This is a genomic window from Streptomyces sp. NPDC046859 (assembly GCF_040645135.1).
Taxonomy (GTDB): domain Bacteria; phylum Actinomycetota; class Actinomycetes; order Streptomycetales; family Streptomycetaceae; genus Streptomyces.
On the sequence record NZ_JBEYXR010000008.1, the window covers coordinates 225,128 to 279,726 of the forward strand.

General features: G+C 70.6%; 53 protein-coding genes and 1 tRNA gene (2 of these 54 running past the window's edge). 20 read left to right on the forward strand and 34 right to left on the reverse strand.

From position 1 onward, the window contains the following. Positions 1–295, forward strand: partial view of an ATP-binding protein gene (locus ABZ899_RS15090; protein ID WP_361345598.1) — the 3' portion only. 173 nt of this gene lie to the left of the window's left edge; only the last 295 of its 468 coding nucleotides appear in the window; its start codon lies beyond the left edge, outside the window; the stop codon is at positions 293–295. Between the two features lie 64 nt (positions 296–359). Next, positions 360–1,019 (forward strand): hypothetical protein, encoded by a 660-nt coding sequence (locus tag ABZ899_RS15095; RefSeq protein ID WP_361345600.1) that lies wholly within the window; start codon positions 360–362, stop codon positions 1,017–1,019. A 77-nt stretch (positions 1,020–1,096) separates the two neighbouring features. Here the strand turns inward: ABZ899_RS15095 and ABZ899_RS15100 are convergent, their stop codons facing one another. Both ABZ899_RS15100 and clpB read right to left on the reverse strand, forming a co-directional pair. Then, positions 1,097–1,621 carry a YbjN domain-containing protein gene (locus ABZ899_RS15100; protein ID WP_361345602.1) on the reverse strand — a complete coding sequence of 175 codons (525 nt, stop codon included), beginning with the start codon at positions 1,619–1,621 and terminating at the stop codon, positions 1,097–1,099. A 158-nt stretch (positions 1,622–1,779) separates the two neighbouring features. Beyond that, a complete protein-coding gene (clpB, locus tag ABZ899_RS15105; protein ID WP_361345604.1) occupies positions 1,780–4,377 on the reverse strand; it encodes an ATP-dependent chaperone ClpB in 2,598 nt (865 codons plus the stop codon). A gap of 119 nt (positions 4,378–4,496) precedes the next feature. Here clpB and ABZ899_RS15110 point away from each other — a divergent pair, with 119 nt between their 5' ends. Next, positions 4,497–4,910 (forward strand): TIGR03618 family F420-dependent PPOX class oxidoreductase, encoded by a 414-nt coding sequence (locus ABZ899_RS15110; RefSeq protein WP_361345606.1) that lies wholly within the window; start codon positions 4,497–4,499, stop codon positions 4,908–4,910. 196 nt (positions 4,911–5,106) lie between these two features. On the opposite strand, the gene ABZ899_RS15115 is transcribed toward ABZ899_RS15110, so the two are convergent. Continuing rightward, positions 5,107–5,442, reverse strand: coding sequence for a hypothetical protein (locus ABZ899_RS15115; protein ID WP_062673604.1), 336 nt, complete (start codon positions 5,440–5,442; stop codon positions 5,107–5,109). Positions 5,443–5,761: 319 nt separating this feature from the next. Between ABZ899_RS15115 and ABZ899_RS15120 the strand changes: the two genes are divergently transcribed. Next, positions 5,762–6,778, forward strand: a complete 1,017-nt coding sequence (locus ABZ899_RS15120; protein ID WP_361345608.1) for a helix-turn-helix transcriptional regulator — start codon at positions 5,762–5,764, stop codon at positions 6,776–6,778. On the opposite strand, the gene ABZ899_RS15125 is transcribed toward ABZ899_RS15120, so the two are convergent. Together ABZ899_RS15125 and ABZ899_RS15130 are read right to left on the reverse strand one after the other, a co-directional pair. Continuing rightward, on the reverse strand, positions 6,754–7,818 hold the full coding sequence (locus ABZ899_RS15125) for a helix-turn-helix transcriptional regulator (protein WP_361345610.1): 1,065 nt from the start codon (positions 7,816–7,818) through the stop codon (positions 6,754–6,756). The genes ABZ899_RS15120 and ABZ899_RS15125 overlap by 25 nt on opposite strands. 322 nt (positions 7,819–8,140) lie before the next feature. After that, complete coding sequence (locus ABZ899_RS15130; protein ID WP_361345612.1) at positions 8,141–9,268, reverse strand: substrate-binding domain-containing protein; 1,128 nt, start codon at positions 9,266–9,268, stop codon at positions 8,141–8,143. 303 nt (positions 9,269–9,571) lie between these two features. On the opposite strand from ABZ899_RS15130, the gene ABZ899_RS15135 reads away from it, so the two are divergent. Further along, positions 9,572–11,287: a PA14 domain-containing protein gene (locus ABZ899_RS15135; protein WP_361345614.1), complete on the forward strand. Its 1,716-nt coding sequence runs from the start codon at positions 9,572–9,574 to the stop codon at positions 11,285–11,287. A gap of 98 nt (positions 11,288–11,385) precedes the next feature. Here ABZ899_RS15135 and ABZ899_RS15140 read toward each other — a convergent pair whose 3' ends face one another. The 5 genes from ABZ899_RS15140 to ABZ899_RS15160 form a co-directional block, all read right to left on the reverse strand. Further along, positions 11,386–11,832 (reverse strand): helix-turn-helix domain-containing protein, encoded by a 447-nt coding sequence (locus ABZ899_RS15140; protein WP_361345800.1) that lies wholly within the window; start codon positions 11,830–11,832, stop codon positions 11,386–11,388. A 5-nt stretch (positions 11,833–11,837) separates the two neighbouring features. Continuing rightward, entirely contained in the window at positions 11,838–13,016 is a 1,179-nt protein-coding gene (dnaJ, locus tag ABZ899_RS15145) for a molecular chaperone DnaJ (RefSeq protein WP_361345616.1), read from the reverse strand. A 33-nt stretch (positions 13,017–13,049) separates the two neighbouring features. Continuing rightward, a complete protein-coding gene (gene grpE / locus ABZ899_RS15150) occupies positions 13,050–13,694 on the reverse strand; it encodes a nucleotide exchange factor GrpE (RefSeq protein ID WP_055621217.1) in 645 nt (214 codons plus the stop codon). After that, complete coding sequence (gene dnaK / locus ABZ899_RS15155; protein ID WP_361345619.1) at positions 13,694–15,538, reverse strand: molecular chaperone DnaK; 1,845 nt, start codon at positions 15,536–15,538, stop codon at positions 13,694–13,696. The genes grpE and dnaK overlap by 1 nt, the downstream gene beginning before the upstream one ends. Positions 15,539–15,632: 94 nt before the next feature. Continuing rightward, positions 15,633–16,697, reverse strand: coding sequence for an MraY family glycosyltransferase (locus tag ABZ899_RS15160; RefSeq protein ID WP_361345621.1), 1,065 nt, complete (start codon positions 16,695–16,697; stop codon positions 15,633–15,635). A gap of 217 nt (positions 16,698–16,914) precedes the next feature. On the opposite strand from ABZ899_RS15160, the gene ABZ899_RS15165 reads away from it, so the two are divergent. Beyond that, complete coding sequence (locus ABZ899_RS15165; protein WP_361345623.1) at positions 16,915–19,209, forward strand: (Fe-S)-binding protein; 2,295 nt, start codon at positions 16,915–16,917, stop codon at positions 19,207–19,209. Between the two features lie 104 nt (positions 19,210–19,313). Next, the gene (locus ABZ899_RS15170; protein WP_361345624.1) at positions 19,314–19,604 is read left to right on the forward strand and encodes a zinc-ribbon domain-containing protein; all 291 of its coding nucleotides are present in this window, start codon (positions 19,314–19,316) and stop codon (positions 19,602–19,604) included. Between the two features lie 23 nt (positions 19,605–19,627). Here the strand turns inward: ABZ899_RS15170 and ABZ899_RS15175 are convergent, their stop codons facing one another. Both ABZ899_RS15175 and ABZ899_RS15180 read right to left on the reverse strand, forming a co-directional pair. Then, the gene (locus tag ABZ899_RS15175; protein ID WP_361345626.1) at positions 19,628–20,260 is read right to left on the reverse strand and encodes a DUF2637 domain-containing protein; all 633 of its coding nucleotides are present in this window, start codon (positions 20,258–20,260) and stop codon (positions 19,628–19,630) included. 488 nt (positions 20,261–20,748) lie between these two features. Further along, complete coding sequence (locus ABZ899_RS15180; RefSeq protein WP_361345628.1) at positions 20,749–21,339, reverse strand: DUF5701 family protein; 591 nt, start codon at positions 21,337–21,339, stop codon at positions 20,749–20,751. 211 nt (positions 21,340–21,550) lie between these two features. Between ABZ899_RS15180 and ABZ899_RS15185 the strand changes: the two genes are divergently transcribed. Beyond that, complete coding sequence (locus tag ABZ899_RS15185) at positions 21,551–22,846, forward strand: VCBS repeat-containing protein (protein WP_361345630.1); 1,296 nt, start codon at positions 21,551–21,553, stop codon at positions 22,844–22,846. Here ABZ899_RS15185 and ABZ899_RS15190 read toward each other — a convergent pair. Further along, positions 22,843–23,715 carry a DUF72 domain-containing protein gene (locus tag ABZ899_RS15190; RefSeq protein ID WP_361345632.1) on the reverse strand — a complete coding sequence of 291 codons (873 nt, stop codon included), beginning with the start codon at positions 23,713–23,715 and terminating at the stop codon, positions 22,843–22,845. The two genes, ABZ899_RS15185 and ABZ899_RS15190, sit on opposite strands and share 4 nt — an antisense overlap. Before the next feature lie 191 nt (positions 23,716–23,906). Here ABZ899_RS15190 and ABZ899_RS15195 point away from each other — a divergent pair, with 191 nt between their 5' ends. Continuing rightward, on the forward strand, positions 23,907–24,737 hold the full coding sequence (locus ABZ899_RS15195; RefSeq protein ID WP_361345634.1) for an alpha/beta hydrolase: 831 nt from the start codon (positions 23,907–23,909) through the stop codon (positions 24,735–24,737). Positions 24,738–24,759: 22 nt separating this feature from the next. Here ABZ899_RS15195 and ABZ899_RS15200 read toward each other — a convergent pair whose 3' ends face one another. From ABZ899_RS15200 to ABZ899_RS15210, 3 genes are all read right to left on the reverse strand, one after another. Further along, positions 24,760–25,533, reverse strand: coding sequence for a polysaccharide deacetylase family protein (locus ABZ899_RS15200; protein WP_361345636.1), 774 nt, complete (start codon positions 25,531–25,533; stop codon positions 24,760–24,762). A gap of 172 nt (positions 25,534–25,705) precedes the next feature. Next, positions 25,706–25,888 carry a hypothetical protein gene (locus ABZ899_RS15205; RefSeq protein ID WP_361345638.1) on the reverse strand — a complete coding sequence of 61 codons (183 nt, stop codon included), beginning with the start codon at positions 25,886–25,888 and terminating at the stop codon, positions 25,706–25,708. An 83-nt stretch (positions 25,889–25,971) separates the two neighbouring features. Next, positions 25,972–26,193, reverse strand: a complete 222-nt coding sequence (locus tag ABZ899_RS15210; RefSeq protein ID WP_108707912.1) for a hypothetical protein — start codon at positions 26,191–26,193, stop codon at positions 25,972–25,974. Positions 26,194–26,651: 458 nt separating this feature from the next. Between ABZ899_RS15210 and metG the strand changes: the two genes are divergently transcribed. Further along, positions 26,652–28,271, forward strand: coding sequence for a methionine--tRNA ligase (gene metG, locus ABZ899_RS15215; RefSeq protein WP_361345640.1), 1,620 nt, complete (start codon positions 26,652–26,654; stop codon positions 28,269–28,271). Positions 28,272–28,852: 581 nt separating this feature from the next. Here metG and ABZ899_RS15220 read toward each other — a convergent pair. Next, entirely contained in the window at positions 28,853–29,119 is a 267-nt protein-coding gene (locus ABZ899_RS15220; protein WP_361345642.1) for a hypothetical protein, read from the reverse strand. On the opposite strand from ABZ899_RS15220, the gene ABZ899_RS15225 reads away from it, so the two are divergent. Next, a complete protein-coding gene (locus ABZ899_RS15225) occupies positions 29,096–29,263 on the forward strand; it encodes a hypothetical protein (protein ID WP_361345644.1) in 168 nt (55 codons plus the stop codon). The two genes, ABZ899_RS15220 and ABZ899_RS15225, sit on opposite strands and share 24 nt — an antisense overlap. Before the next feature lie 82 nt (positions 29,264–29,345). Here ABZ899_RS15225 and ABZ899_RS15230 read toward each other — a convergent pair whose 3' ends face one another. Further along, on the reverse strand, positions 29,346–30,014 hold the full coding sequence (locus ABZ899_RS15230) for a DUF4232 domain-containing protein (RefSeq protein ID WP_361345646.1): 669 nt from the start codon (positions 30,012–30,014) through the stop codon (positions 29,346–29,348). Positions 30,015–30,540: 526 nt separating this feature from the next. Between ABZ899_RS15230 and ABZ899_RS15235 the strand changes: the two genes are divergently transcribed. After that, positions 30,541–31,125 (forward strand): hypothetical protein, encoded by a 585-nt coding sequence (locus ABZ899_RS15235; RefSeq protein ID WP_361345648.1) that lies wholly within the window; start codon positions 30,541–30,543, stop codon positions 31,123–31,125. A 534-nt stretch (positions 31,126–31,659) separates the two neighbouring features. Here ABZ899_RS15235 and ABZ899_RS15240 read toward each other — a convergent pair. Next, positions 31,660–33,348 (reverse strand): SpoIIE family protein phosphatase, encoded by a 1,689-nt coding sequence (locus tag ABZ899_RS15240; RefSeq protein WP_361345650.1) that lies wholly within the window; start codon positions 33,346–33,348, stop codon positions 31,660–31,662. A gap of 609 nt (positions 33,349–33,957) precedes the next feature. On the opposite strand from ABZ899_RS15240, the gene ABZ899_RS15245 reads away from it, so the two are divergent. Then, a complete protein-coding gene (locus ABZ899_RS15245; protein ID WP_361345652.1) occupies positions 33,958–34,428 on the forward strand; it encodes a hypothetical protein in 471 nt (156 codons plus the stop codon). Positions 34,429–34,631: 203 nt separating this feature from the next. On the opposite strand, the gene ABZ899_RS15250 is transcribed toward ABZ899_RS15245, so the two are convergent. Next, the gene (locus ABZ899_RS15250) at positions 34,632–35,039 is read right to left on the reverse strand and encodes a hypothetical protein (protein ID WP_361345654.1); all 408 of its coding nucleotides are present in this window, start codon (positions 35,037–35,039) and stop codon (positions 34,632–34,634) included. Positions 35,040–35,272: 233 nt separating this feature from the next. Here ABZ899_RS15250 and ABZ899_RS15255 point away from each other — a divergent pair, with 233 nt between their 5' ends. Both ABZ899_RS15255 and ABZ899_RS15260 read left to right on the forward strand, forming a co-directional pair. Further along, a complete protein-coding gene (locus tag ABZ899_RS15255) occupies positions 35,273–35,602 on the forward strand; it encodes a hypothetical protein (RefSeq protein ID WP_361345655.1) in 330 nt (109 codons plus the stop codon). A 505-nt stretch (positions 35,603–36,107) separates the two neighbouring features. Then, entirely contained in the window at positions 36,108–38,795 is a 2,688-nt protein-coding gene (locus tag ABZ899_RS15260) for an NACHT domain-containing protein (protein ID WP_361345657.1), read from the forward strand. A 954-nt stretch (positions 38,796–39,749) separates the two neighbouring features. On the opposite strand, the gene ABZ899_RS15265 is transcribed toward ABZ899_RS15260, so the two are convergent. Then, the gene (locus ABZ899_RS15265) at positions 39,750–40,151 is read right to left on the reverse strand and encodes a hypothetical protein (RefSeq protein WP_361345658.1); all 402 of its coding nucleotides are present in this window, start codon (positions 40,149–40,151) and stop codon (positions 39,750–39,752) included. 387 nt (positions 40,152–40,538) lie between these two features. On the opposite strand from ABZ899_RS15265, the gene ABZ899_RS15270 reads away from it, so the two are divergent. Beyond that, positions 40,539–41,408, forward strand: a complete 870-nt coding sequence (locus tag ABZ899_RS15270) for a 4a-hydroxytetrahydrobiopterin dehydratase (RefSeq protein ID WP_361345660.1) — start codon at positions 40,539–40,541, stop codon at positions 41,406–41,408. Between the two features lie 453 nt (positions 41,409–41,861). Here ABZ899_RS15270 and ABZ899_RS15275 read toward each other — a convergent pair whose 3' ends face one another. Next, positions 41,862–42,155, reverse strand: coding sequence for a hypothetical protein (locus ABZ899_RS15275; RefSeq protein ID WP_361345662.1), 294 nt, complete (start codon positions 42,153–42,155; stop codon positions 41,862–41,864). Between the two features lie 138 nt (positions 42,156–42,293). Continuing rightward, positions 42,294–42,367: transfer RNA gene (locus ABZ899_RS15280), tRNA-Gly, on the reverse strand. Between the two features lie 524 nt (positions 42,368–42,891). Here ABZ899_RS15280 and dcd point away from each other — a divergent pair. Continuing rightward, a complete protein-coding gene (dcd, locus tag ABZ899_RS15285) occupies positions 42,892–43,467 on the forward strand; it encodes a dCTP deaminase (protein WP_055621172.1) in 576 nt (191 codons plus the stop codon). Positions 43,468–43,474: 7 nt separating this feature from the next. Continuing rightward, entirely contained in the window at positions 43,475–43,990 is a 516-nt protein-coding gene (locus tag ABZ899_RS15290) for a phosphoribosyltransferase (RefSeq protein ID WP_361345664.1), read from the forward strand. A gap of 145 nt (positions 43,991–44,135) precedes the next feature. Here the strand turns inward: ABZ899_RS15290 and ABZ899_RS15295 are convergent, their stop codons facing one another. The 6 genes from ABZ899_RS15295 to ABZ899_RS15320 form a co-directional block, all read right to left on the reverse strand. Further along, complete coding sequence (locus ABZ899_RS15295; RefSeq protein ID WP_361345666.1) at positions 44,136–44,549, reverse strand: Imm10 family immunity protein; 414 nt, start codon at positions 44,547–44,549, stop codon at positions 44,136–44,138. A 67-nt stretch (positions 44,550–44,616) separates the two neighbouring features. Continuing rightward, complete coding sequence (locus tag ABZ899_RS15300) at positions 44,617–45,600, reverse strand: Yip1 family protein (protein ID WP_361345668.1); 984 nt, start codon at positions 45,598–45,600, stop codon at positions 44,617–44,619. A gap of 29 nt (positions 45,601–45,629) precedes the next feature. Beyond that, positions 45,630–47,078 (reverse strand): FG-GAP and VCBS repeat-containing protein, encoded by a 1,449-nt coding sequence (locus ABZ899_RS15305; protein ID WP_361345670.1) that lies wholly within the window; start codon positions 47,076–47,078, stop codon positions 45,630–45,632. Positions 47,079–47,172: 94 nt separating this feature from the next. Further along, positions 47,173–48,606 carry an FG-GAP and VCBS repeat-containing protein gene (locus tag ABZ899_RS15310; RefSeq protein ID WP_361345672.1) on the reverse strand — a complete coding sequence of 478 codons (1,434 nt, stop codon included), beginning with the start codon at positions 48,604–48,606 and terminating at the stop codon, positions 47,173–47,175. 82 nt (positions 48,607–48,688) lie between these two features. Continuing rightward, entirely contained in the window at positions 48,689–50,098 is a 1,410-nt protein-coding gene (locus tag ABZ899_RS15315; protein WP_361345674.1) for an FG-GAP-like repeat-containing protein, read from the reverse strand. Between the two features lie 198 nt (positions 50,099–50,296). Beyond that, entirely contained in the window at positions 50,297–50,458 is a 162-nt protein-coding gene (locus ABZ899_RS15320; protein ID WP_361345676.1) for a hypothetical protein, read from the reverse strand. A gap of 261 nt (positions 50,459–50,719) precedes the next feature. Here ABZ899_RS15320 and ABZ899_RS15325 point away from each other — a divergent pair, with 261 nt between their 5' ends. Next, the gene (locus tag ABZ899_RS15325; RefSeq protein ID WP_361345677.1) at positions 50,720–51,058 is read left to right on the forward strand and encodes a GYD domain-containing protein; all 339 of its coding nucleotides are present in this window, start codon (positions 50,720–50,722) and stop codon (positions 51,056–51,058) included. 2 nt (positions 51,059–51,060) lie between these two features. Here the strand turns inward: ABZ899_RS15325 and ABZ899_RS15330 are convergent, their stop codons facing one another. Continuing rightward, positions 51,061–51,273 (reverse strand): DUF4287 domain-containing protein, encoded by a 213-nt coding sequence (locus tag ABZ899_RS15330; RefSeq protein ID WP_361345679.1) that lies wholly within the window; start codon positions 51,271–51,273, stop codon positions 51,061–51,063. A 214-nt stretch (positions 51,274–51,487) separates the two neighbouring features. Here ABZ899_RS15330 and ABZ899_RS15335 point away from each other — a divergent pair, with 214 nt between their 5' ends. After that, positions 51,488–52,033, forward strand: a complete 546-nt coding sequence (locus tag ABZ899_RS15335) for a tellurite resistance TerB family protein (protein WP_361345681.1) — start codon at positions 51,488–51,490, stop codon at positions 52,031–52,033. A 21-nt stretch (positions 52,034–52,054) separates the two neighbouring features. Here the strand turns inward: ABZ899_RS15335 and ABZ899_RS15340 are convergent, their stop codons facing one another. From ABZ899_RS15340 to ABZ899_RS15355, 4 genes are all read right to left on the reverse strand, one after another. Next, entirely contained in the window at positions 52,055–52,543 is a 489-nt protein-coding gene (locus ABZ899_RS15340; protein ID WP_361345683.1) for a universal stress protein, read from the reverse strand. Between the two features lie 5 nt (positions 52,544–52,548). Further along, complete coding sequence (locus ABZ899_RS15345) at positions 52,549–53,808, reverse strand: SLC13 family permease (RefSeq protein WP_361345802.1); 1,260 nt, start codon at positions 53,806–53,808, stop codon at positions 52,549–52,551. A 144-nt stretch (positions 53,809–53,952) separates the two neighbouring features. After that, positions 53,953–54,486 carry a hypothetical protein gene (locus ABZ899_RS15350; protein WP_361345685.1) on the reverse strand — a complete coding sequence of 178 codons (534 nt, stop codon included), beginning with the start codon at positions 54,484–54,486 and terminating at the stop codon, positions 53,953–53,955. Beyond that, positions 54,470–54,599, reverse strand: the end of a protein-coding gene (locus tag ABZ899_RS15355; RefSeq protein ID WP_361345687.1) for a sigma-70 family RNA polymerase sigma factor. 362 nt of this gene lie beyond the right edge of the window; 130 of the gene's 492 nt are visible here — the last part of the coding sequence; the start codon falls outside the window, past its right edge — the gene reads right to left on this strand; its stop codon occupies positions 54,470–54,472. The genes ABZ899_RS15350 and ABZ899_RS15355 overlap by 17 nt, the downstream gene beginning before the upstream one ends.

Genomic DNA, 54,599 nt, shown 5'->3' on the forward strand with positions numbered 1-54,599 from the left:
GCACGGCCGGGTCCCGGGGCGGGCCTGCGCGCTCCGGCTCGCCCTGGACGCGGCGGCGCACCTCGTGCGGATCGAGGTCGCCGACGCCGCCGTAGGGAAGCGACCGCCCGCGTCCGCTCCCCCGTCGTGCCCCGAGGGCGAGTCCGGACGGGGGCTTGTCCTCGTGGAGGCCCTGGCGGTGCGCTGGGGGTGGGCGCCCCGGCGGCCCGTGGGAAAGACCGTGTGGGCGGAGGTCTCCGTCGGGCCGGTGAGTATCTGCGCAGGTGCCTGCTCGGGTACCTGTACTCATGTCTGAACGAGCCGCCCCGGCCACTGTGGTGCTCACACCCACCCGTACCGCCGGCTCGAAGGGCCTTCCGATGCAGACCTCTCCCCGCCCCCGCCTGCCGCGCCTCCTCGCGCTCGCAACCGACAGCCGGCTCGCCCGGGGTTATCTGGCCCTGTTCGGCCTGAGCATCCCGGTCCTGTTCCTCTTCCCGGAGAGTTCCTTCGCCATGGCCCCGGTGCTGCTCACGGCGCCGCTCTCGCTGTTCGCCATGGTCCTCCCCTTCGGGCCCGGCACCGAGGGAGGCGGGGCGGCCGAGGCGCTGGCCACCGGGTTCTGGGGCGGGTGGCTCCTGCTGGCCGCCCTCGTGAACGCCGCCGCACTGGGAGCCCTCACCAGGAGACCCGACCCCGCGCCCTCCGTCCGTCCCCGCTCCGGAAGGCTGCGGTCCCTGCTAGCGCCCGCCGTCGACAACTGGCTCGCGCGGGGCTACTGCGCGCTCGTCGCGGCGGCGCTGGGCGTCTTCCTGTACGCCGTGCTCCTGGCGCCGGACCCGGGGTTCGCGGCGATCTGGCCCCTCGTGGCCGCGGCCCCGCTCAGCTTCGTCGCCGTACCGGTGTCGCTGCCCGCGGAGTACTCCTCGGTCGCCGGGCTGGGCACGCTGGTCTTCTCCACCGCGGTGGCACTGGCCGGACTGGTCAACGCGGTGCTGATCGGCCGGCTCGCCCACCGGCTGCGGAGCGCGGGGCGCTGAGACGCGGAAGAGCCCGGCTCAGGGCCGGGCTCTCCTCCCCCGCGGCACCGCGCCGCGGGTACGTCCACTGCGACGACCTACTCGTCGTCCTCGGGCTTGTCCGCCTCGTTGATCTCCTGCTCCAGGCCGAGCTGCTCGACGAGCCACTTGTCGAACTCGATGGCGGCCCGCACCCAGCTGACCGTCGACGAGACGAAGTGCTCCAGGCTGACGCCCGTGCCGATCAGCATCTGCGCCTCGCCGATCAGGCGGACGGTGCCGTCGTCGTGCGTGTGGGTGTAGACCTTCGGCCACAGCGTCCGGCGGTTCCAGTCGTCGATCGACTCGAGGAGCGTGGGCTTCTCGTCGATCTGGTGCGGCCGGTCGTAGAACGTCCGCACCGAGAAGACCTGCTGGTCACCCTCGCCGCGGAACATGAAGTACGTACGGAACTGCTCCCACGGCGCCGCGAGGTCACCCTCGTCGTCGACGACGTACTTCAGCTCCATCTGGTCGAGGAGCTGCTTCACGAGGTCCTGATCCGGGATTACGGGGCCGGGCGGCGGCCCGGGCTGCGGCTGCTGGCCCCCGAAGTTCGGAATCGAGGACGGGTCGATGCTCACCGTGATTTTCCCTTCGTACGGATTCCGCCATCCTCCCCCATGCAGGGAGGGGGGTGGCAAGCCCGGACGGGCCTGTCAGCCCTGGGCTGACTCGATCCGGTCACGGGCCGAGTACCCGGTTCGCACCGGGTACCCGCGACCAGGGTGCCGGGGACGCCTCAGAGCGTCTTCCCGGTGCCCGGTCCCACGATCAGGCCGTCGCCGAAGGCGTCCACCCGGACCGTGTCGCCGTCCTTGACCTCGCCGGACAGGATCTCCTTGGCGAGCCGGTCGCCGATGGCCGTCTGGACGAGCCGGCGCAGCGGGCGGGCACCGTAGGCCGGGTCGTTGCCCTCGTCGGCGAGCCAGGCCAGGGCCGCGTCGGTGACTTCCAGGGTGAGCCGGCGCTCGGCCAGCCGCTTGGCGAGCCGGTCGATCTGGAGCCGTGCGATCCGGCTCAGCTCGTCCTTGCTCAGCGCCGAGAAGACCACGAGGTCGTCGAGCCGGTTGAGGAACTCGGGCTTGAAGGAGGCGCGGACCACCTCCAGGACCTGCTCCTTCTTCTCCGCCTCACTGGTGATCGGGTCGACCAGGTACTGGCTGCCCAGGTTGGACGTCAGCACCAGGATGGTGTTGCGGAAGTCGACCGTGCGGCCCTGCCCGTCGGTGAGCCGCCCGTCGTCCAGCACCTGGAGCAGGATGTCGAAGACCTCGGGGTGCGCCTTCTCCACCTCGTCCAGCAGGACGACGCTGTACGGCCGCCTGCGCACGGCCTCCGTGAGCTGGCCGCCCTCCTCGTAGCCGATGTATCCGGGGGGCGCGCCGACCAGCCGGGCCACGCTGTGCTTCTCGCCGTACTCCGACATGTCGATGCGGACCATGGCCCGCTCGTCGTCGAAGAGGAAGTCGGCGAGTGCCTTGGCCAGCTCGGTCTTGCCGACGCCGGTGGGGCCGAGGAAGAGGAACGAGCCGGTGGGCCGATCGGGGTCGGCGATGCCGGCCCGGGTGCGGCGCACCGCGTCGGACACGGCCTGCACGGCCTCCCGCTGGCCGATCAGGCGCTTGCCCAGCTCCTCCTCCATGCGCAGCAGCTTCTGCGTCTCGCCCTCCATGAGCCGGCCCGCGGGGATGCCGGTCCAGGCGGCGACGACGTCCGCGATGTCGTCGGAGCCGACCTCCTCCTTGACCATGGTGTCCCGCGCGGCCTCCTCCTCGGCCTCGGAGGCGGCCTCCAGCTCCTTCTCCAGGGCCGGGATCTCGCCGTACAGCAGCTTGGACGCGGTGTCGAAGTCACCGTCGCGCTGGGCGCGCTCGGCCTGGCCGCGCACGTCATCGAGCCGTTCCTTCAGCTCACCGACGCGGTTGAGGGACTGCTTCTCCTTCTCCCAGCGGGCGGTGAGGCCGCGCAGTTCCTCCTCGCGGTCGGCGAGGTCGCGGCGCAGCTTCTCCAGGCGCTCCCGGGAGGCGGGGTCGGTCTCCTTGTCGAGGGCCAGCTCCTCCATGCGCAGCCGGTCCACGGAGCGCTGGAGCTCGTCGATCTCGACCGGCGAGGAGTCGATCTCCATGCGCAGCCGGGACGCCGCCTCGTCGACCAGGTCGATGGCCTTGTCCGGCAGGAAGCGGGAGGTGATGTACCGGTCGGACAGCGTCGCGGCGGCGACCAGCGCGCTGTCGGCGATCTGGACCTTGTGGTGGGCCTCGTAGCGGCCCTTGAGTCCGCGCAGGATGGCGATGGAGTCCTCGACGGAGGGCTCGGCGACCAGCACCTGCTGGAAGCGCCGCTCCAGCGCGGGGTCCTTCTCGATCCGCTCGCGGTACTCGTCGAGCGTGGTGGCGCCGACCATGCGCAGCTCGCCGCGGGCCAGCATCGGCTTGAGCATGTTGCCGGCGTCCATGGCGCTGTCGCCGCCGGCGCCCGCGCCGACGACCGTGTGCAGCTCGTCGATGAAGGTGATGATCTGCCCGTCGGAGTCCTTGATCTCGGCCAGGACCGTCTTCAGGCGCTCCTCGAACTCGCCGCGGTACTTGGCGCCCGCGACCATCGCGCCGAGGTCGAGCGCGACGAGCCGCTTGTTCTTGAGGGACTCGGGCACGTCGCCCTTGACGATGCGCTGGGCGAGCCCTTCGACGACGGCGGTCTTGCCGACGCCCGGCTCGCCGATGAGGACGGGGTTGTTCTTGGTGCGGCGGGACAGCACCTGCACGACCCGGCGGATCTCCTGGTCCCGTCCGATGACGGGGTCGAGCTTGCCCTCACGGGCGGCGGCGGTGAAGTCGGTGCCGAACTTCTCCAGCGCCTTGTACTGCCCCTCGGGGTCTGCGGTGGTCACGCGGCGGCCTCCCCTGGCCTTCTGGAAGGCGTCCAGCAGCTTCTTCGCGGTCGCGCCCTGGCGGGTGAGCACGTCGGCCGCGGGGCCGCCCTTGGCGGCGATACCGATGAGCAGGTGCTCGGTGGACAGGTACTCGTCGCCGAGGTCCCTGGCCCGGGCCTGCGCGTCCGCGACCACGGTGAGCAGGTCGCGGTTGGGCTGCGGGGGCGCCACGGTGGAGCCCGTCACGCTGGGCAGGGCGGCGAGCGCCTTCTCGGCGCCGGACCGCACGGCGGCCTGGTCGGCGTCGACGGCGGCGAGCAGATCGGTGATGTTCTCGTTGTCCTGGCCCTCGAGCAGAGCCAGCAGCAGGTGGGCGGGGGTGAGATCCGGGTGCCCCTCGGTCACGGCCAGATTGCTTGCCGCGTTGATCGCGTCCCGGCTCCTGTTGGTCAGCTCGGCGTCCACGTGTCCCTTCTCCTCCTGGCGTCAGCGTCTCCCAGTACTGACAGAATCAGCGTACACAAACTTGAGTCTATTTCACTCAAGGTGGGCCCGGGACCCGTGTACCCGCTAGGTTCCCGACCATGGCCGCATACCCCCAGGATCCGGGCGCGCCGGACGCGCCGTACCTCTCCTTCTGGCAGGAGAGGCATCTGTGCACACTGACCACGTCCCGTCCGGACGGTAGCCCGCACGTGGTGCCCGTCGGTGTCACCTACGAACCCGAGGCCCGGCTGGCTCGGGTGATCACGAACAAGTCCAGCAGGAAGGTGGCCCACGTGCTCGCCGCCGGCGCGGCGGGCGCCCGGGTCGCCGTCTGCCAGGTGGACGGCAGGCGCTGGGCGACGCTGGAGGGTGTCGCGCACGTCAGCAGCGCGCCGGAGCGGGTACGGGAGGCCGAGCGGCGCTACGCCGTCCGGTACGGGCGGACCCCGGCACCGAACCCGGACCGGGTGGTCATCGAGATCTCGCTGACGCGGGCCATGGGGCACGGCTGAGGCACGGGGCCTGGATGCGGACGCGGACGCGGACCATCTGAATGCGGACGCGGACCGGCCGGTTCCGGCCGCGTCCAGGGTCGCCGTAAAGCGGGAAATATCCCGGAAAACTGCAGCGGCGTCACCGTGTTCAGGTCACGGTGACGCCGCTGCGGGGGGAAGCGCCTGAGCGATCTGTTACGACGGGGGAATCGCGTCAGGCACTGCGGGGGGTGGCTGAGATGGTCCTTGGGGCCGGTGCCTCCGGCTCCACGAGACGGTGGTCCCGCTGGTCCAGGTTGACGAAGATCATTCCGTATCGGATGGCGCACCGCACGGGCTGCGGCGCCCCCCGAGGCCGCCGCAGACACCGGTACGCCCGCACGTCCTCGTCCTCGTCTCGTGTGACGACCACCGGTTCGCCGAAGACGGTCACCATCAGGGAGTCACCGGGGTGGGGGATCGCGGTGACCAGGTCGATGAAGTGCCACCCTGAGCGGTAGGCGGTCGCCATCTCCCTGCGGAATGACCTGTCGTCGGGTGGGGTGGTCATGCCGACTCCTGCACACTGCCGCCATTCACACCGATGGCCGGCCAGGAACTGTCCCCGGCGATGACGACAGTCGGGGCCGCACTCGGCCAGCTGCTGTCCGCCCGCGAGTCGCTCTTCGCTTCCGAAAGGCCACTCAGGGCTCCGACGGCCACAACGGCGGAGAAGGCGGCGACAAGAATCGAGCGAAGCATTTTGTTCCGCATAGTCGGCTTCGTCCTCACTTGAAGGTCCCCTCTTCCCCCGTCGAGTAAGACGATGGCTCATTCGGGCACTTCATGGCCACACGATCGGTGCATCATGTTCCTGCATGTTCAGGACCATGGGGGGTGGAGATTTGGCAACGAATCAGACTAAAGCGACACATCCCCATGCGATGACCGAGATGTGCGCTCAAGGCAGCCGTCTCTATGCGAACGCGCTGCGTGCAGGGCGTATCGCCCGAGCCGACGTGGAGTCCGTGCCCTGTTTGATGGAGTTCGCGCTGCTCTACCCGGACCCGGACGACGCGAACTGGCTGATCCCCCTGCCCGCCTCGGTGGCGCTCGCCCAACGGCTCAATCCCATCGAACGGGAGATCGCCGAGCGCCGCCGGCTCTCGGTCGAGCTGACCGAGTCCCTCCAGCCCTTCATGGACCTCAGCACCCAGGTCACCGGGAGCACCCACTCGATCACGGTCCTGGAGGGCGGGGAGCGGATCAACGCCGCCCTCAACCTGGCCACCGCCCAGTGCCAGACCGAGATGCTCACCATCCAGCCGAGCACCCGTATCTCGGAGAGCAGCCTCCTGCAGGGCCTGGAGCGCGACCGGCCGCTCATCGAGCGCGGCGTGCGCATACGGACCCTCTACCAGCACACCGTGCGCTACAACCCCGGCAAGCTGGCCTACGTCGCCCAGCTCTCGGACGGCAAGGTCGAGTACCGCACGATCGACGAGCTCGTCGAGCGCCTGATCATCTGCGACGAGTCGGTCGCCTTCATCCCCACCCGCGACGACCAGCAGGTCGCCCTGGAGCTACGGCACCCCGGCCTCATCCGGTACCTCATCAAGGTCTTCGAGTTCATGTGGAGCCGCGCGGTCCCGCTGAGCGAGCACGCCCCCTACGAGACCGCCCCCGACGGCATCACCGACATCCAGCACACCATCGCCAAGCTCCTGGTCGAGGGCCACGTCGACGAGGCCATCGCGCGCCGGCTCGGCATGAACGTGCGCACCTGCCGGGCCCACATCGCCAAGCTGGCCACCGCCCTGGGCAGCGGCAGCCGCGCCCAGCTCGGCTACCTCATCGCCCAGTCCGGCATCCTCAACGAGGATCACCGGGCGCCGGGCGGCAGCTGAGCGGCGTCCCGCCCGACGGCGACGCCGAACGGCTGCTGGGCGGGGATCTGGGCCGCGCGTGCCGCCCGGTCCAGGCCGACCTGCGCGATCCGCACACCGAGCTGCGTACGGCTGGCCGCGCCCAGCGTCTCCGACAGCCGGGCGATGTGCGCCCGGCAGGTGCGCACGCTGATGCCCAGCCGCTCCGCGATCACCGCGTCCTGGTGCCCCTCCGCGAGCAGCGCGGCGATGGACTGCTCCCGGTGCGAGATGCCCTCGAAGCCGGTGTCGGGGATCGCGGCGGTCAGCGGGATCGCCAGCCGCCACAACCGGTCGAACGCCGTCACCAGGTAGTTGATCAGGGCCGGGTGCCGCAGCTCCAGCGCCATCGTGCGGTCGGTGTTCGCCGGGATGAAGGCCACCGTGCGGTCGAAGAGGATCAGCCGGTCGATGACCTCGTCCAGGGTGCGGGCCTCCACCGCGTCGCCCATCAGCTCCAGGTAGTTGAGCAGCCCCTGCCCGTGCCGGGCCACATGCGTGTACAGGTCGCGCATCCGCACCCCCCGGCCGCGCAGCGCCATCGCCCGGTGCAGACCCTCCGTCAGCTCGTGCTCGGGACGGATGCCGCCGGGCTGCACGGTCAGGACCTCACGGGTGCACGCCTGCGTCGCCTCGTCCAGCGCGGCCTGGATGCGCGCGTCGCCGTCGAGGATGCGCAGGGCCGTGCCCTCGACGCCGGACGCCTGGCTCGGGAGCGGGGCCAGCCCGGCGTACCGCTCGAAGGCCGCGACCGCCGAGCCCATCCGCAGCTGGCTCGCGCTGGCCTCCTCGTACATCCCGCGCAGCAGCCGGGTCATGACCTCCTGCGGGGAGGTCGGCACCAGCCAGTCCATGTCGTCGGGGTCCGGGTGCAGCAGCGCCAGCTCCAGCAGGCAGGGCACCGGTCCCGCGTCCTGGCGGGAGACCCTTCCGCGGCGTACGGCCCGGGAGTACACGCGGTCCCCGGCCTCGCACAAGCGGTCGGCGCCATGGGGATGCCCCTGCTCCCCGTGCCCGGCCATCGCTCCATCCACCCCCGGTCCTCGCCTCGCGCACCGGTACTGCGCCCGGCCCTGCGGGCCTGAGGTTCGCTCGCGCTTCCGCAGCGCAACTATGCGCGGACGGGCCGTGGTCCGCAACACGGCTCCTGCCGCGCGCCGGGCCACAACATCCCGCTGTATCCCGGTATTTCCGTCCCTCAGGGGCGCCCGGCTGCAACAAGCTGATGGGGGCTTTTCGGTCCTGTCGCCCGCGCCTCGGCCGATTTCCGGCCACGGGTTCGCACACACGAGAGCCGCCGGGGCGTCCTGCCCCGGCGGCTCCGGTGGATCGGTCGTCGGGCGGCTACTTGCCGAGCCCGGCCTGCTGGCAGGCGGCCTTGTACTTGGCCGTGCAGATCTCGGACAGCTTGTAGATGCCGTCGGCCAGGACCGTCTTGTCGATGTTCGCCTTGGTCAGGGCGGCCACCGGGACCAGCAGGGCCGGGATGTCCTGGTGGGTGGGGCTGTCGACCTGGTCCTGGGTGAGGGAGTCGAACTGGATGTCCTTGCCCTGCACCTTGGCGACGGCCATCTCGGCGGCGCTCTCGGCCTCGTGCGGGTAGGACTTGTAGACGCTCATGTACTGCTCGCCGGTCAGGATGCGCTGCACGGCGTCCAGTTCGGCGTCCTGGCCGGTGATGGGCGGCAGCTTGGTCACGCCCGCGGCCTCCAGGGCCTTGATGACGCCGGCGGCCATGCCGTCGTTGGCGGAGTAGACGCCCTTGATGTTGCCGACGCCGATCTCGTTGAGCGCCTCGGCCATGTTGGCCTGGGCGTTCTCCGGCTTCCAGTCCTTGGTGTCGTACGACTTGGCGATGTCCACCGTGCCCTTGAGCTCGGAGAGTGCGCCCGACTTGAACTGCTTGGCGTTCGGGTCGGTGGGCGACCCGTTCATCATCACGATCTTGTCGGAGGAGTCGACCTCCCCCATGGCCTCCAGCAGCGTGCGGGCCTGCACCTCGCCGACCAGCTCGTTGTCGAAGGAGACGTAGGCGTCGATGGGGCCCTCGGCGAGACGGTCGTAGGCGATGACCGGGATGCCCGCGTCCTTGGCCGCCTCCACACCGCTCGCGATGGCGTGGGAGTCCACGGCGTCCAGCAGGATGACGTCGACCTGGTCGTCGACCATCTGCTGGAGCTGGTCCGCCTGCTTCTTCGCGTCCGCGTCGGCGTTGCGGTAGACGACCTTGCCCTGCTTGCTGGTGAGGCTCTCGACCTTCTCCTTGATGATGGGGTAGTCGAACTTGTCGTAACGGGTGTTCGCGGTCTCCGGCAGCAGCAGGCCCACGGTGACGTCGTTGCCCTTGGTCGGGCTCGCCCCACTGCTGTCCCCTGCGACCCCCAGTCCCCCGCACGCGGCCAGCGCGAGGGTCATCGTGGAAGCGGCGGCCACGGCGGTGGCGGTACGGCGCGGAGAGCGCAAGGGACGCATAGGGAAGCTCACTTCTGGTGCCTTCGGGACACGGGCGCGCCATTGCGCCCCAATGTCTGAAAAGACAACGCGCCGACGCCCCCCAGCGTCAAGCGGAACCACTTAACGAGTGCGCAACACTACGCTCCGTCGATCATGTAAAGACATTGCGGAACTTCGCAGATCACCAGTTACACCCCCTCCACCGAACCTCACACGAGGACGGGCGGACGACGTAGCGGAATCCGTACAACCAACCCCGTTCGTGGTGAGTCCCGTTCAGGACGGCTCGCACCGCCGTCCCCTACTCGACCAGAGGATCGAATGAAGCCAGCCAGACGCGCGACCACCGCCGCCGCGACGACGGTCGCGCTCGCCACCGCGGGCACCCTGCTCACCACGGTCACCCCGGCGTCGGCCGCAGTGACCTGCACCTCGCCGGTCTTCACACGGCAGTTCTTCGCGAACACCACCTTCTCCGGCACACCGAAGAAGACCGACTGCGACAGCGCCATCGACCAGAGCTGGACCGGCGCCCCCCTCAGCGGACTGCCCACGGACAACTTCGGCGTCCGATGGAGCGTCACCCGCGACTTCGGCTCGGGCGGCCCCTTCACCCTCACCGCCTCCGCCCTCGACGGCATCCGCGTGTACCTCGACGGCACCCGCAGGATCGACCTGTGGAAGAACACCTCCACCACCGTCACCAAAACCCTCAACCTGACGATCCCGTCCGGCAGACACACCCTGCGCGTCGACTACGTCAACTGGACCGGCAGCGCCAAGGTGAAGTTCACCTACACCCCCCGCACCACCGCCACCGTCGACCAGACCAAACCCCTCGCCCCCACCGGCGCCAAGGCCGCCTACGACACCGCCACCGGCAAAGCCCACCTCACCTGGACCCCCAACAAGGAGATGGACCTCGCCGGCTACCGCGTCTACCGCCGCCTCAAGGGCGCCTCGTTCGGCACCACGCCCCTCGCGACGACCACGTCCACCTCGTACACCGACACCACCCTCCCGAAGACGGGCGCGACGTACTACTACGAGATCCGCGCCACCGACAAGGCGGGCAACGAGGGCACCGGCAGCACGGACCAGCCGGTGACGACCGTCGACCGGACCGCGCCCGCCGCGCCCACCGGGCTGACCACCGCGTCCGAGGAGAGCGGGCTGCGGGTCGGCTGGAAGGCCGCCGACGGGGCCACCTCCTACCGGGTCTACCGGTCCGCGAGCGCGGACGGCACGTACACCGGCGTCGGCACCACCGCCCAGGTCTCCTGGCTCGACACCGGCGCCGTCGAGGGCACCACGTACCACTACCGGGTCACGTCGCTGGACGCCGCCGGCAACGAGTCGGCCCGCTCGTCCTCCGTCAGCGGCCGGCGCCGCGACGAGACCCCGCCGTCACTGGTCACCGGGGTCACCGCCACGCCGACCGAGTACGGCTTCGAGGTGCGCTGGGACGCCAACCCGACCCCCGACCTCCGCAGCTACGTGGTGCGCCGGGGCGAACTGTGGGGCGACGAGGAGGAGCAGATGTGCTCCCTCTACCCGGGGTACTACGTGTCCGCCGACACGACGTCGTACGCGTACACCACGCTCCCCGACGGCGAGGAGTCCTGCTTCATCGTCGACGCGGTCGACGACGCCGGCAACTCCGCCTTCCAGTGGACCGGTGACGCGCAGATCGTGGTGGCGACGGAGCTGGACACCACACCGTCCGTCGAGACCCCCGAGGGCTCACCGCTCACCCTGGAGGCGGCCGGCGCCGAGGGCGACGAGGGCAACCGGCTCACCTGGTACGGCCTCGGCGAGGACGCCCCCGAGCAGGCGGCCGGCTACCGCGTCTACCGCTGGAACCCCGGCACCTCGGCCTACGAGCGGATCGACGACGCCGCACCGGGCGCCACGGAGTACGTCGACACCGGCGCCGCGCGCGGCACCACGTCGTACTACTGGGTCACCGCCGTGGCCGCCGACGGCACGGAGTCCCTTCCCACGGGCGACTACGCCATCACAGCCCCCGCCCGGTGACCGCCCGACATCGGTCCTCGCGACGAGTGACGCCGTAGCGCACACGAAGGGGCCCGGAGACGATCTCCGGGCCCCTTTCGTGTGCGGTGCGCGTGTCCCTAGTCCTTCGCCCGCTTCGGGCGCCAGACGACCAGGGCGCTGGTCTGCTGGACCTCCTGGTACGGGACCAGGTCGCGGCGGTAGGAGGCGTGCACCGCCGCCTCGCGCTGGCGCATCGTCGCCGCCGCGCCGTCCAGGGCCGCCTGCAGTTCGGCGACGCGGGACTGGAGCGCGGCGACTTGGTTCTCCAGTTCGATGATGCGTTTGATGCCGGCCAGGTTGATGCCCTCGTCCTGCGACAACTGCTGCACCTGGCGGAGCAGTTCGATGTCGCGGGCCGAGTAGCGCCGGCCCCGCCCGGGCGTGCGGTCCGGGGAGACCAGGCCGAGGCGGTCGTACTGACGGAGGGTCTGCGGGTGCAGGCCGGACAGCTGGGCCGCCACCGAGATGACATAGACCGGGGTTTCCTCGGTCAGTTCATACGGGTTGCGCCGACGACCGTCCATCTGACTCATGCTCCCTTCGCGGCCTGGAACAGCTCCGCCCGCGGGTCCTCGCCCGCGGTCGCCTCGCGATACGCCTCCAGCGCTTCACGAGCCTTCCCCGTCACGTCCTTCGGGACACTCACCTCTACGGTGACCAGGAGGTCCCCGCGGGTGCCGTCCTTGCGGACCGCGCCCTTGCCCCGCGCCCGCATGGTGCGGCCGTTGGGCGTGCCCGGCGGCAGTTTCAGGGTCACGGCGGGACCGCCCAGGGTCGGGACCCTGACCTCCCCGCCGAGCGCCGCCTCGGCGAAGGTCACGGGGACGGTCACCGTCAGGTTGTCGTCCTTGCGCCCGAAGACCGGGTGCGCGTCGACGTGCACGGTGACGTACAGGTCACCGGCGGGTCCGCCCCGCTCGCCGGGCGCGCCCTTGCCCCGCAGCCGGATGCGCTGCCCGTCGGACACCCCGGCGGGGATGCGGACCTGCATCGTCCGGGACGACTTGGCCCGGCCGCTGCCCTTGCACTCGGCGCAGGGGTGCTCGGCGATGAGGCCGCGGCCCTTGCAGTCCGGGCACGGGTCGGTCAGCGAGAAGCCGCCGCCCGAGCCGCGCGCCACCTGGCCGGTGCCGACACAGGTCGGGCACACGCGCGGTGTGCCGTTCTTGTCGCCGGTGCCCGCGCACGCCTTGCACGGTGACTGGGAGGACATCCGCAGGGGGACCGTCGCGCCCTCGATCGCCTCGGTGAAGCTGAGGCTGACCTCGGTGTCGATGTCCTGGCCGCGCCGCGGCTGGGTCCGGGTCGTCCCCGTGCCGCCGCGGTTGAACAGGCCCCCGAAGACGTCACCCAGTCCGCCGCCGAAGCCGCCGGCTCCGCCCTGGCCGCCCTGGGCGCCTCCGAAGAGGTCGCCCAGGTCGAAGTTGAAGGAGCCGCCCGCGCCGCCCGGACCGGGGCGGAAGCCGCCGTTGCCGAACAGGGTGCGGGCCTCGTCGTACTCCTTGCGCTTCTTGGGGTCGCCGAGGACGTCGTTCGCCTCGGAGATCTCCTTGAACCGCTCTTCCGCCTTGGCGTTGCCCTTGTTGGCGTCCGGGTGGAACTCGCGGGCGAGCTTCCGGTACGCCTTCTTGATCTCGGCCTCGGTGGCGTCCTTGGGGACGCCGAGGACCTTGTAGTAGTCCTTCTCGATGAAGTCCTTGGTGCTCATCCTCGACGTCCCTCCTTCCTCATCGGTTCAACGTCAGCCCTCGTCCGGGCCACCGCTCTCCTTGTCGTCGGCCGCCTCGGCGGACTCCTCCTTGACGGTCTGCGCGCCCGGCTGGGGCTCGGCGACGGCCACCCGCGCGGGGCGGATGGTGCGCTCGCCGATGCGGTACCCCGGCTGGAGGATCGCGACGCAGGTCGTCTCGGTGACGTCCGGCGCGTAGCTGTGCATCAGTGCCTCGTGGATCGTCGGGTCGAAGGGCTCGCCCTCCTTGCCGAACTGCTGGAGGCCCATCTTCGCCGCGACGGTCTCCAGCGACTCCGCGACGGACTTGAATCCGCCGACGAGTTCGCCGTGCTCCCGCGCGCGGCCGATGTCGTCGAGCACGGGCAGGAGTTCGGTCAGGAGGTTCGCGACGGCGATCTCCTTGACCGTGATCCGGTCCCGCTCCACGCGGCGGCGGTAGTTCTGGTACTCGGCCTGGAGGCGCTGGAGGTCCGCGGTGCGCTCGCCGAGCGCGGTGCGCACCTGGTCCAGCTGGGCCACCAGACCCGGGTCTGCGTGTCCGTCCCCGGCCGGGGCCGTCCCCTCCTGGGGGGCGGCCTTCGGCTCGGCGTCGTCAGGGGTGGCGCCGGAGGGGACGTCGGGCTTCTCCTCGAAGCCCGGGGTCTCCTCCGTCATTACGCGGCACCGTCCTTGCGCTCGTCGTCCACGATCTCGGCGTCCACCACGTCGTCGTCGGCGGCCTTGGCGCCACCGGCCTCGGCACCCTCGGCGCCGGCACCGGCGCCCTGGGCGTCGGCGTACATGGCCTGGCCGACCTTCTGGGAGACCGCGGCGACCTTCTCGGTGGCCGTGCGGATCTCGGTGGTGTCCTCGCCCTTGAGCGCGGTCTTCAGCTCCTCGACGGCGGACTCGACCTCGGTCTTGACGTCACCGGGGACCTTGTCCTCGTTGTCCTTGAGGAACTTCTCCGTCTGGTAGACGAGCTGCTCGCCCTGGTTGCGCGTCTCGGCGGCCTCGCGGCGACGGTGGTCCTCGTCCGCGTACTGCTCGGCCTCCTGGCGCATCCGGTCGACCTCGTCCTTCGGCAGCGAGGAGCCGCCGGTGACGGTCATCTTCTGCTCCTTGCCCGTGCCCAGGTCCTTGGCGGTCACGTGCATGATGCCGTTGGCGTCGATGTCGAAGGACACCTCGATCTGCGGGACGCCGCGGGGCGCCGGCGGCAGACCGGTCAGCTCGAACATCCCGAGCTTCTTGTTGTACGCCGCGATCTCGCGCTCGCCCTGGTAGACCTGGATCTGCACGGACGGCTGGTTGTCCTCGGCCGTCGTGAAGATCTCGGACCGCTTGGTCGGGATCGTGGTGTTGCGCTCGATGAGCTTGGTCATGATGCCGCCCTTGGTCTCGATACCGAGGGACAGCGGGGTCACGTCGAGGAGCAGGACGTCCTTGACCTCACCCTTGAGGACACCGGCCTGGAGGGACGCGCCGATGGCGACGACCTCGTCCGGGTTGACGCCCTTGTTGGCGTCCTTGCCGCCGGTCAGCTCCCTGACGAGCTCGGCGACGGCGGGCATACGGGTGGAGCCACCGACGAGGACGACGTGGTCGATCTCGTTGATGGAGACGCCGGCGTCCTTCATGACGTTGAAGAACGGGGTCTTGCAGCGCTCCAGGAGGTCCGCGGTCAGCTGCTGGAACTGAGCCCGGGTGAGCTTCTCGTCCAGGTGCAGCGGGCCTTCGGCGGAGGCGGTGATGTAGGGCAGGTTGATCGAGGTCTCGGTGGACGAGGACAGCTCGATCTTGGCCTTCTCCGCCGCCTCGCGCAGGCGCTGGAGGGCCATCTTGTCCTTGGACAGGTCCACGCCGTGACCGGACTGGAACTGCTTGACCAGGTAGTCGACGACGCGCTGGTCCCAGTCGTCACCACCGAGGTGGTTGTCACCGTTGGTGGCCTTCACCTCGACGACGCCGTCACCGATCTCCAGGAGGGACACGTCGAAGGTGCCGCCACCGAGGTCGAAGACGAGGATCGTCTGGTCGTCCTTGTCGAGGCCGTACGCGAGCGCGGCCGCGGTGGGCTCGTTCACGATGCGCAGGACGTTCAGACCGGCGATCTCGCCGGCCTCCTTCGTCGCCTGGCGCTCGGAGTCGTTGAAGTAGGCCGGGACGGTGATGACCGCGTCCGTGACCTTCTCGCCCAGGTAGGACTCCGCGTCGCGCTTCAGCTTCTGGAGGATGAAGGCGGAGATCTGCTGCGGGTTGAAGGGCTTCCCGTCGAGCTCCATCTTCCAGTCGGTGCCCATGTGGCGCTTCACGGACCGAATGGTCCGGTCCACGTTGGTGACCGCCTGCCGCTTGGCGACCTCGCCGACCAGCACCTCGCCGTTCTTGGCGAAGGCGACGACGGACGGCGTGGTCCTGGCGCCCTCTGCGTTGGTGATGACGGTGGGCTCGCCGCCCTCCAGAACGCTGACGACGGAGTTAGTCGTGCCCAGGTCGATGCCGACCGCACGTGCCATGGTTGATTCCTCCAGCTGACTTGAGTGGAACGGACTCAAGTGTGCACGACGGCTCGCAACGGGTCAACAGAGCTGAGTCGACCTCACTCAAGTCTTATCCGTTCCTTACACGCAACTGGGCTCCCACCTGCGGCGATTCCATACGGCGGGACGCACGGACGGAGTCCTGCACCGGTACCCGCGGTTGACGCCTGGGGCCGTAGGGCTTGATGTGCAGCAGGCCGAGGACGACGAGGGCCGACCCCGCCCCCACCCACCCCACGGCCGTCCCGCCGAGCCGCCCCAGGTGCACCAGGACTGCGACGACCACCCCGGGCAGGGCGGCGGCGCCCAGCGCGACGGTCGTGCCCTGCGGGGTGAGTCCGGTCCGGCGCAGCCGGTGCGCCAGATGGTCCGGCGCGCCCCGCAGCAGCGGCCGTCCGGCCAGCCGGCGGGAGACGGCGACCAGGGCCACATCGGTGACGGCGAGCGCGGAGAGGGAATACAGGAACCCGGCGCTGACGGCCGGGTCCTGCCCGGCCCGGGTCATCACCGCCGACGAGGCCAGCACGAACCCGACGAACAGCGAGCCGGTCGCCCCGAGCCCGATCCGCGCGGGGTGCCAGTTCAGCAGCAGGAAGCCGGTCAGGGCGGCGGCCAGCACGCTCAGCAGCACCGCCAGCTCGTCCATCACCTCGGCCGCCGCGCAGACGCCGACGCCGAAGGCGGTGAGCACGCCGACCGTGCCGGCCAGCGCGTCCGCGTGGTCCAGCGCCTTGAACGCGACGGCGACCAGGACGATCCAGGCGATGGCCGGCACCGCCATCAGGAAGCCCGTGTCGGCGTACGGCACCACACAGGCCGCCGCGACGGCCGTACCGCCGACCAGGAACCGCGCCTTGACCCGCCGTACGTCGGCGACGAGCCCGAGCAGGGCGACGGCGCCCGCGGCGACCAGCAGGCGCATGGTCTCGGAGCCCAGCGGGGCGTACCCGGTCCACTCGCCGGCGGCGGCGACCAGGCAGGTCACCAGGGCGAGCGCCACCCCGCCGAGCAGCGGCAGCGGACGCTGCCGGCGCCGGTCGAGAATGCCGAACCGCAGGGCGGGCAGACGGAGCAGCGCCGCCAGCAGGGCGGTGACCAGCAGGGCGGTGGTGGCGGCGGTGATCCCGTAGAGCACGGAGACAGAATAGGGCCGTATATACCATTTCGGGATGAATAACACGATCGGTTCTTAAGGCAAGCCTCAGCGACCCAGATCACCCCGCCCCTGGCTACAGTGCGAAGGAGGATGCGGGTAGTCTCAGAGGACTGCATAAGTTACCGCTTAGTAATGTCGCCCGTCATGTCGAGGGACCCCCTCGAACCACCCCCTCGCAGGCCCGAGGAGCCCCGAAATGCAACTCGCCGCGATCATCGTGTCGCTGGTGCTGACCGTGGTCGGCGTTGCGCTGCTCGCACGCGCCATCGGCCAGTTCGTCCGGTACTTCAAGCTCGGCCAGCCGGTGCCGGCCGGCAGCCGTACCGACAACCCCTACGCGCGCAGCGTCACGCTCGTGCGGGAGTTCCTCGGCCACACCCGGATGAACCGCTGGGGCATCGTCGGCATCGCCCACTGGTTCGTGGCGGTCGGCTTCCTGACGCTCCCGCCCACCCTCGCCCAGGCGTTCGGGCAGCTCTTCCAGGCGGACTGGACGCTGCCCGTCATCGGCACCTGGCTGCCGTTCGAGATGTACATCGAGTTCATCGGCCTGATGACGATCCTCGGCATCGCCGTGCTCATCGTGATCCGGCTGCTGAGCCTGCCGTCCCGTCCGGAGCGCAAGTCCCGCTTCGCCGGCTCCAAGGCGGGTCAGGCGTACTTCGTCGAGTACGTCATCCTCACCATCGGCCTCGCCATCTACGTGCTGCGGGGCCTGGAGGGCGCGCTGCACCACGTCGACGGCTACGAGGCCGGGTACTTCGCCTCGTACCCGCTGGTGCTCGCCTTCAAGGGCCTGAGCGTCACCGCGCTGCAGAACCTCGTCTACTTCGCCGCGATGATCAAGATCGGCACGTCCTTCGTGTGGATGATCGTCGTCTCGCTGAACACCAACATGGGTGTCGCCTGGCACCGCTTCCTGGCGTTCCCGAACATCTGGTTCAAGCGCAACGCCACCGGTGAGACCGCGCTCGGCGCCCTGCCCGCGATGACGTCCGGCGGCAAGCCGATCGACTTCTCCGACCCCGGCGAGGACGACGTCTTCGGTGTCTCCCAGGTCGAGCAGTTCTCCTGGAAGGGCCTGCTGGACTTCTCCACCTGCACCGAGTGCGGCCGCTGCCAGTCGCAGTGCCCCGCCTGGAACACGGGCAAGCCGCTCTCCCCGAAGCTGCTGATCATGTCGCTGCGCGACCACGCGCACGCCAAGGCGCCCTACCTGCTCGCCGGCGGCGGCAAGACCATGGAGGGCGAGGAGAAGGCGTCCGAGGAGCAGCTGAAGGACGTCCCCGCCGCCGCCCTCGCGGAGGCCGAGCGCCCGCTGATCGGCACCGCCGAGGAGAACGGCGTCATCGACCCGGACGTCCTGTGGTCCTGCACCACCTGCGGCGCCTGCGTCGAGCAGTGCCCGGTCGACATCGAGCACATCGACCACATCGTCGACATGCGCCGCTACCAGGTGATGATCGAGTCCGCGTTCCCGTCCGAGGCGGGCACGATGCTCAAGAACCTGGAGAAGAAGGGCAACCCCTGGGGTCTGGCGAAGAAGCAGCGCCTGGAGTGGCTGAAGGAAGTCGACTTCGAGGTGCCGGTCGTCGGCAAGGACATCGAGGACCTCACCGAGGTCGAGTACCTGTACTGGGTCGGCTGCGCCGGCGCCCTGGAGGACCGGGCCAAGAAGACCACCAAGGCCTTCGCCGAGCTGCTGCACATCGCGGGCGTCAAGTTCGCGATCATGGGCGGCGACGAGAAGTGCACCGGTGACTCCGCCCGCCGCCTCGGCAACGAGCCCCTCTTCCAGGAGCTCGGCATGGAGAACGTCATGGCCCTGAACATGGCGTTCGGCGAGGAGATGGACGACGAGGGCAACGTGACGCCCGAGTCGAAGAAGCCGAAGTCGGCGAAGAAGATCGTCGCCACCTGCCCGCACTGCCTCAACACGATCGGCAACGAGTACCCGCAGATCGGCGGCGACTACGAGGTCATCCACCACACCCAGCTGCTCCAGCACCTGGTGGACGAGGGCAAGCTGATCCCGGTCACCCCGGTCGAGGGCATCATCACCTACCACGACCCGTGCTACCTGGGCCGGCACAACAAGATCTACACGCCGCCGCGCGAGATCATCGCCAGCGTCCCCGGTCTGCGCAACGAGGAGATGCACCGCCACAAGGAGCGCGGCTTCTGCTGCGGCGCCGGTGGTGCCCGGATGTGGATGGAGGAGCGGATCGGCAAGCGCATCAACAACGAGCGTGTCGACGAGGCCCTCTCCACCAACCCGGACATCGTCTCCACCGCGTGCCCGTTCTGCCTCGTCATGCTGACCGACTCGGTCAATGGCAAGAAGAACGACGGCAAGGCCAAGGAGTCCATCCAGGTCGTCGACGTCGCCCAGCTGCTGCTGGACTCGGTCAGGACGCCGGTGGCGGACGACGAGCCGCCCGCGGGCGAGGCCGGAGCCGAGAGCGAGCCGGAGCCGGCCCCGGCGAAGTAGCCGCTTCCCAGGCCGCACGACGAAGCCCCCTGGACCCGTACGGGACAGGGGGCTTCGTCGTGCGGCAGGCTGGAGGGCGGCACCTGATCGAAAGGAACCGTCGCGTGATCATCTTCGGCACCAAGGGCTACCTCTACCAGCTCGCGATACTGACGCTGGTGTGCGGCCAGTGCGGCAACCCCTCGGCCCACACCCTGCGCAAACGCGTCACGAAGTTCACGCTGTTCTTCGTGCCGCTGTTCCCCGCCTCGACCAAGTTCGCGACGCAGTGCACGTTCTGCGGCGCGGAGCGGAAGGTCACCGGGGAGGAGGCCGACCAGCTCCTGGCGCAGGCCACCCCCGGGGGCCCCGGTCAGCAGGCGTACGGGCAGCCGCAACAGCCGTACCGGCCCTGACCTCCGGGACCCCCGGCGGCGGCCTACTGCTTCGGCTGCTTCTGGGCGCCCACCGCGTCGGCGGCGTGCCGGGGGCCGGGACGGGACGAGAACTGCCCGATGAGTTCGCGGAAGCAGACCAGGGCGGTGATCGGCGGGATGCCCACGACCACCATCGCGAGCAGCGAGTGCGCCGACTGCCCGATGCACAGCGCCACGGCGGTGCCGGAGGCGATCAGCATCACGGCCCAGGACTTGCGGGCGGTCCGGCGCTGGACCGACGCCCGCAGGATGGACAGCCCCGCCAGCAGCCACGGGCCGTAGACCGTCAGCGGCCACCAGTGGGCCAGCTTGGGCGCCACCACGAGCAGCGCGATCGTCCGCAACTGGTCGTACGAGTACGAGATGGACCAGGTGAGCATCGTCACCGCGCACAGGGTGATGAGGGTGACCAGGATCGAGACGGTGAGGACCTTCGGGTTCCTGGTGAGCGAGTGCGCACCGGGCTGGGGCCGCTTGCGGTGCACAGGGCGGGGCACGGGCCGGCGGTCGGCCTCCCTGCGGGGCGGGGCGGGATCCGGGGCGCGGGCGGCGCCCAGCATCTGGGCCAGCTCCTCGTCCAAGTCCCAGGCCTCCGGCGTCATGCCCGCGTCCGACTGCTGCCAGAGGTTCTGCATGTCGAGCTGCTGCGTGTAATGAGGCGGCTCGCCTACCGGTTCATAATCGGTCCTCATTTTCTACGACCCCTCCCCTTCGCGCGTCGCTCGCAGATATTCACGCTCCATCCGGCCGATGGCTCTCAGGAAGTCGTCGAGCAGATCAGAGCAATAGGTGATGCTCTCCGCGGTGATCTGATCAGCTGCCTGACGCGAGCGACGCGCGCACTCCTCAGCTGCGTGTTTCTCCTGCCAAGTCACGCCCACCTAACGAGCGCCACACAGGGCTGGATATCTGGCATTCGGGGGAATATGCGTCAACGGTGATGATATGGAATATCCATGACCGCCACTGTCCCATGACATTCCGACGATGTACTCCGGCACTTTTCCTTCGCGGATCTTGGCCGAATTCCACACAGCTCGGGCGGCGCGGCGTGGGACCTCCGACCGACGCGTCCGGCGGCGGAGGCGAAGCCCAGCCAGGTGCGACGGTGGCCCCACCAGCATCAGCCGACCTGCGGGGCGTCCTCGCGCCCACGGCCGTCGCGGCCGGTGCCGTTGCTGATCCGGACGGCCGGGGTGCGGGCGTCGAACGAGCCGTCGGCCTTGCGCGGCCGCGAGCCGATCGTCATGAAGAAGTGGCCGCGCTCCAGGGCCGCCGGCTCGCTGCTGGAGCACCCAGTGCCCCTCCCCGGTGAGCGCGGGCAGGGCCTCCTCGGGGCTCCCGTTGGCCGCGCGGTCCCCGCGGTCCACGCCGGTGACGAGGTGGAAGGGCCCTCGGGCAGCTCGACGCCAACGGGGGCGAAGTCGTCGACGTCGGGCATGTCGACGACCACGAAGCCGGGCCTGCTGCGCCGGCGCAGCAGCGGCGCGAGCGCGGAGGCCGGGACCCGGTCGGGGTGGACGACGAGCAGGGCGCCGGGACGGGCGTCCGCGGCCCGCTCGGCGCAGGCCCGCAGCTCGTCGGCCGATGTCCCGGCGAGGTCGTGCAGGCCGAGCGCGATCAGGCGCTCGGCCTGCGCGGCGAGCGGCGGAAGGGCGGTGCCGGCGGCGGGGGACCGGGGGGGTCGGGCACGGCTCTCCTCCTGGTGCGCCACGTGGCGGGCCTGGGGTCGCCGCAGGCTTCCGCACAGGGGTCTCCCGTGCGCGCGGGGCGGTGCGCGACTCGGGCGTATTTCAAGCCACATCAGCCCATCCCGCCACCCCGTCCGGACCCAGGGCTGTCGCCGCTTCTCGAACGCGTGCATCATTACCCAGTTGTTGTCCCTGGTAATGACGAGGTGAGCGGTGCGCGCGCGACGAAGCGGGATGTGTACGGCGGCCCTGACCGGCACCCTCGCCACGCTGACGGCCCTGGCCCTGACGGCCTGCGGCCCCACCGCCCACGACGACGCCGAGGCCGCTCCCGGCCCGCTCCGGGTCGCCGACGCCCCCGCCGAGCTCCCGGTGCCGCGCGGCAGGGGCAGCGAGGTCCCCGACGACTTCAACGGGGACGGGCACCGCGACCTCGTCGTCAACGACCTGGCGAAGACGCAGGCGCACACGGACGACGCCGGCATCGGCATCGTCTACGGCGGCGCCCGCGGACTCACGCCCGGCGCCCGGCAGTTGCTCGACCCCCGGCGGCACGCGGCCGCCACCGACGGCCGGCAGCCCGCCGTCTTCGACGCCGAGGCGACCTGCGACCTCGACGACGACGGCTTCACCGACCTGGTGGTCTCCACCGACCCGCCGTTCGACGGCCAGGGCCGGCCGCCGGTCCCGCTCCAGATCCTCTTCGGCTCCCCCGGCGGCCTGACCGGCAAGGGGGTCAAGCTGACGATCCCCGACGCCGCCCGCTTCGGCAACGACTGGCCGGACCAGCCGGTGTGCGGCGACTTCGACGGCGACGACGCCCAGGACCTGGTGGTGCACGCCTCGGACGGCCGGCTAAGCTTCCTGCGCGGCCCCTTCGACCGCGACGGCGCCCCCCGCGCGGCCGGCGCCCCCGTCCCGTCACCGGGCAACCTGCCCACCGGCCCGGCCGCCGACGTCGACGGCGACGGGTACGACGACCTCGTGGTGCGCACGGCGCAGGGCTCCGGCACCTCGGCGGTGGTCCTCGGCGGCCCGGACGGCCCGACCCGCACGGGGGTCACCCTGCCCGCCGGGATCGACCTCGCCCTCGGCGCGTTCGGCCGGGGCAAGGCCCTGGACGCGGCCGTCGGCGCCATGGGCAAAACGTCTCTGCGCTACGACCTGCCGGCCGCTGCGGCACGGGCGACGCTCGACACCGCCGGCTCGATGCTGGACGCCGCCGACTTCGACGGCGACGGACTGAGCGAACTGCTCTCCAGCGGCTCGCGGTTGCGCGTCTTCCGGGGCCGCGCGGGCGGCCTCGGCACCACCGGCATGGTCACCGTGAAGCCACCGGCCCACGGCACCACCCGCGTCCTGTCCACCGGCGACTTCGACGGCGACGGCCGGGCGGACCTGGTCGTGCGGACGTACGTCGGCGAGACCAAGGACACGGTGGCCGTGTACCCGGGCCGGTCCGCGAAGCAGGGCCTGCTGGCGGCCGAGCCGTCGGTGACGTTCTCCAGCACGGAGTTCCTGGTGCCCTAGGCCGTGTCCCCCGCCCGCTCCGCCGTCCGGCCGAGGAGCCGGGTCATGGCCTCGGCGGCCCGTACGGCCGCGTCCCCGCAGCAGTTGTTGAACAGCACGTGCAGGGCGTCGACCCGGCCGGCCAGCCCCTCCAGCCGGGGCAGCCACTCGCGCAGTTCGTCCTCGTCGTAGCAGTGCCGGAAGCGCTCCTCCTTGCTGCCCGTCCCCCAGTGCGCGCTGCGGCCGTGGAACCGCACGACCGACAGGCGGGGCGAGGTGACCGGGGCGACCGGCGGCACGGAGGCGGGCAGCGTCTGCGTCATGTCCACCGCGACCGCCGCCATCCCGTGCCGGGTGAGCAACGCCCGCGTGGCCTCCGCCTGTTCACCCCGCCACCACGCCGGATGCCGGAACTCCACGCTCAGCGGCCACCCCCGCGTCCGCCGCGCGGTCTGCTCCAGGAACGCCTCCGCCCGCGCGCCGGGCCGGAACCACGGCGGGAACTGGAACAGCACGGCGCCCAGCCGCCCGGCCCGCCGCAGCGGCGCGATGCCCGCCGTGAACCGCGCCCACACCTCGTCCAGGATGCGCGGGTCCCGCGCGTCGGCCGGCCACCCCCGCGGCATCAGGGCCGGCCGGGTCGGATGCCCGGTCAGCAGGGAGAACGCCTTCACGTCGAACACGAAGCCGTCCGGCGTCCGCTCCGCCCACAGGGCGCTGTTGCGCTCACCGGGCAGCGCGTAGTACGTCGCGTCGACCTCGACCACCGGGAAGCGCTCGGCGTAGTGCCGCAACCGCCCCTCGGCGTCCCGCCGCCCCACCGGGTACCAGCCGCTGCCGACCAGCGCCCGGTCCGTCCACGAACACGTGCCCACCCTGATGTCGCCCATGGGACGGCGGTTACCCGGACGTCCCGCGGCCAGACGTGCGCGCCCGCCGGCTGCGGATGTGGCCTCCGGGGGCCGCGCGTAATCTGGTCCGGGTACATCCGGCGCGCCTCCAGACGCGCGATCGCAGATCACGTGTGTGCCCCCACCCATCCGAACGGCTGAGGCACGCCCGGACGAGCGGAGGATCAACCATGGGTACGGTCACCACCGACGACGGCACCACGATCTTCTACAAGGACTGGGGTCCACGCGACGGCAAGCCCATCGTCTTCCACCACGGCTGGCCCCTGAGCGCCGACGACTGGGACAACCAGATGCTGTTCTTCCTGTCGCACGGCTACCGGGTCGTCGCCCACGACCGGCGCGGCCACGGACGGTCGTCCCAGAGCGCCGGCGGCCACGAGATGGACACCTACGCGGCCGACGTCGCCGCCCTCACCGACGCGCTCGACCTGCGGGACGCGGTCCACATCGGCCACTCCACGGGCGGCGGCGAGGTCGCCCGCTACGTCGCCCGCGCCAAGCCCGGCCGGGTCTCCAAGGCCGTGCTGGCGGGCGCCGTGCCGCCCATCATGATCAAGTCGGCGAGCAACCCCGGCGGTACGCCCGTCGAGGTGTTCGACGGCTTCCGCGCGGGTGTCGCCGGCAACCGGGCGCAGCTCTACATCGACGTGCCGTCGGGGCCGTTCTACGGCTTCAACCGCCCCGGCGCGAAGGTGTCGCAGGGACTGATCGACAACTGGTGGCGGCAGGGCATGATGGGCGCCGCCAACGCCCACTACGAGTGCGTCAAGGCGTTCTCCGAGACCGACTTCACCGAGGACCTGAAGAGGATCGACGTGCCGGTGCTGGTCATGCACGGCACCGACGACCAGGTCGTCCCGTACGAGGACTCGGCCCCGCTGTCGGCCAAGCTGCTGAAGAACGCCACGCTCAAGACGTACGAGGGCTATCCGCACGGGATGCTGTCGACGCACCCGGAGGTCCTCAACCCGGACATCCTGGAGTTCATCCGGTCCTGACGCCGGAGGCGTCCGGCGCGGCTCACCGCACCGGGAAGCCGCACGTGTAGCCCTGCGCCGCGAGCCACGGCAGGACGCGGCGCAGGGCCTCGACGGTCTGGGAGCGGTCGCCGCCGGCGTCGTGGAACAGCAGGGTCGGCCCGTTGGCCAGCTCCCGCTGCACGGTGGCGACGATGGCGTCGGCGCCCGGCCGTTCGAAGTCCTTGGTGTCGACGTTCCAGCCGAGCGGCCGCATGCCGCGCGAGGCGGCGAGCTTGCGGCTGTAGGGGGTGAACGCCCCGCCCGGCGCCCGGTAGTACATCGGCCGTACGCCGCCGGACGCCTCGGTGATCATGCGTTCGGCGTCCAGGATCTGCCGCGACTGGTAGGTGCGGGAGTTCTTGTCCATGGCGGTGTCGTGGGAGACCGAGTGGTCGCACAGCCGGTGCCCCTCGGCGACGACCCTCCGCACCAGGTCCGGGTACGCCTCGGCTTGCGTGCCGACCATGCAGAAGGTGGCCTTCACGCCGTGCTCGCGCAGCACGGCGAGGACCTGCGGGGTCCAGTTCGGGTCGGGACCGTCGTCGATGGTGATGTTGACGCCGCGCGGCCCCTTATCCGAGGCGTGCGCGATGGTCACGGCGACGGGCTCGGCAGCGCGGTCCGCCGCGGCCGGCGCGCTCGCCCTGGGGGCCGCCCCGCCCGCGGCGCCGGCCTGCGCGGTCCACACCGACGCCCCCGTGGCCAGGATCGTCACGCCCAGCGCCGCCCCGATCAGCTTGCCGTACCAGCCGCGCCCGCCCCCGTGCCGTGCCATGTCCGCCCCACTCTCCCGCTGTACCCGCCGCTGCCCGGTCACTGTGACCATCTGGCATGACGAGGTTCGGCGGCCCGGGGATCCGTCCGTTACCGATCACGGACAATCCCGGGGGAGTTCGGGGACAACTCGGCGGGGGCGCGGCGCCCTGTGCCGTCCCGCGGAGCGGATGTCAGGCGGCGCGGCCGCGCCGCTGGGTCCGGTCGGCGGTCATGTCGTCCTCCTGGTCGTCCGCCTCCTCGGCCCAGACGCCCTCCTCGTCCCCGAAGTCGGGGGCCTGGAAGGGCGTCGTGGTGGGAGGCGGAGAGGCCGCGCCGGTCCGGCGGGGCTGCCCTTCGAAGGGGGCGGAGAACAAGGAAGTCGATTCGATGGGAGTTCTGCCTTTCGTGCAGGTCCCATGACGGGACCTGGGGTGCCGTGACCGGGCACCGGCGGCTACTAGAGCTTGGTCATCTTCGCGTACGGGCTCACGATCCGCATCTGGGCGGAGCCGAAGTCCACGAGCGCCGCGACCCCGTCCTCGATGCCGACCACCCGGCCGAGGCCGTACACATCATGGGTCACCTGATCGCCCATGGCGAAGTGTTTTGGAGCCGGCACGACCGGGGCCTTGAAGGGGCTGGTGGGCAGATGACGCTTCGGCGCCGGAGGCTTTGTCATGGCTCAGTATGCGCCTTCGCGCAGCCACCCCGCTGTGGCCCTGGGCACAAGAAAGCCACAGATGACGTCATACACGCCGTTGACCTGGAGTTTCACAAATCCATATCGTCGACAGGATCAGCACACGCGGTCGGCGATCATGGCCTTGCGGAAGACGTCGTACCCCGGCACGCGGCCGGTGGAGACGCGGGCGTCGACCTCTCCCCCTCCCCTCCCCCCTCCCCCTTCCCCGCGCCGATGATCCGCTGGGCCCGTCCGGCGGCCTCCTTCCGCCCGGCGGTGCGGGAGCGCGTCTCACGGGGCCTCCGCCACAGGGCCGGGCGGGCCGATGACGGCAGGGTGGCGGCACCCCAACCGCCGTCGCCCGGGGTGCCGTTGGAGGGGCCCGGGGGGCGAGGGGCCACGCCGAGGGTAATTCACCACAAAGGGGGACAAAGGCACGGCTAGGCTTGGCCGGTATGGAGCCGCTCCGGGGACCCGAGTCCGGTGGGGGGAAGGCGTACTACGTCACCACCCCCATCTACTACGTCAACGATGTCCCTCACCTGGGCCACGCCTACACCACGCTCGCCGCCGACGTCCTCGCGCGCTGGCACCGGCAGCGCGGGGAGAAGGTCTGGTTCCTCACCGGCACGGACGAGCACGGCCAGAAGATCCTGCGCACGGCGACCGCGCACGGCGTCTCCCCGCAGGAATGGTGCGACCGGCTCGTGGAGGAGGCGTGGAAGCCGCTGTGGCGGCACCTGGAGATCTCGAACGACGACTTCATCCGCACCACGCAGCGCCGCCACACCGACCGCGTCCAGGAGTTCGTCCAGAACCTGTACGACAACGGCGAGATCTACAAGGCGGACTACGAAGGCCCGTACTGCGTCCACTGCGAGGAGTTCAAGATCCCCGCCGAACTCCTCGACGGCGAGGGCGAGTACGCGGGGCAGAAGCTGTGCCCGATCCACCGGAAACCGGTGGAGCTCCTCCAGGAGGAGAACTACTTCTTCCGGCTGAGCGACTACCCCGAGCGGCTGCTCGCCCACTACGAGGCCCACCCGGGCTTCATCCAGCCCGAGTCCGCGCGCAACGAGGTCGTGAACTTCGTCCGGCAGGGCCTCCAGGACCTCTCCATCTCCCGCTCGACGTTCACCTGGGGCGTCCCGGTCCCGTGGGACGACCGGCACGTCATCTACGTTTGGGTCGACGCGCTGCTCAACTACGCCACGGCCGCGGGCTACAACGAGAACCCCGAGAAGTTCGCGACGACGTTCCCGGCGGACGTCCACCTGGTCGGCAAGGACATCCTCCGCTTCCACGCGGTCATCTGGCCCGCGATGCTGATGGCCAACGGCCTGCCGCTGCCCGGCCGGATCGCCGCCAACGGCTGGCTGCTGGTGGGCGGCGAGAAGATGAGCAAGTCCAACCTCACCGGCATCGGGCCGCGGGACCTGACCTCGCACTTCGGCGTGGACGCGTACCGCTGGTACTTCCTGCGCGCGATCGCCTTCGGCCAGGACGGCACGTTCTCCTGGGAGGACTTCGCCGCCCGCTACACCAGCGAGCTGGCCAACGACTTCGGCAACCTCGCCTCGCGCGTGGCGGCCATGGTCGGCCGGTACTTCGACGGCGAGCTCCCGGCGTCCACCGCCGACGGCGACGCCGAGCACGCGATCCGCGCCGGCCTGGCCAGGACGGTCACGGAGGCCGACCGCAGGATCGGCGAGGAGCTGGACTTCCAGGGCGGCATCGTCGCGATCTTCGACTTCGTCAAGCAGGTCAACGGCTACCTCACCGAGCAGGAGCCCTGGAAGGTCGCCAAGGACGACAGCGCGCCGGGCCGAGCCCGGCTCGCGACGATCCTCCACACCGCCGCGGAGTCGCTGCGCGCCCTCGCCGTCCTGCTGCACCCGGTCATGCCGGAGACCTCGCGGCGCCTGTGGGACTCCCTGGGCGCGGAGCCCTCCCTCGGCCCCCTCGCGGACCAGAGGGTCCAGGACGCCGGGGCGTGGGGCAGGCTCCCCGCCGGTACGCGGATCACGAAGGGCCCGGCGCTGTTCCCGCGCCTGGAGGACGCGGGGCGCGGGTGACCCCGCAGGCGCCGCTCAGGGGGTGACCCCGCAGGCGCCGCTCAGCCCGTCAGGGGGCCGGGTGGCCGGCTGGAGGCGTCTCGGCGCGCCCGCCGGGAGCCGTACACGGGCGCCTGCCCGGCCCGGTCCTCGTGTCCGGCGGCCGCGTCGAGACGGTGATCGCGTTCCGGCTGACGGGCGACCGCGTCACGCGGAGCCGGGCCGTACGCGACCCGGGCCCGCTCCGGGCGTGGGACCTGCCGCGACCGCGCCGCCCACGGCCGGGCCGGCGATGTCCGACCCACCTGCCATGATCCCCGCATGCCGCTGATACCGGGATACGAGTACGGCCCCTTGGTCGAGGGGCACGCCTACCTGGACGACCCCCTCTTCTGGCCGGTGCACCTCGGGAGCTGCCTGCGGGGAGAGGCCGCCGAGGAGGCCGCGTTCGGTGCCGACTGGGACGCGGCCATGGAGCTGTACCGCACGCTGTCCGCGGAGCACGAGTGGCCCGTGTTCAGCGTGCCGCTGCGCTTGGGCCACACCCTGCACGTCGTCTACCGCAACCTCGACGGAGAGCGGGGAGCGGACTACCTGATCCATCACCCGTCCTGGTCCGGCGCGGCGACGCTCGCCGTGGACGACGGCCACTTCATGGGGCCGGGACGGCCTGGCACGAACTGCTGGCGGTCGCGGACCAGCCGGCGACGACGGGCGTCGTCGACGCCGACGCACGTCTGCTGCTGCTCTTCCCCACCCTCGGCGACGCGAGCCTCCCCGACGACGCGGCCCTCCGTCTCACGGCCGCGCTCGACGCCCTCACCGCGATGGAGGAGCCCGCCAAGGTGGCGGACCTGCTCCTGGAGCACCAGGGCCAGTGGGAACCCGCCCACTGGACGCGCACGGACGGCGTCTGGACCAACGATGGCGGCCACTCCTACCGCAACCCCGCGAACCCCTTCGCCCTGCCGGAGGCCCGGCTCCGGGAGATCAGTGCGGCGCTGAACGGCTAGGTCCGCCCCCGGGGCGAATCCGGAAGCCCACCGGCACCCCGTGAAGGCGGCCGCGATCGCCCGGTCCGGGCCGCCCATCCCGTCAGCTGAAGGGGACCGCGTCCTTCGGCGCCGTGTGCCAGTTGGTGACGATCGCCTCGTCGACCGTGATGGTGCCGACCTTCAGGGAGACCGGGTTCGCGTCCGAGTCGTCGACGGCGACGATGACGGAGTCCAGTTCCTTGCCGTCGTTCGTGCTGGTGGTCTTCGGGTTCACACCGGCGTACGCGGTGGTGCCCCCGGTCAGCTTGATCGGCTCGCCGACGGCCTGTTCCGCGGGGCCCGCCTCGGTGCCGTCGGACCCGAAGGCCACGATCGGGTGGGTGCCCGGCAGGTAGCAGGTGATCCCCGGCCTGGCCTTGGCGATGACCAGGATGTAGCCGCCCGCCTGGGTCTCGGACCTGGTGCTCCACGTGATGTCGTTGGCTCCGCAGCCCTGCTCGACCGGCACCCGCGTGCCGTCGCCGGCGTCGACGCCGGAACCGGTGTCGGCCGCGTCGGTCCCCTCGTCCTTCGCACCGGGGCCCTTGCCGCTGCCCGCGGCCGCCGAACCGGACGGCGTGACGGACGCACCGCCGCCCGACGCGGGCGCGGAACTCCGTGCGGCACCGGTGTCCTTGGCCGCGTTCCCGTCCTCGCAGGCGGTCATCAGCAGGGTGCCGCCCACGAGGGCGGCGGAGACGAGAAAGGCCTTGCGGTGCGTGCGGTACATCGGATCCCCCTGGAGAAACAGTGGTCAGTGGTGGTTCATGACGAAGCCGCTTCCGGCTCCGTGGTCACTCGATGACTATGAGGGCCGCGCGGGCCGGAAGGGTCCGCCCGCCGTCGTTCCAGAACACCGTTGTCACAGACCGCGGACATGGTGAAGGAGATCTCGGGGACCGCGCCCACGCCGCGGCCGCACCCTTGTCCGACGAGGAACGCACCCGACTGTCCGACGAGGAACGCGCCCGACGGTTTCCCGACCGCGTCGGGGTGTGCCCCCTTCCGCCGCCGAGGCGGGCGTAGCCTCGAGGGCGCCGAGGGCTTTCCGTGTGCCGGCGCATGTGCCGAGTGCCGTTCTCGGCGAACGACGACGCCGGGCCGGACCTCGTCCGGACCGGGGCAGGGTTCGCCTCATGACCGAGCACGCGCCGGACCGCCCGCCGACCGCCCGCACCGCGACGCCGGGCCGACACGGGACGCCTCCCGGGACACCGTGCCCACCGCGGCGGCAGGGAACCCCGCCGGAGAGAGGCGTGTTCGTCCGTCTGCTCACCCGGCGCCAGATCGGCGACCGGATGGGGGAGCTCGGAGAGTTGTACGGTCACACCTCGTCGAGCGAGCCGCACGAACCGGGGTTCCTCGACCCGTCGGACCGGGCCGGATCCGCCGCCTTCCGGCGGCGCCTCGCGGGTCATATGCGGCGGCCGGGGTTCGAGCTGCTCGTCGCGGAGGCCGTCCGCCCCTCGGGCGCCACCGTCCTCACGGCCTGTGCCTACGGCTTCCCCGTACGGGGCACCGACCCCTGGTGGCAGGGCCTCGACGGATATCTCCCGGAGGCCCTGTTCCGCACCGCCCTCTCGGGCAAGCTCCTCGCGGTCGCCGGCGTCCTCGTGGAGCGCCGTGTGCGCACCCAGGACCCGACCCGCGAGTGGAACCTCGCCCGGCGCCTGCAGAAGCGGCTGCTGGGAGACCACACCGGCGCACTCGGCGTCACCTTGGTCGACCGCGGTGACGTGGACACCTACCGGGCACTGCTGGCCTGGGGCTGGAGCGCTCTCCCCGCGGAGGGCGGCGGGGCGTCCCGTTTCGCTCCGCACCGCCTGCTGGTGCTCGGCTGAAGGCGTCCGGCTTCCAGCGAGCCGCGGCGAGGCGACCGGGCTCCGTCCAGCGGACCGCGGCTGCCGCTTCCGTCAGGAGGACGACGGGGCAGAGCCATGCCCCCACGACATCACGCGAACGACATCAGGCCCCGCCAAGTCGCCCTCCCGCGTGTGCAGCAGGGCCCCTTCGCGTTGCCTGGTGTGCGGCTCGTCCGGCACGTCTGCAGGACCGGAGGAGCCTGGGCCGGGTCAGTCCCCAAGGGACGTCGCTGAACCGGCCTGGCACACCAAGCCCCCCGACCTCGCCTAACGCACACGTCCGCGGCACGGTTCTTTCAGATCTCTCCGTGTCTGTTTCTGCTGCGCGAGCGGTGCGCGGCGCGGATCGCCTCCGCCATCGACCAGGCGACCGTCTCCGGGAACGCGGGGCGGGCAAGGAGTCACGCCGCCCGCATCCCGGGTGGGCGCCTGTCCCCCGGTTCCGGTGACGCGTCACCGAAGAACTCCGCCGCTTGACCGCCCGCCCTTCGGGCCGGGAGTGGTGTCGATCGGTTACCGGTCCGGCAGACGCACGGCGAGCACAGCCACGTCGTCAGTGCTGCCGGGCGTCATACGGAGGAGGAGCTGGTCGCACAGTGCGTCCAGCGGTGAGTGGGCGAGCGCGAGCGCGTGGCGGCGCAGCCGGTCCAGGCCGGTGTCGAGGTCGCTGCCGGGGATCTCGATCAGGCCGTCGGTGTAGAGCAGCAGGGTCGACCCCGGCGACAGGGGCTCCGTGGCGTTCGGCCGGCTCGCGCGGGTGCCCTGGGGGGCGCCGAGGACCAGTCCCTGTCCGGCCTCGAGGTAGCGCGCGTGTCCGTCGGGGGTCAGCAGGAGGGGCGGCGGATGTCCGGCGCTGGTCCACCGCAGGGTCCATGGTCCGGTGCGCGGGTGGCCCTCGATCCGGGCGAGGACGAGGGTGGCCATGGGGACGGTGGTGATGGCGGGCATGGCGTCGTCGAGCCGGTCGACGACCGCGCCGGGCGGCCCGGCGTGGTCCCAGGCCAGTGCGCGCAGGATGCCGTGCAGTTGGGCCATGCCGGCCGCCGCGGTCAGATCGTGGCCCACGACGTCGCCGATGACCAGGGCGAGCGTGCCGTCCTTCAGCTGGAACGCGTCGTACCAGTCCCCGCCCACCTGGGAGCCGGCCGGAGCGGGCTGGTAGCGGGCGGCCAGCCGCAGGCGGCCGGGCTGGGGCAGCGGAGGCAGCAGATTGCGCTGCATGGCCTCCGCGACGGCGCGCTGGCGGCCGAACCGCTGTGCGTTGTCGATGACCAGACCGACCCTGCGGCCGATGTCGCTCACGATCTCCAGGTCGTCGCTGTCGAAGGGGTGCTCCGGGTCGGTGCGCACCAGCGTCAGGGCACCGGTGATCGGCCGCCTGGTGCCCAGCGGCACCGTGATGGTGGATGTCGCGTGCACGGTCCGCAGGAAGTCGCTGTGGGCGGCACCCACGGGAGAACCAGGTGGGGAGCTCTCCGCCTCGTCCTCACCGTTCTGCACTACTACGGGATCGCCTCCGTTCAGCACCTGGACAAGGGGCGAGCGGTCTGCCGCCGCGTTCTCGGGAAGACGCTCGCGCCCGCCCTCCAGCTCTCCGGCCCGGCCCCCGGGACCGGTCACCGCCACCCGGTGGACCCGCCCGGAACCGGTCCTGAGGTCCACCGCGGCCCAGTCGGCCAGGCGAGGAACCAGCAGGTGGCCCAGCCGGGCGAGGGCCTCGTCGGTGTCCAGGGTCTGCCCCAGCACGTCGGTGATCTCCGCGACGAGCGTCAGCCGCTCGGTGAGGTCCTCCAGAGCGCTGGTGTAGGCCGCGCGTTCCCGGCGGGCACTGCGGTCACCCGTGATGTCGTTCAACAGCACGACCACGCCCTTGAAGGAGACGCCGTCCGTGAGAGGGGAAGCGGACCAGGAGATCGTGACCAGACGACCGTCACCCCGCAGAAGGCGGTCACCCTCCCCGCGCGCGGCAGCCCTCTCGGCCAGCGACCGGAGCAGTGGGCACCGCTCCCGCGGGAGTGTGCCGCCGTCCGCGGCCCGGTGCAGCAGATCGTGCGCGTCCTTCCCGCGCATGGCGGCGACGCCGCGGCGCAGCAGCCGTTCGCCGGCCAGGTTGACGGCGAGGATCCGTCCAGCCGGATCCACCGTCATCAGGGCTGTGCCCAACTGCTCGACGACCTGCCGCCAGAAACCCGGCTCGACCACGGGCCCCGACCGCCCCTGACCTCCCGCACCGGGCACCGAGTCCTCCACGACACCGCCCTCCAGTCATGGCAGCCACCCACCGAAGCCCGCAAGCGCATCAGAGGAACCTTCGCACCGGTGACCGATGGTCTCCGTCAAACGATGGTCTCCCGACAGGAACCCACTCGCATGGCCGACACGAGTACCTGCCCAGCCACCTCCGCCGTACGCCTTCTCCCCTGCCGGACAACAGAGACGCTCCGGGTCGCCCCCGTCACGGTCGCGCCACTCGCGAAGGTCGGCCGCACACATCACGCCCCGCTTCGCAGCCCTCAGGGGGCCGCTGCCTTCCCTGCCTTCATCCAGGGTCTCCATGACCGCTTCGCGGTGATCGGGGCAACGACCGGGTCGTCGCTCGCCCTCAGTCGTGGCAACGAGGCGGCCGAACTCCTCTTCGACATGGTCTGCGGCGAATGGTGGGAAGTGCGCCGTGATCTGCGGCTTCCGGGCCACGGGCGATCGCTTCGAGTTGCCTGCCGCTCGCCGCTGTTCCCCGTGGTTCCCCGCTCGATCCGGCACCGCACGTAACTCTGTGGCCACGGTGCGGCGTCCCGCCTGATGATGGGTCACATGGATGTTGTTGTGCAGTGGATACGCACGTCGTGGACGAAGAAGTCGCGCGGCGGCCCTGGAGCTGCTCGCAGAAACGCCGCACCAACGGCCTTCTCCCTGCCTCCGCGCTTGAATGCCGCCCTTCATGAGATCGCCATGCAGGAGTCCGACTCCTTCGAACCTCACGTGCGGGTACGGGATCTGTCGGCATCCGGGACGATTCTTCGCGAGGTTGACGGGCTGCTGCGCGTGGGCCCGCCAGAGGTGAGCACGTTCGCCATGCCACGACGCGATCGGCGCCCGCCTGCCGTTCGTCTGGCTCCCGGCCAGTGGCTGCAATGGCAGATCAACCATCGGTTCGTCGACCGTTGTGACGGCGCCTGGTCCTATCGACTGGAAACGTTCAACATCGTCTATGGCTCTGCGGCACCCGACGTTTTTCTGGGTGTGCCGACACGCCGTGTAGACGAGCGTCGGGCGCTGCGCTGAACTCCGTGGCGCCGATCCCTCGTTGTCCACGGACGGCCCGGGACGAGAGCCCCAGCCGTCTCATGGTGGCGGGACCTTCTGATCCGTAGCTCTACAGAGATCGGTCAGTGGCGGTCATACAGGCCGCTTCACGGTCACCTGCGGGCGCTACAGGACGCGGGCGGTTGCTGTGGCTGCCGTACTCCGCTGCTGTACTGCCGCAGTCACCAGTCACGCCACCCATCGGTGATCTCGGCGCGCCCGATACCGCGCCGCGCCGCCAGAGCCGCCACATCGATGCCGTGCTCAGTCAACGTCTGGTCGATGTACTCGCACAGTTCCTCTCGGTCCACGGTGTCGTACCCGGCGCTGCCGTGGTGGCTGTCCTCATCTATTGCGTTGAGCCGAAGGACGACTTGCCTGATGGCGTCGAAGACCTGCTCGTCGGACGGTTCCGCCAGCATGCCTAGGGCCTGCTCGAACGCTTGAAGGGCTTCATCTGTATCCCGCAGAAACGACTCCGGGTAGAGCTGTGCCACGCCGGCACATTCCGGGTCCAATGTCCCGGCTGCCAGTTGGCGGGCCTCCTCGGCTATGCCAGCACGCCAGTTCTCAGGTGGTCTCATCGCCATGCCGGGACCGTATCCGCCACCACTGACAAGACGTCGGTGCCGCTTTCCAACTGTGTTGGTGGGCCAGGGATCGCGTACAGAGGCGTTCACCTGCGTTCATGGGCGGCTGATTGCCTGGGCGGTCACCGCCTCTCGTCCCGACTGGACGGTCGTGAACGGCGCTGAATGAGACGGAAAATGAGACGGCCGGTGGGGCCGGGCTCGCTAACATCTTCGCTGTTGGAGGGAGTGCCATGGCTCTGGTCCGCAAGGGATCACGACGGATCGTTGTCGACGGTACGGCCTACCGCTGGCGGCTGCGTGGGAGGCCGACGTACTTCCAGGGCTTGGCCTGGTCGCCGTGCACGTTCGCGGTCGAGCATGCGGACACCCCGGGCATGACGCTCGTGGTCACCACCGACCAGCCGCATACGAGCAACTGGATCGGTCGCGAGGCTGAGCCTGTACTGCCGTCCGGTGTTGCTGCTGCTGTTCGACTTGCCCTGCGTGCGGGTTGGACTCCGACGGTTCCGGGCTCCTCGTTCCACCTCGACCAGTCCACTGGTTTCGCGTCCTCGTCCTGAGCGGTGTAGAGAGTGAGCACCGCCTTAGGAGTTCGACCTATCCTCAGCATCCTTGCCGCTTTGGCGCATGCGGGTGCCTTACGTGGTTGCCGATAGCCGCCGCCGTCCGCATTCGTTGATGTCAGCGATAGATGTCATCGGGACAGACCGGGTCTGGGCAGATCTCCGACGGCTCGTCTGACTCACCTCCACAGCGAGCGGCAGGTCCGCCGGCCATCGTCTTCCGCTTGGCAAGCAACAGGTGGCCCGGTTGCCGTGGTTGTTAGCACCTGAGGCAAGGGCAGGGCGGGGTACGGACGGTTGTTGACAGACAGCTGGGGCCACGGTGGTTGCTGTACTTCGCTGCTGTAGCGCAAGGGCTCCGGAGGACCCTTGCCGTTTCTTACACGTCGCCTGCAAACCAACCATTTTTCACTATTTTCCCCGAACAGGAGCCCAAGGTGGCTCGGTGACGGCATGATGACTGACTGTGAGAACTGGGGGACGCGGCCGGGGGCCGAAGCGTGTGGGCGTGTTGTTCTTATTGACGCTGGCGCTGGGGGTGGGCGGGGCATTAGCGCTGGCTTGGTACTTTGATTTGGGCAGGGCCACGACAGCAGCCACGTTGCTCCCTACCTTGGCGCCCGCCTACCTGGCCTGGAAGGCATTCCAGCATGATCGTCTGGAAGCACTCCCCCGGGTGGACCTGAACGCGGTCGCCGACGAGCTCGCGCAAGTGGTCAGAAATCAGTGGGACAACGAAGCTGCTATCCGTCGTCTAAACGATCCCTACCCGCTACCGATCGCTTGGCGCGCCGCCGATGCGGACCTCGTCGAGCCCTGGGCTTTGCTGACCGAGGTGGCTCGGGCGTGGCCTGGGGGGCCGCCGGGAGATCCCACTGAGTGGCCCGCGGACGCTCCGGGACTCGCAGGCGCTGACGCGCAGATCGGCGATGTGTTTACCAAGCGGGTACCAACGCGCCGTCTGTTGATCCTTGGGCCGCCCGGCTCTGGCAAGACCATGCTGCTCATTCGATTGCTTCACGACCTAATAGCACAGCGGTCAGGAGGCGGTCCAGTGCCGGTGCTTTTCTCCCTCGCCTCCTGGGACCCCGCCCACCAGCCTTTGAAAGACTGGCTGGCCGAGCAGTTGCGACGCGACCATGCCGGACTGCGCGAACTGGCCCCGCCGGCCGCTGCCGGGGTCGCACAAGTCGACTTGGCCCAGGCCCTGCTGGATTCCTGGCTGATCCTGCCGCTCCTTGACGGCTTCGACGAGATTCCCCCTGCCCTGCACGCCATTGCCCTCGATGCGCTCAACCGGGCCTTGCCCGCTAAGCAGCCTCTGGTGGTGGCCAGTCGTGCTGCCGCGTATCGGGACGTCCTCACGCAACAGGATGCAATGGTGCGGCTCAACGGGGCTGCTGGCATCCATCTCCTGCCACTCGCTGCCGACCAAGCGGCCGCCTACCTGCGCCACGACGCCGGCGGCGCCTGCACTTCCGCTGCTGGTCGTTGGAGCACCGTAGCCACTCACTTGGGCACCGACACACCCGTCGGGGAAGCGCTGAGTACCCCCCTGGGCCTGTTTTTGGCCCGCACCATCTACAATCCCCGACCACACACCCCGGCCACGCCCAATGCGATCCCGCACCCAGACGAACTGTGCAACACAACCGCCTTCCCCACCCGGGCCGCCCTCAATGCCCACCTATTCAACGCCTACATACCTGCCGCCTACACTCGTCACCACTCGCACCCGCCCCGCTGGACCATTCCTCAAGTCCATCGCTGCCTAGTTTTCCTCGCCCGGCACCTGGAGACCCGTCGCGGCGGTAGCCCCAACCTGGCCTGGTGGGAACTCCCCTACGTCCTCCCCCCATACGTTCACCGCCTGATACTCGGGCTTGTAGTAGTGCTCGTAGGTGGACTCGTGCACGGATTCGCGGCCGGGCTCGTGTTCGGACTCATGGTCGCGCTCAGGTCTACGCCCTCGGGCACTCCAAGTACACGGCTAAGCTGGTCACTCCGCTCAGTCCGCCGCCTCGGGCGGCAGCTCATGGCTGGATTCGGATTCGGGCTCGTGATGGGACTCGTGTTCGGGCTCGTGTTCGGACTTGGACTCGGGGTCACGGCCGGGCTTTCGTTCGGGCTTGTCTTCGGGTTCAAATCCGCCCCCCTGGGCTCCCCGAGTGCGCGTCTACGCTGGTCACCCCGCAACCTCGGCGGGCAGCTCGTCGCAGGGCTCAGGTTCGCACTCGCGGGTGGGCTCGCGGCCGGGTTAGGGTTCGGGCTCGTGGCCGGGCTAGCGGCTGGGTCGGGGTTCGGGCTGGTAATGGGGCTCGCGTTCGCGCTGGTATTCGGACTCGGATTCGGGTTGATGGTCGGGCTCGTCGTCGGACTGAGGTCCACCTCCCCGGCTGCTGCGAATACACGGCTACGCTGGTCACTCCGCAAGCTTGGGGGCCAAGTTGCGGTCGGCGTCGTGACCGCGGTCTTTTTCGGGTTATTTGTGGCTGGCTGGGCCAGCCACGGAACCGGGGTAGCGTTCGGGCTGATGGTCGGGCTCTCGGTCGGGCTCGTAGTCGGACTCAGGTCCACGCGTGCAGGCGCCCCAAATGCCCGGCAGGGCTGGTCTCCCCGCAAGCTTGGCGGGCAACTTATTGCCGGGTTGGTCTCCGGGCTCGCGTTCGGGCTCGCATTCGGGTTTCTGGCCGGCCTCGGGCTTGCGGACGGGCTCCTACTCGGGCTGATGGTCGGGCTCGTGTTCGGACTCATAGTTAGTCTCGTGGGCGGACTCAGAGGCGAGAAGGCTGACCTAACCACCATGACTGGACCCGCCACATTGCTCGCCCAGGATCGCCGTACCTTTTTCGGGATCGAGCTCGTCGCCGGGCTCGTGGGCGGCGGGTTCGGTCTTGCGGCCGGGCTACCGGGCGGACTTGTGGTCGGACTCGTCTTGGGTTGGGCGGGCGGCGGCTTCGGGTTGCTGGTTGGACTCGTCGTCGGACTTGAGCAAACAGCTTGGGCTGGCTGGCTAATAACTAAGACCTATCTGGCATTGCGGCGCCGAGTTCCGTGGAACTTAATGACTTTCCTTCAGGATGCACATGAATACCGGGGTGTGTTACGGCAAGTGGGAGCTGTCTACCAGTTTCGCCACCTTGACCTGCAACGCCACCTCGCCCAGCAGCCCTGGTCGCCAACCACATGACCCAGCGTCCGAACCTGCAATCCCGGACAACCATTCTGGGCGGACACTATGGCGGTGAATCCACACCCAGCGCATGGATAAAGCACGCGAAATGGGCGGGTCCGCTGCTGCGCGAGACCAGTTCGTCACAGCGATTCCCTCGGCCCCCGCACAATCGGGGCACGGGTGCGGCACGAAGCTCTTCGTCCCGAAGCAACTTGGGTGGGGCGGCGCCTTGGGCTGGCGTGTCAATCACCTGCGCTGATGGTCCGCTGGCGTCCGCGCTCGTCCGTTGTTGTTCGTCGACGTTGTCACGCAGTTAGACACGCACATGGTGGGCACCGCTTCACTCCTCCCCGGGTGGGATGAGGCGATCGGCACTTTCGGCGTCGTCCACATCCCCGTGCGCGTCGACGGTGATCGGGGTGGCGGCGTCCCTTGGCGGTGACCAGCCATGCAAGCACCTGCTCGGTCAACGGCCCGTTGTCGGGTCCCTCATCGTTCCAGAACGCGCGCCAGCCCCCTCCAGGTATGGCGGCCACAACTTGACTGGTGGGCTCCAGATGAGAGAAATCCGGGGTAGTCGGTCACCGGGCGGCGGGTGCCGCGCTGAGGATCGACCACCAGGGCAACACCCGTTGCATCCCAAGCGTCCACGTCCCTGGTCCTTCCGATCATCGTCTCAGTGCCGGTGAAGATCGCGAGCCAGCCTGTCCCGTTGAAGTAGCGCATTGGGGCATCGTCCACGACGGCGGCCGGCCTGCCCTATCCGACTCCCGTTGCCCTGGTACGGCATCAGCTTGGGAAGCTGTGGGCATTCGGGGCCGGTTCGGGCTCTGATCAGGGCGGACGGCCGTTGAGCGATATCGTCGGGCTGGCCGCTTTCACCGTGATTCCCCGCTGTTCCCCGCTCGATCTGGTGCGCTTGTGGTGCGCAGACGTGCGATGTTCGGCGGATCGCGTTCTTGAGCCGTCCTACCACTTCCGCCACTTGTTCGTGAGCTGGTACCGGCCCAGGCCATGGCGGGCGGTCAGGGCGACTACATCGACGCCGCGCTCGGTGAGCGACTCGTCGATGTAGTCGCACAGCTCTTCGCGTTCGTCAGTTTCGAAGGCGCTGCCGTTGTGGGCGTCGTCCACCGCGTTCAGGGCCAGGACGACGCGTTCCACCACAGCAAAGACCTGTTCGTCAGGGGCCTTGCTAGGTCCAGGAAGCTCGCCCTCGAACGTGTCGAGGACTACGTCGGTCGCCGCAAGCAGTTCCTCGGGGAACAGCCCTGCCATGCAGGCGCACTCGGGGTCCAGGGTGCCGGCGGCAAGCTCCTCGGCTTCCTCAGCTATGCCGTGACGCCAGCTCGTAGTCGGTCTCTCAGCCATGGGCGGGACCGTACAGCTCGGTACTGACAGGGACGGCTGAACATCCGCGGGGCGGTCAGCGGCCTCCGCACCATGCGCACGCTTGCCAACTGTGTAGGTGGGTCTTGGGCTGAGTGCAGGGGTGTTCAACTGCGTTCATGGGCGGCCAGACCGTGAGGCGAGCCCGACGTTCGGTCCACTGTGAACGGCCGTGAACGGGCTGACCCTGGACACCCTGCGTGCTCAGTAGCGGAAGCGGATTGTGTCCCCCTCGACGTGAAGGAAGAAGTCTTCAATCGGCGAAGCGCCGTCGAGCGGGACGAGGGTTAGGCCAAGGCCCTTGACCGCCTTCCGGGCGCGGCGAATGCGCAGCTACCCTTGCATGATGGCAGGTTGGGGGAGGGCCGGATGGAACGGATCTTCATTAGCTATCGTCGCGAGGATGGTGCGGCTGAGGCCTGGTTGCTACAGGAGAAGCTGAGTGACCAGCTGGGTGGTGCAGCCGTTTTCTTGGACACGTCTTCTGTATCGCCAGGAACTATTTGGCCTGACCGACTGCGCCAAGCACTGGACAACGCGTCTGCCGCACTCGTGGTAATCGGTCCGAATTGGATAAAGGCGTCCGACGAGTGGTCACGACGGAGAATTGACCTACAAGACGACTGGGTTCGCCTGGAAGTAGAGAAGTCGTTAAATTCAGACAAGGCCGTCCTTCCGGTACTGGTTCGGGGTGCCGTGATGCCTCCTGGAGAATCACTCCCGTCATCAATTTCGGCACTTGCCTTGCGGCAGGCCATCGAATTGCGCAACGCCAATGACGTTGATTTGATCGCGAGAAATCTGATCAGACTGCTGGGAGCGTCGAAATCTGATCGAAAAACAGGCCTGTTTCCACGCCCCGCTCCGGAGCTTCCCGACCCCTTGAGTGAGGAGAAGATCGAGGTAGCACTGAGGGGTACTTTGCATAATTGGCGCATAGAGAAGCGCCGGCTCGACGAAACCTCACCTGATGCCAACAGTGCGACACACGAAACGGTTGGCCTGTACCGTGAGTATCGATTTCAGTCTTTCCGAGATGCGGTTTCATTCATGCATATGACGGCCCCGGGTTGCGATATTGCTATTCACCATCCGGTTTGGGAAAACATCTGGCGTACCGTGCGGATTTTCCTCACCACTTGGGACATCGATCACCGGATTTCGGACCGCGATGTGCAGCTGGCCAAGTATTTCGAACGAGCATACGAGGATTTTCCCGCGGCAGATCCTGTCGACTGATGTGAGGCACTTACGGGTTATTGCGCCGTCGTTTCGATGCCGGTCGCAGCTCAGCTTGGGAATCACGGGACGATCAAGCGCTGATGGGAGGCTGACCGGCCGGAACGGCGCATATGCGTTGCTGCAGGCTTCTGTGAGTACCGCTTTAGGAGTTCGATCTGCCCTCCGTTCGGACGGGCCCTGCCTCGTGTGCCGGTACCGCACGTGGCTGCTGTGTATCACTGCCGTCCGGTGCCGTTGATGTCAGGCGGGGATGTCAGCGGAACAGCTCCGGCACCGGGCAGGCGTCGAAGGACTCGTCTGGCCGGTCGGCCCACTTCCACCAGACGTGCCCACTGGCGCACCTCCACAGCGACCGGCACGCCCGTTGGCCGTCGTCCTCCCGCCGTGAGAGCACAAGGCCATCAGACTTCATGGGCTGGCTGCACTCGGGACAGGCCGCGGCACGGCTGATCATGCGGGGCCCATGACACCCATCGCGGCCAGCACGAGACACATCGTGCCGAAGAGAAAGAAGCAGCCCACGGCCATCATGACGGCCCCGAGCCTGACGACGCCGGCAGTCTTGTGCTCTTGCGCCATCAGTGAGCCTGAGATCTTTTGTCCGAGATCCAAAGGCCCTGGTAGCCGCCCGTTCCGTCGGAGCATCTGTCCGACGCTGATGAGCGCTACGCCAAAGATCAGGGTGAGCGCGCCCGTCTGGAGCTGGTAGACCGGGTCGTAGGCCTGCGAAACCGCGATGATCAATGAAACCCCCCAGGTGCCGGGCAGAGTCCCTGTCCGGCGGCAAGAAACACCCCATCTTGCCTGACCGCCACTTGTGGTGCGCAGTTGCACCGGTCTAAACAACAAAGAACCCCCGGATCTCCGACCTGGGGGTTCGCATGGAGCGGGTGACGAGAATCGAACTCGCGCTCTCAGCTTGGGAAGCTGATGTTCTACCATTAAACTACACCCGCGTAAGACGCCCTGTCCGGGGTAACCGGGGGGTGTCCGATCGCCTCGTCACTCTACCTCATCTCCGGGCCCGGGCGCTGTCACGTCGGGGCCTGAGTGCGTTTCAGGGCGTGGACGCGCCTGCGGGGCGCCGGAGTTGGGGCGTACCGTGGCGGAGTGGAAGGGGGTCCGGGCGGGGCCGGAGTGCCGCCTGGAGGGCCGTCCCTTTGATCCCGTAATGTGGCCTCTCGTCGTCCGGCAGGCAGCAGCCGGGCGCGGCTCTTGGGGAAGGGACTCTAGGACTTGATGGAGCGCACCGTCGTCCAGTGTGCCGATGGGCACGTGTTCAGCACCGCGACGTTCCCGATGCAGCAGGCCGAGCGGCTCGGCCGCGGCCGGCTCGTCCGATGTCCCCGTTGCGCCCGGCTCCGCAGCGCGGTGCCGGTCCAGGGGGAGAAGCGGTAGCCGGCGACACGGACAGAGCGGGCGTGGGGCGCGCGGACGGTGCGGTTGGGACCGGTACGCGCGCCTTGCGTATCCTCAGGGCGTGCTTCTCTCAGACAAGGACATCCGGGCCGAGATCGACGCCGGGCGGGTACGGATCGATCCCTACGACCACTCCATGGTGCAGCCGTCCAGCATCGACGTACGGCTGGACCGGTACTTCCGGGTGTTCGAGAACCACCGGTACCCGCACATCGACCCCTCCATCGAGCAGGCGGACCTCACGCGGCTGGTGGAGCCGGAGGGCGACGAGCCGTTCATCCTGCACCCCGGGGAGTTCGTGCTCGCCTCCACGTACGAGGTCATCACGCTGCCCGACGACCTCGCCTCGCGGCTGGAGGGCAAGTCCTCGCTCGGGCGGCTCGGGCTCGTCACGCACTCGACCGCCGGGTTCATCGACCCGGGGTTCAGCGGGCACGTCACCCTGGAGCTGTCGAACCTCGCCACGCTGCCGATCAAGCTGTGGCCGGGCATGAAGATCGGCCAGCTGTGCATGTTCCGGCTGACCTCGCCCGCCGAGTTCCCGTACGGCAGCGAGCGGTACGGGTCGCGCTACCAGGGGCAGCGCGGGCCGACCGCGTCCCGGTCCTTCCAGAACTTCCATCGGACCCAGGTGTGAGGACGGCATGAGCGACGCCCCCGCGCGGGAGAACCTGACCTACGAGCGCTTCGGCACCGCCGTCCGCGAGCTGGCGCAGACCATCGCCGACGACGGGTACGAGCCGGACGTCGTGCTGAGCATCGCCCGGGGCGGCGTCTTCGTCGCCGGCGGGCTGGCCTACGCGCTCGACTGCAAGAACCTGCACCTGGTGAACGTCGAGTTCTACACCGGCGTCGGGACGACGCTGGAGATGCCGGTCATGCTGGCGCCCGTCCCGAACGCGATCGACTTCACCGACAAGAAGGTGCTGATCGCCGACGACGTCGCCGACACCGGCAAGACGCTCAAGCTCGTCCACGACTTCTGCGTCGAGCACGTGGCCGAGGTCCGCTCCGCCGTGATCTACGAGAAGTCCCACTCCCTCGTGAAGTGCGAGTACGTCTGGAAGCGCACGGACGACTGGATCAACTTCCCGTGGAGCGTTTTGCCTCCGGTACACAAGTCCGGTGAGGCACCCAAGGAGAACCCGGAAGCGCTCTGACCCGCGCGTGTTGCGGGCTGCTGGGAGCGGCTTCCGCCCTCGGTCCCGTCCTGACGGCCATGAACGGTGTACTGCCGGCGGCTGCGAGGCGGGCCGACGTGGTTCAGGGCCCGGCCCGGTGCCGGGGTCTTTCGTTGTTCGCGGTTCATACGGTGACGCGGAGCGGCAGCGCAGCCTCTCGGCCGTAGGACAGGACCTGGGGAAGTACCTCGCGGAAGCGGGCGATGTCCTCGGCCGGCGCCTCCAGGACCGCCTCGATCTCCGCGTCCTCCAGGTCCAGCGAGGGCAGTGCCGCGGGATCCAGGGAGACGCGCAAGACGTTTCCGGTCAGCTCGACCGACCGTACGCACCCGTACGCGGTGCCCTGGTCGGGGGTGACCACGCAGTGCGTGTCGAAGCCCAGGGAGACGTCCTGCTCGTCCGGTTCGTCGCTGCTGCACTGGAACAGCAGGAAGAAGCCGCTGCCGTCCTCTTCCTCCGCGACGGTCGCCTCTATGCAGCAGTCGTGGTCGAGGTCGGTCTCCGCCCCGGCCGCGCGCGCAACGAACCTGTAGGTCATGGCCGTGTTCTATCAGAAGGGGCCCCTGTCGCCGTCCGCGACAGGGGCCCCTTCCTTCGGCCGGGGGCTAGAACGTGCCCAGTTTCACGATCGACAGCAGGGCCACCAGCTGGATCGCGCTCGCGCCCAGGGCCTTCGGCCAGGGGAGGTCGTGGGACTTGGAGACCATCAGGGTGAGCAGGGCGCCGCCCGCCACCCAGGTGGCCCAGCCGAGGATCTGGACGAACGAGGCGTCGCCGCCCGCGAACATGGCGACGACCAGGCGCGGGGCGTCCGTGAGGGACATGATCAGCATGGAGAGGCCGACCGTGGGCTGCCAGGCGCCGTCGCCGCCGAGCTGGCGGGCGAGGGTGTGGGTGACGACGCCCAGGACGAAGGCCGACAGGACCATGGCGACGGCGGTGGTCAGGACGATCGGGATGGCGTTGGAGAGGGTCGCGTTGATCGCGTCCTCGCGGGCGCCGTCGAAGCCGAAGACCGCGAGCAGGCCGTACAGGAACGTCACGATGAGGGCGGGGCCCCACATGGCGTAGTCCCGCATCTGCAGGAACGTCTGCTGGGGCGAGAAGATCACACCGCGCAGCAGGTCCTTCCAGTGCAGGCGGGGGCCGATCGGGCCGGCCGGGGCCGTGCCCGCGCGGTAGGTGTCGCCCTGCGTGTACGGGTCGTCGCCGACGGTGAACGCCTGGGTGTGACCGGGGTTGTTCGCCGCGTACGGGTCGGCGGGGGCGTGCGGGTAGCCGCCGTCGCCGAAGTACTCCGGCTCGCCCTGGCCCGCGGGGCCGTGACCACCGGGGCCGTAGCCGCCGTGCCCGCCGCCGTGCGCCTGCGGCCAGCCGCCTCCGCCGCCCGAGCCGCCGTACGGCTGCTGCGGCGGCGGAGGGTAGCCGTACGACGGTCCCTGGGGCGTCTGCTGCGTGTGCGGGGTGCCGTTGTTCCTGCTGCCCCGTCCGATCCTGAATCCAGCCACGTCTTCGAACGTACCTGGTCCTGGCAAACGGTGTGCCGGGCCCGGCGGTTCGGGCCCGGCTTTGCTGCCGAGCTGTGACATCCCCTAAGGGATGCCCCGAGGGGATGTCGTCAGTGGAGCATGTCCTGGCCGAGGCGCAGGTAGCCGGAGGGCAGGCCGAGCGAGCCGGGGCCGAAGCTGGTCGCGTTCGTCGTGGTCACGCCCGTGGCGGAGCCGCGCAGGCTGTAGATCGAGCCCGCCGGGTGGTTCTCGCCGTCGGCGCCGACGGACAGGTCGGCGCGGCCGTCGCCGGTCAGGTCGGACAGGCGTACCGAGGCGCCGAAGCGGTCGGCGGACTCGGCGGTGCCGGGGACGCCGGCCGTGTCCTGGGTGAAGGACTTCGCGCCGGTCGCGGTCAGGCCGGCGGCGGAGCCGCGGAGCACGGTGACGCTGCCGGCGATCTCGGCGTCGCCGATCGTCTCGTGGAGGGTGCCGACGGCGAGGTCGGCGTAGCCGTCCTTGTCGGTGTCGCCGAGGGAGAGGGCGTTGCCGAACCAGTCGCCTTCCTCGTCGGTGCCGGGGACGCCGGGGGTGTCCTGGGTGATCGTGGTCTGGGCGCGGGTGCTGATGCCGTTCGGGGTGCCGAGGTAGGCGCTGACGGAGCCGCCGAGGCTCTTCACGCCGTCGCCGTAGGTCGAGGTGACGATGTCGGCGTAGCCGTCGCCGTTGAGGTCGCCGGTGGCGGCGATCTCGTAGGCGCCGTTGACCAGGAGGGTCTGGCGGGTGAGGCCGGAGGGGGAGCCCAGGTAGACGAAGGTGCCGTCGTCGTAGGTCTCGGCCTGGGTGCCGCTGATGACCAGGTCGTCGGTGCCGTCGCCGTCGACGTCGCCGGCGGCGAGGCTCTGGGCGCCGTAGATGGAGCCGGTGTGCAGGTCGGTGGTGAGGGCCTGGCGGGACGCGGCGCCGGATGCCTTGAGGAAGCCGCCCTTGTGGATCCAGATGTCCTTGCCGGTGCTGCCGACGGCGAGGTCGGCCCTGCCGTCGCCGGTGAAGTCGCCGACGGTCAGGGACATGCCGTACTCGTCGTGGGCGGAGGGGGCGCCGTCGGGGACGGACTGGCCGCCGGACAGGCCGTTCTTGCCGCCCCAGACGATCGTGACGGCGCCGCCGTCCACGTCGGAGCCGACGTCCTCGCCGGGGCTGGCGATCACGAGGTCGGCGTAGCCGTCCCGGTTGAGGTCGCCGGAGGCGAGGCCCTTGCCGAAGCGGTCGCCCTGCTCGGCGGTGCCGGGGACGCCGGTGGTGTTCTGCGTGACGGTCGTGCGGTGGGACGCGCTGAGGCCGCTGCGGGAGCCGTAGGTGACCACGACGGCGCCCGCGTCGGTCTTGCCGCCGACGGGGGTGTACGGCGCGGCGGTGGCGAGGTCGCGGTAGCCGTCGCCGTTGAAGTCGTCGGCGTACTGCGCGGGGGCGGCGGCCGCCGGGGCCGCGGTCAGGAGCGGCGCGGCGGTCAGGGTGGCGGCGACGGTGGCCGTGGCGAGCGCGAGGGAGTGGAGGCGCTTGCGGTGGTGCCGGAGCATGTGGGGTCTCTCCTGCGGTGTCGGGGGTGGCCCGTGGGGGCCGGCCGCCGCGGAAGGCGGCCGGCCCCTGTCGGAGGTCCGGGGGCGGGGCGGGTCAGCCGGCCAGGACGTCGCCGAAGTAGGCGAGGCCGGAGGGGCCGCCCAGCGCGGTGCTGCCGAAGGACTTGGCGTCGGTGGCGGTGATGCCGGAGGCGGTGCCGCGCAGCGTCCAGACGGAGCCGGCGCCGTCGTTCTCGCCGCGGGCGCCGGCGACGAGCTCGGCGCGGCCGTCCTTGCTCGCGTCGGTGAGCAGGACGGAGTGGCCGAAGTAGTCGTAGGACTCGGCGGTGCCGGGGACGCCGCCGGTGTCCTGCGTGAACGACTTGGAGCCGGTGCCGGTCAGGCCGGAGGAGGAGCCGCGCAGGACCACGACCGATCCGGCGTCCTTCTTGCCGCCGAGGTCCTCGTCGGCGACGCCGACCGCGATGTCGGTGTAGCCGTCGCCGTTGGTGTCGCCGGCGTCCAGGCTCCAGCCGAAGGCGTCGTTCGTCTCGGAGGCGCCCGGCACGTTCGCGGTGTCCTGGGTGATGCGGACCGGGGTGCGGGTGCTCAGGCCGCCGGCCGCGCCGTAGGTCACGGTGACGGCGCCGCCGTGGCCGCCGTCGGGCTCGTCGGCGGACTTCTCCATGAAGTTGCCGGTGACGATGTCGCCGTAGCCGTCCTTGTTGACGTCGCCGATGACGGACGCGTAGCCGCCGGCGACCTCGGCGCCGGGGGTGAGGCCGGAGGCGGAGCCCTTGTAGAGGACGCCGCGGGTGCGGTAGCCGCCGCTGTACTCCTCCTGCCCCATGACGAGCAGGTCGGTGCGGCCGTCGCCGGTGACGTCGCCGGAGGTGAGCTGGTCGGCGCTGACGCCGGTCTGCTCGTAGGGGTCGATGCCGACGAGCGCGGCGGCCGTGCCGGTGCGGGTCAGCGGGCCCTTGAAGATGTTCAGGTCCGGGGAGGCGTGGTTCACCGAGGCGAGGTCGGTGGCCCCGTCGCCGTCGAAGTCGCCGGTGGCCACGGACCAGCCGAGTTCGTTGCGGTACCGCGGGAGCGGGGAGGCGATGTCGGTGCCGGACCTGACGCCGTTCGCGCCGCCCCAGAGCACGGTGAGGACGCCGAAGTCGTCGGTCGAGCCGATCCGTTCGCCGTGCACGCCGACGACGATGTCGGTGTAGCCGTCGCCGTCGAGGTCGCCGGTGGTGACGCGGTCGCCGAAGTGGTCCTCGCTCTCCGGGACGCCCGGGATGCCGGCGGTGTCCTGGCTGATGATCTGCCGCTTGCCGGTGTCCGGGCCGGTGGCGCTGCCGTAGACGACGGCGACGTAGCCGGCCTTGCTCTTGCCGGCGACCTTGGCGAGAGGCGCGCCGATGACGGTGTCGCGGTAGCCGTCGCCGTTGATGTCGCCGGGCAGGCCCGAGGGGGCGGCGGTGGCCGTGGTGGCCGGGAGCGCGGTCAGCAGACCCGTGGTGAGGGCCGCCGCCAGCAGGAGGCTGCGCTTGCGCAAGGTCGGGTCCTCTTTCGTGAGGGAGGGGTTCGGGAGCGGAGAGCGGGCGGGGCGCGTCACGGGGCGGTCGTCCAGCCGGACGTCACTGGGCGATCACCGAGCCGACGTAGTAGCCCTTCACGGAGACGTCGGCGGCGGTGATGCCCTGGGCGCCGCTGGTGGTCAGGCCGGTGGCGGAGCCGCGCAGGGTCCAGACGCCGCCGGTGCCGTTCTCGCCGCCGACGCCGATGGTGAGGTCGGCCCTGCCGTCCTTGGTGACGTCGGTGAGGTCGACGGCGGCGCCGAAGCGGTCGCCGGTCTCGGCGCTGCCGGGGACGCCCGCGGTGTTCTGCGTGTACGACTTCGCGCCGGACGTCTTCAGCCCGGACGCCGAGCCGAACAGGACGGTGACCGAGCCCGCGTCCTGCGCGTTGTCGGTGTCCTCGCCGGGGGCGGCCACGACGACGTCGGCGTAGCCGTCGCCGTTGATGTCGCCGGTGCTCAGGGCGGAGCCGAAGGAGTCGCCGGTCTCGCCGGAGCCGGGGACGTTCGTGGAGTCCTGGTGGATGACGGTCGGCTTCTGGGCGGGGTCGGGGCCGGTCGGGCCGCCGTACCAGACGGTGATCTGGCCGCCCTTGTGGCCGACGGGCTTGTCGGCGCTCGGGTCGGAGGAGTCGCCGAGGACGAGGTCGCCGTAGCCGTCGCCGTCGATGTCGGCGATGGAACCGCTCATGCCGTCGGCCTGGGCGAGTTCGCCGAACTTGTAGCTCGTGCCGGTCCAGCGGTAGGTGAGGATCGTGCCGCCGGGGTCGCCGTCCACCGCCATGGGGTAGACGCGTTCGGCGGCGCCGTCGCCGCTCAGGTCGCCGGCGATGACGTCGTACGTCGTGCCGACCTCGCCGACGCGCTGGTGGCTGAGCGGGCCGCCGGTGCGGGTGAACGGGCCCTGGTAGAGGCGGGTGTGGTTCTGCCCGGTCAGCGTGACGTCGATGTCGCCGTCGCCGTCGAAGTCGGCGGCCGCGGCGCCCCGCGAGAAGCCGCCCCACTGGGCGAGGCCCGACGGCTGGGGCAGGCCCTTGCCGCCGCTCAGGCCGGACTTGGACCCCCACAGGACGGTGCCGGAGCCGACGCTCTCGTTGTCGCCGACGGACTCGCCGGAGGAGCCGACGACGAGGTCGGAGTAGCCGTCCCGGTCGAGGTCGGCGGCGGCGAGGGAGGAGCCGAAGAGGTCGCCCGCCTCGGCGGTGCCGGGGACGCCGGTGGAGTTCTGGGTGAGCACGGCCTTGCGGCTCGCGGAGAGGCCCGAGGAGGAGCCGTACAACACGATGACGGCGCCCGCGCAGGACTCGGAACCGACCTGGGCGCACTGGGCGGACACGGCGACGTCGCGGTAGCCGTCGCCGTTGAAGTCACCGGCCAGTTTGGAGGGCGCGGCCGAGGCGCCGGCCGCGGGCAGCGCGGTGAGGAGGCCGGTGGTGAGGGTGGCGACGAGGAGGAGGGGGCGCTTGCGCAAGGTGGGTGCTCCTGGGAGGCGGGTCGGGGCCGGGCCCGTGGGGACGGGGGGGACGGGCCCGGCGGGCGGCGGGACTCCCGCGACTCGGTGCGGGACGTGGGGTCCGCCGCGGGGGTGACCGTCCGTCTCCCTCAGCCGCCCCCGCGTGGGCGGGGTGTGGTCGGCGGGGAGGGCGGGCGGCCGGTGGCCGGGCGTGGGTCAGGCGGCGAGGAGGGCGCGCGGGCGCGGGCTTCCGGAGGCCGGGGTGCGGCGGGCGGTGCCGCGCGCAACGGCCGGGCGGCCGGTCCGCGCGGCCGTCCCGGGGGCACGGTGTGGACCGGCGTGCCGGCGCGGGTGCGCGGACGCGTAGGCGTGGTGCATGCGGGTTCTCCTGCGGCGTGCGGATGCCCGGCGGGGCATCGCGGACGGGGTGCGACCGGCTCGTCCGCCTGGCCTTGGCCATGGCTTTACGAAGGGTCGACTCTGAGGAGACGTTCAGCCGGGCCCAAGGGTTGTATGCGAGTCGGCCGAGTTTTCCGGGGCCCATCGGGTGAATGCGAACGCGCCGGCGGCTGGGCCCGCGGCGGGACGGGAAGGCCCTCGGCCGAAGCGCAGTGGCGGCGAGCAGGTCAGGAGTGTCCGATGCCGAAGTTCCTCATCCAGGCCACCTACACGGCCGAGGGCACCCAGGGGCTGCTGAGGGAGGGTGCGAGCGGGCGCCGCGCCGCGGTGGAGCAGGTCGTGTCCGGGCTCGGCGGGACGGTCGAGGCGGTGTACTTCGCCTTCGGCGAGCACGACATCGTCCTGATCGTCGACTTCCCCGACCCGGTCGCGATGGCCGCCGTCAGCCTGGCGGTCAAGGCGAGCGGCGCCCTGCACACCCGGGCCACTCCCCTGCTCGGCCTGGACGAGGTCGACGAGGCCGTACGCCGCCAGGTGTCCTTCCGGGCACCCGGGGCGCCGGGCCCCGCAGGGGCCTGAGCTCAGTGGCCGGACCGCTCGGCCCGGGTGTGGGCGACGAGCGCGCTGGCGTGCCCGTGCCCGAGGCCGTGTTCGGTCTTCAGCCAGCCGACCAGTTCCCTGTGCCGGGTCAGCGGCGCGGTGCGGATGAGGTCCTTCCAGTACGCGACCGGACGGCCGTACTTCTTCTCGATCGCGGGGAAGTAGGAGGCGGGGCCCTTCACCGGTGCGCTCATGTCGTCCCGTCCGTTCAGGTGGTTCTTCCTGTCGCTGTCCGGACCGGCGTGCACGGCGGAACTGATCGCCGTACGCCTGTGAACCGCGTCACCGCGGTCACCGGGTGGAGTGACGGCCCGTGCGGAACTCCGCGGGAGCGGCGGGAGTTCTCCTCGTGACGTGCGGGAGCGCGCGGACGACCGAGCAGACGGATACGAAGCCGAGGTGGCACGCATGGCGATGTGGGACCGGATCAAGGACCAGGCCAAGGGGTTGCAGCAGCAGGCCCAGGGCCGCGGCTCCGGTGGGCACGGGCGGCCGGGCTCCGGGTCCGGGGGCTCGAAGGCCCAGCTGGTGAGCACGCTGAAGTCCCAGCTCACCTCGCTCAAGACGGAGTTGAAGAGCGGCGCCTACCGGGACGCGAGCATGGCCATGTGCGCGCTGGTGGCCGCCGCCGACGGGCATGTCGACCCGGCCGAGCGGCAGCACGTGGAGTCGCTGATCCTGAACAACGACGTCCTGCAGAACTTCCCGTCGGAGCAGCTGCGCCAGCGCTTCAACAAGCACGTCGACCAGATGGCGGCCAACTTCCCGCAGGGCAAGGCGGACGCGCTCCAGGAGATCGCCAAGGCCGCGAAGAAGCCCACCGAGGCCCGCGCCGTCGTCCAGACGGGCTTCGTCGTCGCGGGCGCGGACGGCTATGTGGCCCCGGCCGAGGAGCAGGTGCTGCGGGAGGCGTGCGGGGTGCTCAACCTGTCGCCGCAGGAGTTCGGGCTCTGACGTCGAGGAGCCGGTGACGGCTCAGCCGTGATGCGGTGGGCCCGGCAGGGTCGTGAGGTCCGGTGCCGGTTCGGGCCAGACCAGCAGCAGCGGGCACGGGGCGTGGTCGACGACGAAGCGGCTGGCGGGGCCGAGGCTGTGCGGGCCGAGCCGGGCGCGGTCGCCGTCGCGGGCCAGGACGAGCAGGTCGGCGCCGTCCGCCGCGGCGACGACCTCGCGTTCGACGCGGCCGGTGCGCTCCGTGCGGGCGCAGGGCCGGCCCAGCCGTTCGGCGGCGGCGCCGAGGAGGCTATCGGCGGAGGCGGCGGCGAGGTGCTCGACCCGGGTGCCGGGGTCGCGTTCGCGGTGCCCCCGGCCCAGCAGCCCGGCGAACGCGCCGTGCGCGGCGTCGGCCACGTCGTCCCCGGTGACGTGCAGCAGGACGATCTCGGCGTCCTCGGGGGCGTGCCGGCGCGCGGCGTCCACGCAGGCCGGCCAGGTGCCCTCGACGATCCAGACGACCACGGCCATCGGCTTCAGCCTCCTCCGATCACGGCCAGTGAGGCCCACAGTGCCACCACGGCGGCGCACAGGCTCGCGGGTACGGCGTACAGGCCGAGCCGGGTGAACTCGCCCAGCCGTACCTCGGTGTCGTGGGCGTGCACGATACGCCGCCACAGCAGGGTGGCCAGAGACCCCGCGTAGGTCAGGTTCGGCCCGATGTTCACGCCGAGCAGCACCGCGAGGACGGCGCCCGGCCCGGACCCGGTGGTCAGCGGCAGCAGGACCAGGACGGCGGGCAGGTTGTTGATGACGTTGGCGAGGACGGCGGCCAGCGCCGCGATGCCGAACAGCGCGGCCAGGCCGGTGCCGTCGGGGACGAGGCGCCCGAGGGCGGTGTCGAGCCCGTTGTCCACGACCGCGCGGACGACGATCCCGAGGGCCAGGACGAACGCGAGGAACGGCACGGACGCGGCACTCAGCAGCGCCTTCGCGGTGGTGCGGCGCCGCAGGAGGGCCCGCACGGCGAGGACGGCCGCGCCCGCCAGGGCCGCCCAGGCCGGGTCGACGCCGACGGCGGAGGTCACCACGAACCCGGCCAGTGTGCAGGCCACCGTCACCAGGGCGAACAGCGGCACTTCGGGGGCGTCGCCGCCGGACGGGGCCTGTGCGCCGGCGTCCAGGTCGGTGGCGAAGAAGCGCCGGAAGACGGCGTACTCGACGGCGATGGCGGCCAGCCACGGCAGCGCCATCAACGCGGCGAACCGGGTGAAGGTCAGCCCGCTGGCCGCGAACGCCAGCAGGTTGGTCAGGTTGGACACGGGCAGCAGCAGGGACGCCGTGTTGGACAGGTGGGTGCAGGCGTAGACGTGCGGTTTGGGCCGGGCGCCGAGCCGGGCCGCGGTGGCGAACACGACCGGGGTGAGCAGGACGACGGTGGCGTCCAGGCTGAGCACGGCCGTGATCACGGACGCGGCCAGGAACACCTGGCCCAGCAGCCGGCGCGGCCGGCCCGCCGCCGTCCGCGCCATCCACGCCCCGCACGCCTGGAACAGCCCCTCGTCGTCGCAGAGCTGGGCGAGGACCAGCACGGCCGCGAGGAACCCGATGACCGGGCCGAGGCGCTCGGCCTCGTCCAGCGCGTGGGCGGGGGAGAGGGCGCCGGTGGCGACGACCAGTGCCGCGGCCGGCACGGCGGTCACCGCCTCGGGCAGTCCGAAGGGACGGACGACGGCACCGGCCAGCACGAGCACGAGCAGGGCCACGGACAACGTCTCCGCGAGCGAGGCGTTCAGCTTCCGGTCCTTCCGGGCGGGGCGGGGGTCCGCCGGTCGTTCTCGCCGCACGGTACTCCGCGCGGGCGGCCCTCCGTCCGTCCCACCCCCTGCGGCCGGCCCGATCCCGACCGCGCGGCCCACGAGGGGTCACCGGCTCCCGCCCTACCGGCCCTCGGACGCCTCGCGGGTGGGCGCCCTCGACGGCACCGCCCCGCGCGCCGACGGCGAGGCCGTCGTCTCCGCCGTGCGCCGGGCCGTCTCCTCGTCCTCCGGTGCGGGCGTCGCCCGGTCGCGGGTGCCCTCGGTGGGCACGGAGGGGTCCGTCCGCGCCGGGGGCGAGGACGGGGTGCGCCTCGCGGACGGCTCCGTGCTGGGGGTCGGCACCGGCTCCGGTACCGGGGTCGCCGGTGCCGTGCGGCCGCTCGTGGGGGGCGCGAGCGGCGGGGCCGGGGCCGTCGGCGGGTCCGGGCGCTGCGAGGTGAACGGCAGTGCGGCCAGGAGCGCCACGGCACAGGTGACGCCCACCCCGGCGGCCGTACGCGCCAGGCGCCGGCGGGACGCGCGGCGGCGGATCGCCTCGTAGCGGCCGGGCGGCGGGGCCAGGTGCTCGGACGGCGGGCGCAGGACCACGACCAGCGGGTCGTCGTCGGCCAGGGCGCGGCCGTCCGGTTCGTCGCCGTCAATGCGAGTGGTCAAGGCTTCTCCTCAGGTGGACGCGGAGCAGTTCGCGGGCCGCGTGCAGGTCGGCCTTGACGGTTCCTTCCTTGCGCCCGGTCAGCACGGACACCTCCCGGATCGGCATGTCAGCG

What these genes read in the sequence shown, in the direction of transcription:
- ABZ899_RS15115 (WP_062673604.1), bottom strand. Translation starts at nt 5,442, where the DNA reads ATGACCACCCCACCCGACGACAGGTCATTCCGCAGGGAGATGGCGACC.
- ABZ899_RS15210 (WP_108707912.1), bottom strand. Translation starts at nt 26,193, where the DNA reads ATGACAAAGCCTCCGGCGCCGAAGCGTCATCTGCCCACCAGCCCCTTC.
- ABZ899_RS15125 (WP_361345610.1), bottom strand. Translation starts at nt 7,818, where the DNA reads ATGGCCGGGCACGGGGAGCAGGGGCATCCCCATGGCGCCGACCGCTTG.
- metG (WP_361345640.1), top strand. Translation starts at nt 26,652, where the DNA reads ATGGAGCCGCTCCGGGGACCCGAGTCCGGTGGGGGGAAGGCGTACTAC.
- ABZ899_RS15195 (WP_361345634.1), top strand. Translation starts at nt 23,907, where the DNA reads ATGGGTACGGTCACCACCGACGACGGCACCACGATCTTCTACAAGGAC.
- dnaK (WP_361345619.1), bottom strand. Translation starts at nt 15,538, where the DNA reads ATGGCACGTGCGGTCGGCATCGACCTGGGCACGACTAACTCCGTCGTC.
- ABZ899_RS15265 (WP_361345658.1), bottom strand. Translation starts at nt 40,151, where the DNA reads ATGGCTGAGAGACCGACTACGAGCTGGCGTCACGGCATAGCTGAGGAA.
- ABZ899_RS15300 (WP_361345668.1), bottom strand. Translation starts at nt 45,600, where the DNA reads ATGTCACAGCTCGGCAGCAAAGCCGGGCCCGAACCGCCGGGCCCGGCA.
- ABZ899_RS15190 (WP_361345632.1), bottom strand. Translation starts at nt 23,715, where the DNA reads ATGGGCGACATCAGGGTGGGCACGTGTTCGTGGACGGACCGGGCGCTG.
- dnaJ (WP_361345616.1), bottom strand. Translation starts at nt 13,016, where the DNA reads ATGAGCACCAAGGACTTCATCGAGAAGGACTACTACAAGGTCCTCGGC.
- ABZ899_RS15335 (WP_361345681.1), top strand. Translation starts at nt 51,488, where the DNA reads ATGGCGATGTGGGACCGGATCAAGGACCAGGCCAAGGGGTTGCAGCAG.
- ABZ899_RS15185 (WP_361345630.1), top strand. Translation starts at nt 21,551, where the DNA reads ATGTGTACGGCGGCCCTGACCGGCACCCTCGCCACGCTGACGGCCCTG.
- ABZ899_RS15245 (WP_361345652.1), top strand. Translation starts at nt 33,958, where the DNA reads ATGGATGTTGTTGTGCAGTGGATACGCACGTCGTGGACGAAGAAGTCG.
- ABZ899_RS15095 (WP_361345600.1), top strand. Translation starts at nt 360, where the DNA reads ATGCAGACCTCTCCCCGCCCCCGCCTGCCGCGCCTCCTCGCGCTCGCA.
- ABZ899_RS15165 (WP_361345623.1), top strand. Translation starts at nt 16,915, where the DNA reads ATGCAACTCGCCGCGATCATCGTGTCGCTGGTGCTGACCGTGGTCGGC.
- ABZ899_RS15200 (WP_361345636.1), bottom strand. Translation starts at nt 25,533, where the DNA reads ATGGCACGGCACGGGGGCGGGCGCGGCTGGTACGGCAAGCTGATCGGG.
- ABZ899_RS15110 (WP_361345606.1), top strand. Translation starts at nt 4,497, where the DNA reads ATGGCCGCATACCCCCAGGATCCGGGCGCGCCGGACGCGCCGTACCTC.
- ABZ899_RS15175 (WP_361345626.1), bottom strand. Translation starts at nt 20,260, where the DNA reads ATGCAGAACCTCTGGCAGCAGTCGGACGCGGGCATGACGCCGGAGGCC.
- ABZ899_RS15135 (WP_361345614.1), top strand. Translation starts at nt 9,572, where the DNA reads ATGAAGCCAGCCAGACGCGCGACCACCGCCGCCGCGACGACGGTCGCG.
- ABZ899_RS15320 (WP_361345676.1), bottom strand. Translation starts at nt 50,458, where the DNA reads ATGCACCACGCCTACGCGTCCGCGCACCCGCGCCGGCACGCCGGTCCA.
- ABZ899_RS15250 (WP_361345654.1), bottom strand. Translation starts at nt 35,039, where the DNA reads ATGGCGATGAGACCACCTGAGAACTGGCGTGCTGGCATAGCCGAGGAG.
- ABZ899_RS15130 (WP_361345612.1), bottom strand. Translation starts at nt 9,268, where the DNA reads ATGCGTCCCTTGCGCTCTCCGCGCCGTACCGCCACCGCCGTGGCCGCC.
- ABZ899_RS15230 (WP_361345646.1), bottom strand. Translation starts at nt 30,014, where the DNA reads ATGTACCGCACGCACCGCAAGGCCTTTCTCGTCTCCGCCGCCCTCGTG.
- grpE (WP_055621217.1), bottom strand. Translation starts at nt 13,694, where the DNA reads ATGACGGAGGAGACCCCGGGCTTCGAGGAGAAGCCCGACGTCCCCTCC.
- ABZ899_RS15290 (WP_361345664.1), top strand. Translation starts at nt 43,475, where the DNA reads ATGAGCGACGCCCCCGCGCGGGAGAACCTGACCTACGAGCGCTTCGGC.
- ABZ899_RS15120 (WP_361345608.1), top strand. Translation starts at nt 5,762, where the DNA reads ATGGGGGGTGGAGATTTGGCAACGAATCAGACTAAAGCGACACATCCC.
- ABZ899_RS15325 (WP_361345677.1), top strand. Translation starts at nt 50,720, where the DNA reads ATGCCGAAGTTCCTCATCCAGGCCACCTACACGGCCGAGGGCACCCAG.
- ABZ899_RS15140 (WP_361345800.1), bottom strand. Translation starts at nt 11,832, where the DNA reads ATGGACGGTCGTCGGCGCAACCCGTATGAACTGACCGAGGAAACCCCG.
- ABZ899_RS15270 (WP_361345660.1), top strand. Translation starts at nt 40,539, where the DNA reads ATGGAACGGATCTTCATTAGCTATCGTCGCGAGGATGGTGCGGCTGAG.
- ABZ899_RS15255 (WP_361345655.1), top strand. Translation starts at nt 35,273, where the DNA reads ATGGCTCTGGTCCGCAAGGGATCACGACGGATCGTTGTCGACGGTACG.
- ABZ899_RS15330 (WP_361345679.1), bottom strand. Translation starts at nt 51,273, where the DNA reads ATGAGCGCACCGGTGAAGGGCCCCGCCTCCTACTTCCCCGCGATCGAG.
- ABZ899_RS15295 (WP_361345666.1), bottom strand. Translation starts at nt 44,549, where the DNA reads ATGACCTACAGGTTCGTTGCGCGCGCGGCCGGGGCGGAGACCGACCTC.
- ABZ899_RS15340 (WP_361345683.1), bottom strand. Translation starts at nt 52,543, where the DNA reads ATGGCCGTGGTCGTCTGGATCGTCGAGGGCACCTGGCCGGCCTGCGTG.
- ABZ899_RS15305 (WP_361345670.1), bottom strand. Translation starts at nt 47,078, where the DNA reads ATGCTCCGGCACCACCGCAAGCGCCTCCACTCCCTCGCGCTCGCCACG.